25 protein-coding genes (2 of these 25 running past the window's edge) are annotated in these 57,671 nt (G+C 56.4%); 6 read left to right on the forward strand and 19 right to left on the reverse strand.

What is annotated here, in order from left to right; genetic code table 11:
• A protein-coding gene (locus GbCGDNIH6_RS08050; protein ID WP_157692379.1) for a hypothetical protein crosses the window boundary here: on the reverse strand, positions 1 to 1,559 show its 5' portion. Its footprint begins 688 nt before the window's first position; the window shows 1,559 of its 2,247 coding nt (coding positions 1–1,559); it begins with the start codon at positions 1,557 to 1,559; its stop codon lies off the left edge, out of view.
• Between the two features lie 290 nt (positions 1,560 to 1,849).
• Between GbCGDNIH6_RS08050 and GbCGDNIH6_RS08055 the strand changes: the two genes are divergently transcribed.
• The 3 genes from GbCGDNIH6_RS08055 to GbCGDNIH6_RS08065 all read left to right on the forward strand — a co-directional run bounded on the left by GbCGDNIH6_RS08055 (position 1,850) and on the right by GbCGDNIH6_RS08065 (position 5,814).
• Complete coding sequence (locus GbCGDNIH6_RS08055) at positions 1,850 to 2,464, forward strand: NAD(P)-dependent oxidoreductase (RefSeq protein ID WP_072563511.1); 615 nt, start codon at positions 1,850 to 1,852, stop codon at positions 2,462 to 2,464.
• Positions 2,465 to 2,614: 150 nt separating this feature from the next.
• Entirely contained in the window at positions 2,615 to 4,759 is a 2,145-nt protein-coding gene (locus GbCGDNIH6_RS08060) for a catalase (RefSeq protein ID WP_095413403.1), read from the forward strand.
• Between the two features lie 320 nt (positions 4,760 to 5,079).
• Positions 5,080 to 5,814, forward strand: coding sequence for a hypothetical protein (locus tag GbCGDNIH6_RS08065; RefSeq protein ID WP_072563512.1), 735 nt, complete (start codon positions 5,080 to 5,082; stop codon positions 5,812 to 5,814).
• 160 nt (positions 5,815 to 5,974) lie between these two features.
• On the opposite strand, the gene GbCGDNIH6_RS12450 is transcribed toward GbCGDNIH6_RS08065, so the two are convergent.
• Complete coding sequence (locus GbCGDNIH6_RS12450) at positions 5,975 to 6,268, reverse strand: hypothetical protein (protein WP_157692380.1); 294 nt, start codon at positions 6,266 to 6,268, stop codon at positions 5,975 to 5,977.
• A complete protein-coding gene (locus tag GbCGDNIH6_RS08075; protein ID WP_081370043.1) occupies positions 6,261 to 6,677 on the reverse strand; it encodes a recombinase family protein in 417 nt (138 codons plus the stop codon). The genes GbCGDNIH6_RS12450 and GbCGDNIH6_RS08075 overlap by 8 nt, the downstream gene beginning before the upstream one ends.
• Before the next feature lie 329 nt (positions 6,678 to 7,006).
• Here GbCGDNIH6_RS08075 and GbCGDNIH6_RS08080 point away from each other — a divergent pair, with 329 nt between their 5' ends.
• The gene (locus tag GbCGDNIH6_RS08080; RefSeq protein WP_157692381.1) at positions 7,007 to 8,005 is read left to right on the forward strand and encodes a Hint domain-containing protein; all 999 of its coding nucleotides are present in this window, start codon (positions 7,007 to 7,009) and stop codon (positions 8,003 to 8,005) included.
• A gap of 54 nt (positions 8,006 to 8,059) precedes the next feature.
• On the opposite strand, the gene GbCGDNIH6_RS08085 is transcribed toward GbCGDNIH6_RS08080, so the two are convergent.
• The 13 genes from GbCGDNIH6_RS08085 to ffh form a co-directional block, all read right to left on the reverse strand.
• Positions 8,060 to 10,273, reverse strand: a complete 2,214-nt coding sequence (locus tag GbCGDNIH6_RS08085; protein ID WP_157692382.1) for an adhesin — start codon at positions 10,271 to 10,273, stop codon at positions 8,060 to 8,062.
• A 53-nt stretch (positions 10,274 to 10,326) separates the two neighbouring features.
• Positions 10,327 to 14,448 carry an AIDA repeat-containing protein gene (locus GbCGDNIH6_RS08090; protein ID WP_232449760.1) on the reverse strand — a complete coding sequence of 1,374 codons (4,122 nt, stop codon included), beginning with the start codon at positions 14,446 to 14,448 and terminating at the stop codon, positions 10,327 to 10,329.
• Positions 14,449 to 14,677: 229 nt separating this feature from the next.
• Positions 14,678 to 18,541 (reverse strand): AIDA repeat-containing protein, encoded by a 3,864-nt coding sequence (locus GbCGDNIH6_RS08095; protein ID WP_072563516.1) that lies wholly within the window; start codon positions 18,539 to 18,541, stop codon positions 14,678 to 14,680.
• Positions 18,542 to 18,762: 221 nt separating this feature from the next.
• Positions 18,763 to 23,274: an AIDA repeat-containing protein gene (locus GbCGDNIH6_RS08100; protein ID WP_081370045.1), complete on the reverse strand. Its 4,512-nt coding sequence runs from the start codon at positions 23,272 to 23,274 to the stop codon at positions 18,763 to 18,765.
• 223 nt (positions 23,275 to 23,497) lie between these two features.
• The gene (locus GbCGDNIH6_RS08110) at positions 23,498 to 26,134 is read right to left on the reverse strand and encodes an AIDA repeat-containing protein (protein ID WP_072563517.1); all 2,637 of its coding nucleotides are present in this window, start codon (positions 26,132 to 26,134) and stop codon (positions 23,498 to 23,500) included.
• A gap of 226 nt (positions 26,135 to 26,360) precedes the next feature.
• Positions 26,361 to 29,033, reverse strand: coding sequence for a beta strand repeat-containing protein (locus GbCGDNIH6_RS08115; RefSeq protein WP_072563518.1), 2,673 nt, complete (start codon positions 29,031 to 29,033; stop codon positions 26,361 to 26,363).
• A 237-nt stretch (positions 29,034 to 29,270) separates the two neighbouring features.
• Entirely contained in the window at positions 29,271 to 32,333 is a 3,063-nt protein-coding gene (locus GbCGDNIH6_RS08120; protein ID WP_072563519.1) for an AIDA repeat-containing protein, read from the reverse strand.
• A 253-nt stretch (positions 32,334 to 32,586) separates the two neighbouring features.
• On the reverse strand, positions 32,587 to 42,312 hold the full coding sequence (locus GbCGDNIH6_RS12270) for an AIDA repeat-containing protein (RefSeq protein WP_072563520.1): 9,726 nt from the start codon (positions 42,310 to 42,312) through the stop codon (positions 32,587 to 32,589).
• Between the two features lie 499 nt (positions 42,313 to 42,811).
• On the reverse strand, positions 42,812 to 46,216 hold the full coding sequence (locus tag GbCGDNIH6_RS08130) for an AIDA repeat-containing protein (RefSeq protein WP_072563521.1): 3,405 nt from the start codon (positions 46,214 to 46,216) through the stop codon (positions 42,812 to 42,814).
• 509 nt (positions 46,217 to 46,725) lie between these two features.
• Positions 46,726 to 48,453, reverse strand: coding sequence for a choline dehydrogenase (gene betA / locus GbCGDNIH6_RS08135; RefSeq protein ID WP_072563522.1), 1,728 nt, complete (start codon positions 48,451 to 48,453; stop codon positions 46,726 to 46,728).
• Positions 48,454 to 48,470: 17 nt separating this feature from the next.
• Positions 48,471 to 49,988 (reverse strand): betaine-aldehyde dehydrogenase, encoded by a 1,518-nt coding sequence (gene betB / locus GbCGDNIH6_RS08140; protein WP_232449762.1) that lies wholly within the window; start codon positions 49,986 to 49,988, stop codon positions 48,471 to 48,473.
• Positions 49,989 to 50,449: 461 nt separating this feature from the next.
• The gene (gene betI / locus GbCGDNIH6_RS08145) at positions 50,450 to 51,034 is read right to left on the reverse strand and encodes a transcriptional regulator BetI (RefSeq protein ID WP_072563523.1); all 585 of its coding nucleotides are present in this window, start codon (positions 51,032 to 51,034) and stop codon (positions 50,450 to 50,452) included.
• Positions 51,035 to 51,076: 42 nt separating this feature from the next.
• Entirely contained in the window at positions 51,077 to 52,444 is a 1,368-nt protein-coding gene (ffh, locus tag GbCGDNIH6_RS08150) for a signal recognition particle protein (protein WP_072563524.1), read from the reverse strand.
• 370 nt (positions 52,445 to 52,814) lie between these two features.
• Here ffh and GbCGDNIH6_RS08155 point away from each other — a divergent pair, with 370 nt between their 5' ends.
• Positions 52,815 to 54,113, forward strand: a complete 1,299-nt coding sequence (locus tag GbCGDNIH6_RS08155) for a Hint domain-containing protein (protein ID WP_081370046.1) — start codon at positions 52,815 to 52,817, stop codon at positions 54,111 to 54,113.
• Between the two features lie 183 nt (positions 54,114 to 54,296).
• On the forward strand, positions 54,297 to 54,479 hold the full coding sequence (locus GbCGDNIH6_RS12455) for a hypothetical protein (RefSeq protein ID WP_157692383.1): 183 nt from the start codon (positions 54,297 to 54,299) through the stop codon (positions 54,477 to 54,479).
• Between the two features lie 40 nt (positions 54,480 to 54,519).
• Here the strand turns inward: GbCGDNIH6_RS12455 and GbCGDNIH6_RS08160 are convergent, their stop codons facing one another.
• The 3 genes from GbCGDNIH6_RS08160 to thrS all read right to left on the reverse strand — a co-directional run.
• Complete coding sequence (locus GbCGDNIH6_RS08160) at positions 54,520 to 55,617, reverse strand: hypothetical protein (protein ID WP_072563525.1); 1,098 nt, start codon at positions 55,615 to 55,617, stop codon at positions 54,520 to 54,522.
• Between the two features lie 144 nt (positions 55,618 to 55,761).
• The gene (infC, locus tag GbCGDNIH6_RS08165; RefSeq protein ID WP_011632315.1) at positions 55,762 to 56,283 is read right to left on the reverse strand and encodes a translation initiation factor IF-3; all 522 of its coding nucleotides are present in this window, start codon (positions 56,281 to 56,283) and stop codon (positions 55,762 to 55,764) included.
• Positions 56,284 to 56,495: 212 nt separating this feature from the next.
• Positions 56,496 to 57,671, reverse strand: partial view of a threonine--tRNA ligase gene (gene thrS, locus GbCGDNIH6_RS08170; protein WP_072563526.1) — the 3' portion only. Its footprint extends 753 nt past the window's final position; only the last 1,176 of its 1,929 coding nucleotides appear in the window; the start codon falls outside the window, past its right edge; the stop codon is at positions 56,496 to 56,498.

The following is a 57,671-nucleotide window of genomic DNA, read 5'->3' on the forward strand; positions in this document are numbered from 1 at the left end:
AATGGCAGGGCTGCTTTGTGAGCAAGCTTTATGACGGTACCAAACTGGTGATGCCTTATTATCAAAGTGAAAGCGAGATAAAGCGGGAATACCAAACCTGCAAAAAAATTTGCAGAGTGATTCATGGCAGACAACATAAATGCAAGCAAAGCCACACAGAGCGGAAATACCCGTTTCGTCTTGAGCGCATTCTCAAAAGCAAGCGCAGCAATCAGAAACAGGAGACCGCCGCTCAGCTTGGGCCATATATAAAAAGAGTTAAACATCAGAAATGGTGTTGATGCCAGCAATACCGCCAACCAAACAGCCCTCAGGCGAACAGCAAGAATATCATGCAAAAAGAATATAAGAAACGGAATGATCATTCCCTGGATCAGGCCACCAAAAATCTGAAGGGCATTGAAGCCGGGCATGTTATCAACAATAGCTGGTCCTATACCTGGAAGAGCCATAAGAGACAACATTTGCCCTGGTTGAACAATTCCCCTGTCAGCCATAGACCATAAGCTCAGAAATTCGGGGTGCATTGCACCGCGCAAAATAAAGGATTTGGCTGTCATAATAGACAATAGGTTGTCGGTAGACCATGATGCAGGAAATAATGCGACGGATGGAAACCAAATTCCTCCACCGATCTGAAGAAGAAATCTTGGGATCATCAAAATAGCCAATAATACAGCAATCCCGAGACCAAATAACCGACCAGCCTGCTCATCTGACTGGCATCCATTGCGTTTTAGAAGGAATAAAAAGGCAGCTGACGGCGCGACAAAAAACAGACACCCCATAAAGGTCAACAGTATGTACGAATGCAAAAACCATGCAGCCACAAAAATCAAATACCCTGCCAGAGCCTGATATATTGTCATTGCGGCCAAGCGAGCCATAACATTGACACCAAGATACAATATGAAGGGAAGGGTGATCAGCAAAAAACCTGTAAGCGCAATAATCATTCCAGCCAGTATGCCTACAGGCCCTTCTGCAAGAGCAAAAAGCGGGCTTATCTCAAGTGGCGTACCAAATCCCACTGTGAGTTTATCTGAATTTGATTGCGCAATAATCTTAGCCTCTCCATTGCACCAACCATCAGGCACATGTACAATAGACAAAATCCAACTGTCAGATAGAGCATTCAGAAGCGAAATCTGTTTTCCTGAAGCAATACAGACCAATGCAACGTACGGGCGTCTTTCATAAATAAATATATCAAATTGCTCTTTTCCAATCACAGGAACAGCCATCCAACGCGATGGCAAAAAGGGCAGGCTTTCCATTTTTCCTGCTTTTATTTTAAATGATACCGCTTTATCTGGTCCATACACAGGGACCATATTTTCTTTACCAATAATATTATCAAAAGCTTTTTTTTGTATATAAACCGTTTCACTCGATGGTTTATAAATCACAAAATCATCCGGCTTGAAAACAGCATTATTAGACAAATCACCCTTTAAAAGAGGCCTCGAAACTTCCCCCGAAGCAATCACAATAAACAAAGATGATATAAAAAAGAGAAAAGATATTAACCAGACTGAATTTTTATTAAAAAACCACATTTATTCCCCCCACCCGAAATTTTTTTGTTATATTTTAAAACAGAAAAAAGTCAATATAATGTCATTATAAATATAAATAAAAAAATTCAAATATAAATAATAAATAAAAAATATGTTATCAGGTTTATTCGTTAAAAAAAATAATAAAAATATAATGAAATGGTTGCCGGATATAATTTTCGCACCATATAAAATTTTTTAACCCATTCTATTTCCTTATCCCTTAATTTTCATTCTAAACGCTGACACAGATTTTTCATTCACGCCTGTAACAGACAGAAAGATGAACAATGTCCTTTATCGCCCTGCTTGGTGCCACCGGGAATGCCGGGTCGCATATTCTGAAAGAGCTGTCAGATCGCGGCCATCGCGTGACGGCGATTGCGCGCAACGTCTCCTCGGTCCCTCCCCTGCCTGGCGTCACCGCCGTGACCGGGGACGCAGCCGATACCGAAACCATCGTCCCTGTCCTGCGTGGACATGATGCGGTGATCAGCGCACTGCCATTCCCCACCATTGATCCCGCCCTGTTGCTGCGTGCGGTGCGGGAGGCAGGCGTCAAACGCTATCTGGTGGTCGGCGGCGCGGGCAGTCTGGAGGCAGAGCCGGGCGTCAAGCTGATCGATCATCCCGATTTTCCCGCCGAATATAAATTCGAAGCCTCACATGGGGTCGCGTTTCTCGATCTGCTCCGCAGTTCCGCCAGTGATCTGGAATGGAGTTTCATCTCCCCCTCCATCCTGTTCGGCCCTGGCGGCCGCACCGGCGTATTCCGCCTCGGCGGAGATCAGGTGCTGCGCCATGAAGATGGTTCCTCCATCTCCTACGAGGATTATGCCATCGCACTGGTGGATGAGCTGGAACACCCGGCCCATATCCGGCAGCGCTTTACGATAGGATACTGATCCCCTCACATTTTCGTGATGCCACCGGGGCAAAGGGGGCTGCGTTGCTTCTGTCGTGCACATGCCTCGCCGCGGCGGGCCGATCCGGCTCGTCTCATTCCCTGAACGGCAAGGTGCGGAACACGTTGAGAGATACAGGAGATCGCGTCCATGGCCCCTCCCACCCGCCCCTCCCGCCCGGCTTCCTCTTCTGCTTCGGTGCCTCCGCTGCCCTCCGGTGGGGGCTGCCCGTTTCTGCACGGGCTGGGCGGGGAACTGCACCAGCTCGCCGGCGAGAACAATCCGGTTTTGACGACGCAACAGGGCATTCCGGTCAGCGATGATCAGAACACGCTGCGTCTTGATGCGCGCGGGCCGGCGTTACTGGAAGATTTCCACTTCCGCGAGAAGATGTTCCATTTCGACCATGAGCGTATCCCGGAGCGCGTGGTGCATGCCCGCGGCTATGGCGCTCATGGCTTCTTCGAGCTGACCGAAAGCCTGAGCGATATTACCAGAGCCGATATCTTCCAGCGCAAGGGGGAGAAAACACCTCTTTTCGTGCGCTTCTCCACCGTGGCGGGTAACAAAGGATCGCCCGATCTGGCGCGTGATGTGCGTGGTTTCGCGATCAAATTCTACACCAAAGAAGGCAACTGGGATCTGGTCGGCAACAACATCCCTGTTTTCTTCATTCAGGATGCGATCAAGTTCCCCGATCTGATCCATGCCGCCAAGGAAGCCCCCGATCGCGCCTTTCCGCAGGCCCAGACCGCGCATGACAATTTCTGGGACTTTATTTCCCTGATGCCGGAAGCGGTGCATATGGCGCTGTGGATCATGTCGGATCGCACCATTCCACGCTCCCTGCGCTTTATGGAGGGGTTTGGCGTCCATACGTTCCGCTTTGTGAATGCGGAGGGTCATTCAACCTACGTCAAATTCCATCTGAAGCCGAAGCTGGGCCTGCAATCCGTGGCGTGGAACGAGGCCGTGAAGATCAACGGCGCCGATCCGGATTTCCACCGCCGCGATTTATGGAGCGCCCTGAACAGCGGTGATTTCCCGGAATGGGAGGTAGGCGTTCAGCTTTTCGATGATGCCTTCGCCGATGCCTTCCCGTTCGACATACTGGATGCCACCAAGCTGATCCCGGAAGAAGATGTGCCGGTGCGCATCATCGGGCGTCTGGTGCTGACCCGCCCGGTGGACAATTTCTTCGCCGAGACCGAACAGGTCGCATTCTGTACCCAGAATGTCGTACCGGGGATCGACTTCACGAATGATCCTCTGTTGCAGGGACGTAATTTCTCCTATCTGGACACGCAGTTGAAGCGCCTGGGCGGGCCGAATTTCACGCATATTCCGATCAATGCGCCCCATGTGCCGGTGCAGAATTTCCAGCAGGACGGCCACATGGCGATGCGCAACCCCAGAGGCCGCGCCAATTACGAGCCGAACAGCTGGGGGGCGGAGGGAGGCCCTCGCGAAGACCCACAACGCGGCCATATCAGCTTCCCAGCGCAGGAAAGCGGCGAAAAGCGCCGCGCCAGGCCGGAGAAATTCGCCGATCATTACAGTCAGGCGCGCCAGTTCTATCTCAGCCAGACCCCGATCGAGCAACGGCATATCGCGGATGCCTTCACCTTTGAACTCAGCAAAGTGGAGACGCCGGCGATCCGCGAGCGGATGGTCGGGCATCTGCGGCTGGTGGATGAGGCTCTGGCCGATGCGGTGGCGGGCGGGCTGGGGCTGAAGGCTTTGCCGGATGCTCCGAAACCGGCACGGGCACCCATCACTGATCTGCCTCCCTCTGCGGCACTCAGCATCGTGGCCAATGGCCCGCAGCGTTTCGAGGGCCGCAAACTTGGCCTCCTCGTCAGCGACGGGGCTGATGCCGCGTTGTTATCGGCGCTGATTGAGGCGGTCGACAAGGAAGGGGCGCAACTGGAACTCATTGCCCCGACTGTCAGCGGTATCACCGACAGCAAAGGCGTCTCCCACAAAGCCCAACAGCGCGTAGAAGGCGGTCCCTCGGTTCTGTATGACGCGGTGGCTGTGCTTCTTTCCACCGACGGCGCGGCGTTGCTGTCGCAAAAACCGGAAGCGCGGGATTTCGTCAGCGATGCCTTCGCCCATGCGAAGTTCATTGCTTTCACGAAGGAGGCCGAAACTTTACTGGAGGCCGCCGGGATCAAGCCCGCTTTGCAGGATGACGGGTTCGTCAGACTGGAAAAAGCAGACGATGCCGCCAGGTTCCTCAAAACATGCGGCGCCCTGCGGTTCTGGGAGCGGGAAGCAAAGAAGCCCGCTTGAGACAGGGATGTTAAAAAAATCAGCAGGAAGCGGCTCCAGGATGGGCCGCTTCTCTGATTCGGTATGAAAAGAAACGTTATTCTCTAGTCACTTCATTTTGGAAGCAATAATTGTTGATCTGTAACGGAATATTTTTGATGTAGCCTTCTAAACTCCGTTTTGTCATGCTTTCCCGCAGCGAACGACAACCATCAGAATGCTGTCATCATAGACCTGATAAGCAAGTCGGTCATCGTCTGCGAGACACCCTCTCACCCTTGTCACCCCTCCACCGGTTTGGTCTTTTGCATGCAGAGAAGTCATTGGGAACCATACCGACCATGCATGCCAGAACACGCCGCTATCGCTACCATCCGCTCCTGCTGACTGTCTGCGGAATGATGGCTGCCTTTACCATGGCCCGGCCAGCTCTGGTTCAGGCGGCTTCACCACCGGCCTACGCACCTCCGCCCTTACCGTCCCCTCCACCAGCCGACACCCTGAAAACGGCACAGCAGCCGACCGATTATCTCGGCCTGCCCGGCCCGATCCTGATGGGAAAAAAGCTATACCATCTGGTGTGGAGCGCGCATCCCACAGCCGCCTATGTCAAGCAGGAATACATCCCGGCGGACGAAACCATCGCTCATTACGACAGCATGCTCCTGATCGAGCGCATCAGCGGCCCGATGACGGTCGAGCAATCCGTCAATCTGATGGCCCTTCAGCTTCAGAGCCGTAAAACCCGCGATCCGCTCACCCGGCTGACGGTGGTGAACAATCAGGAGACCGGCAACACCATACTGGACTTCCTCATCAGCGGCGAAACCAAGGAAGGCCCCATCGTCGAGTGGAATGCCTACCGCTATGCGCCGCTGACCAAGGATGGCGGCGTCGTGCTGTTCGGGCTGAGCCGCCGCGCCTACGGCCAGGACGGGTTGACCGCGTTCATGAGCAAGCTGTCCGACACCAGACAGGAGGGGCTGGATCTGCTCACCACCACCCCCATGCCACAACCGCATGAGCCGCCACCTCCGCCGCCAGCCCCGGCCAAGGGGGAAAAGAAAAAAGGCTGAGCCTGCCCTCCTCTATAACTTTCCTATCCTGGACAGGCGGGCATGGCATGGAAAGCCTATGCCCGCCTGAATACCGTCAGGAAGGCGCAGGACGCATCTGTCCCCGCGCATGATCCATGATGGAGCCAACACGCATGACCAAGCATTCCTTTCAGAACATTCAGCCCTCCTTCTGCTCACGCAGGGATTGCGTGGTCTGAGCTTTCATACGAACTGGAAAAGGACCAGCCTTATCATGGGCCGTATCAGTCACAGTGACACCAGACAGTTCATCGTCGGTCATGACATCAAGGGACGGTGGGTCGTATGCGATCAAAGCGGAGCCGTCGGAGGCATCTTCAAAAACCGTGACTCCGCGCTCAGCTTCGCCAGAAGCGAAACGGGCCATCATCCTCACGCGGTCTTCTGCGCCCCGGATCACCTGGTCATGGATTTCTTCAGCACTCTCAGCCACACGGCCTTACGCCCGCAAAGCTGACCTCAACGCACCGCCTTTTTCCGGGAGGAAGCCGTGTCAGGCAGCCACCCGGGAAATGGAACGGAACTGACGCACTATTCCTCCGCCAGATGCCGCAGAGACTTGCCTGCCTGACGCCGACGGCGAATATCCAGCTTCTGCAGGCAACCAACCGCGCCCGTCCCTCTGCCATTGCGCCCTTGCGCGTGCTCTCCCGCATCATCGCAAACAGATCGAATATGCTGTGGGTCAACCGGTCTAGCCGCGTGACCAAAACCGTATCACCCGACCGCAAAAAATCGTAGCATCCTGTGCATTTTTTCCGGCCTGCATCAGCACCACTGGCTTTTTCCATGAAAACCCGGTGACAGCCGAAAGCCGTCAGATGGGCGATTTGAACATCCAGTGTCTGGCCAAGGGTGCTTAGCCGTACGTAACCCCTTTTGCGGCCCGTCGGCTTTTTTCAATTTGTTTTGCTTTTTAAAATTTGATTTATATTTATATTTATTTTTTATAAAAATAATGGGACAAAACTTTTGTTTTTTTAATTTTTAACAAGCTTTCATATCTATCTTAGCTCTGGTAGCAGGAAATGGTTCCTCCATCTTGAATGATGATCACGCTCTTTATTCTCCAGAGGCAGTTGACATAAACCGCATGCTGAAAAAGTTCTCTCCGGCAGACATAATCGGGAGAGAACAATGCCATGTGGCAGGCAGCGTTCTCAAAGGAAGCATGATCCTGACCACAACGGGAGAAGTCCCGGTGGAGCGGTTTGATCAAGGTGCCTCCGTGGCCAATATGTCCAGATGCTGGACCAGATTTCAGCGGGTGATACCCAATATAATCCTGCCGGATGCCCTGGCCGGCTACCCCATCCGTATTCTGCCCCATGCGATAGCGGACGGTATCCCTGTCCGCACAACTTTCGTGACCCCCGACCAGTGCCTGATCATTGCCGGGTATCCTGTTCCAGCCCGCACTCTGGTAAACGGAAGGAGCATCGCCTATGATCGCACCCATAGTGCATACGATGCCTATACGCTTGCGACAGAGCAGCAGGCACCCGTTGTCGTGAACGGGATCCCCCTGATGTCGGTGGCCGTCATTCACAGACAGCCCCGCATCAGGACAGAGGAAGGGCAGCAGGACGGCCTGCTCTCTTTTCCCACCTCGCGGGCTTCAGACGACAGAGCTCGTATCGTAACACAGCGCGCCATTGTGGAGGCAATTTTTCATCGGCTTCGCCAACGCTCCAGAATACATGGCATTGGCCGTGCCATGTTTCGGGCGATTCTGTCCTATGACCCGGCTTTTTATCTGCTGGGGACGGATGACAGACCCATCCCCCCTTTGCTCAATACCAGGGAAGGTTGGAAGGAATTTCTTCTTCCACCGGGGATTTCCAGTGTGCGTCTTCTATCCCGTACCAGCAGGCCGTGTGAATCGATCGGCCCGTTTATAGATGACCAGCGTCTGTTTGGCGTGCAGGTAGGGGAGATTACCCTTACGGAAAACAGACGCTGTCGACCTGTCACCAGTCATCTGACCGACGTCAATCTGCCGGGATGGCACGATAACACTCTATCCTCGGCACGTTGGACACGGGGCGATGCGCTTCTGAACCTTACAGAACGGCAATCCAGTACGACCGGGTTCCTGGCAATCCGTCTGCTGTCGGGTGGTCCCTATATCATCGGTGAACGCGATCTGAGCACAGTTTCATGCCTGTAAACCATCATGCCCATAGAGGCTTAAGAAACAACAGACAGGCATGGTTATAATGTATCAACCGAACTCGCTTCGGAGCAGAAACGGTACACCTCGCAGCGTGATATGAGTATTGTCCGACAAGGTAAAATGCACATTGCCATCGATGTCCGGTCGCATCGTAAAGTAGGCGGCATCCACCTGCTTTTCAGAAAATCCGTTGAAGACCAGGCGATCAACCCCTTTTTCAAAACCGCTGATCGTATCGGAACCACCGCCACGCCCATTGGTAAAAGCAAAAATATCGACAGCTTTCATGCTCACACTGCCAGCCATCAAGGCATTGCCGGTTCCTGCAAACATAACTGTACCTGGCGCCCAATATCCGCTGAGGGTTGTATTCCCTGAACCTGCCTGCAGAACATTGCCTTCCCCATGGGATCTCAGGATATCTCCTTCACCACCGCCGAATACAGTGCTGTTTTTGGTGACATCAATGACGTTCGATCCTGCGCTGCCAGCAAAGAAAGTGCCGTTCGTGGCACCCTCAACCGTGATATTACCACTTCCACCCTGGATCGTATCCCTGCTGCCATTCCCGCCGTAGTAAGTCAGCGTGGCACCGCTCTGACCAAAAGCCAGCATAGTACCGGCATTGCCTGCATACAGCTCTCCCTTGCTGCCGGAACCAAGCAGCACCAGGCCACTGCCAGAGCCACCGCCGGTATAAATGAGGCTGCCGGCCGTACCGAACATGGTGGAGGCTCCATCTGCACCGACAATGGTATTGCTGCCTCCCATACCGATAAATATCGGTGATGATTGGCCGTTTGCGACCAGAAACCGCGCACCTTCTCCGGCTCCGATAACCGTATTGACACCTGCATATGCGACAACAGTATCGGAACCATTGCTCCAGAGGGTATTTTCCTGCCCTTTCATACTAACAGTTGAGCCGCCAAGTCCGGTCATCAGAAGATTATGATTGGCAGACGCCACAATCGAATCATGACCTTTTCCTCCGAAAATAGTGGTATAGCCTTCACCATCTTCAAAGAAAGTGGCGCCTCTGCCGCCGATCAGGATATCTCCCTGACCGCTGGCATACAGATATCCGCCACCAGAACCACTGGCCAGCGTATCCGCACCTGCACCACCGGTAATCGTGTTCTTTCCAGCACCACCTGCCAGATATTGCGACAGAGTCGTATTCAATTTTACATAAACGGGTGCCGTTTCGTTTTTCAGCACCACACTGATTGATGATGGGGCCGTACCGCCAGCGGTGGGGAGAAACGCCAGATTCGTCAGTGCCGAAGACACATCTTCAGGCCGTCCAGACACAATATAGGTTTTGCCGTCAGCACTCAGATCTCCAGTGCCGAGATTGGCATAGGTTCCGCCAAAAGACGAATTCAGGCTGAACTGGGCCGTCACCTGCGTCGCGGTAGAATAACCGTACAGCGTGATGTCATTTGTAAAAGGATGAATACCGCTGGCTGTATAAACCTGCGTACCGCCGACCCCGTCATTCTGGGCCAGCAATACCTGCCCTGCAAGGCTATCACTGCTAAATTTCAAATAGGCAGAGCTTGTTCCGGCGACAATTTTTACGACACCGGCTCGGCTGGTCTGTATGACGGATGCGCTGTTCACGTAACGCATGCTGGCGAGATCAATCGCATCATCCGCCTTGAACCCGCTGATGACCGTGTTTGACACGTCCACAGTCTGATCGAGAACAGCCAGGGTTCCGCTGCCGTTTCCTGTGAATGTCAGGCTGCCCCTCAGCCATCCCGCACTTCCCAACGATATTTTTCCAGTACCACTGATAACGGCATTGGCGCCGAGACTGTTCTTCCTGATCACCATCTGACCACCAGAAGTCAGGACTGTGCCACTGGCCACACCCCCGCTATCAACAATCTGCTGTGCTGTATCACCCGCAACAACAGTGTTGGTGGCCAAGCCATACATGTATTGTCTGCCACCGGAGTTGATCTGCGTTCCGTCAGCAAGACCCGAGTACAAGATCGTTTGCGTACCCGCATCACCAATGACCGTGCCACTGACGCGGCCACCCCAATTGACGACCTGTGCGCCGCCATTGATCACTGTCAGGTCTGCAATGCCACCCGATGCGACTGTCATGGCACCTGAGGTGTTCAGAGAGGTGCTGGTAACCGCTCCATTCACAATAGCTGTATCGTACTGAATGGCAGAGAGGCTCCCGCTCTGACCAATCACAAGACCTGACGAACTCACACCCGATGAGATGCTGATAAGAGTCATTTTTATTCTCTTACTAAGTTTTATGTAGATAAGCAGTCAGAGGAACCGGGTTCTTATCCGAACTGGCTCCGGCTGAGTGCGGAGACACCGAGGAGCGTGATCTGCGTGTTATCGGTCAGTGTGAAGTGCATGTTGCCCGACCCGTCCACGCTCTTCGTGGCATAGGACGCATCAGCCTGCGCACTGGAGAAACCGTTCAAGACCAGATGATCAATCCCCGCATTGAACCCGCTGATCGTGTCCGAGCCTCCACCTTGACCATTGGCAAAGGCAAAAATATCAACCGCCGCCTCATTCGTGCTGCCGATCATCATATCATTGCCGGTCCCAGCGAACATCACAGTGCCATCAGCACCGCCACCATTCAGCGTCGTGTTGCCGCCGCCGGCCTGCAACACGTTCCCCGTCCCCGTCGCGGTCAGAACATCACCATTCCCTCCGCCAAACACAAGGCTGTGTCCGGCAACAGAGATCTGGTTCGAACCCGCAGTTCCACCAAAATACGTGCCGTTGATCCCGTTATTCACCACGATGCTGCCATTGCCGCCCTGGATCGTGTCGGCGCCGCCGCCACCCGTATAGAACAGCGTCGCACCGCTCTGACCAAACGCCAGAAGGCCGCCAGCCGCACTCCCGAACAGATTGGCCGTGCTGCCGGCACCCGTCACGACAAAACCGCTGCCATTTCCGGCCGCGTAGGTCAGGTTGCCAGCCGTGCCGAACAGCGTCGAGGCGCCATCGCCACCCAGAATGGTGCTGGCACCGCCCGCGCCAATGAACATCACACCCGAAGACCCGCCAGAGATCGTCGCGTTCGAACCACCCGCACCAATCACCGTGTTCGCACCAGCAGAGACCGAAACGTTATCCGCGCCATAGCTCCACAAAGAGTTGCCGCGTGCCTTTAGATAGACGGTGGAACCGCCAGTTCCGGTCATCACCAGATTGCCGCCCGCCGCAGCGTCGATCGTATCATGACCACGCCCCCCGAAGATCGTCGCCGCACCGGCACCATCATGGAACAGCGTCGATCCCCTCCCACCAATCAGCAGGTCGCCTCTGCCAACCGCCTGCAGCACACCACCACCCGAACCGCTGGCCAGAGTATCATTGCCGGAACCGCCCATAATCGTATCCGCTGCCGCACCACCGGCCAGATACTGGTTCAGCGCCGTGTTCAGCTTCAGCACGACCGGAGCCGTTTCGTTTTTGAGGATCACCCGCACGGAAGATGGAGCAGAACCGGTGGATGCAGGCTGAAACACAAGAGTCTGCAATGCTGACAATATATCCGATGCCGTTCCGGACACGCTGTAACTGCTGCCATCCGCGCTGACCGTGCCACTACCGAGATTCGAGAAGCTACCCGCATAGCCAGACCCAAATCCGAACACAGTTGACAGCGTTCCACCGGATGATGTGCCGGTCAGGCTGACCTGCTTCATCAGTTGGGCATACCCCGTCGGTGTCGGCTCTGGTGTCGGTGTCGGGGTGGGTTGAGCATCCGATACATAAAGGATCGTGCTGTTATCAGTATCCTGTTTTATCTGGATTGTCTGGCTGCTGGCAAAATTGAGCGTATATGAAGAAGCATACGGATTTTCAATCAGCACCCTTCCCCCAGATTGTTTGACGCTGGTATTTTTGCTGTAAAGCAGCCATGCCAGATCAATCTTGTCATCGCTTTTAAATCCACTGATCACCACACCGGCAAGAGAGGTACGGTCATCCATAATCTTCAAAGTACCGCTGCCGACATCACTGAATGTCAGAGATCCGCTCAGTGTACCGCCACTGAAAACGGTGACGGTTCCTTGATCAGCAATCAGGTCATTGACCGCTATTCCTTCAACAAACTGCATACCGCCTGAGCTGATGGTCGTATTACTGACCACACTCCCCGACGAAACAAACTGATAGCCGGCAGAATGAAGAGTGACACCGGTCGCATAACCACCGGATGAAACAAACTGGGTACCGGAATCGTTGACTATCGTGCCAATGGCAGAGCCACCAGATGAAACAAACTGATAACCAGAATAATTAATGGTTGTCTTTTCTGCAATACCACTGGCAGAAATGTACTGTAGAGCAGCGGACATCAGTATCGTGCCGGTTGCGTATCCTCCCGACATAACAGTCTGCAGACCGTATTGATTGACTGTCGTCTCACTGGCACTGCCAGAAGCGGAAACAATCTGCGTTCCACCCTGGCTTATGATGGCACTGGCAGCGATCCCTCCCGACATGACCACCTGTGTTCCACCACCCAGAATTGTTGTCAGGCTGGCAATGCCGGAAGCAGAAATACTCTGTGTTGCACTGCGATAAATCGTGGCACTGATTGCAGTCCCGCCTGTCAGAATGGTCTCCTGACCACCAGAGTTGATAAATGAGCCGCTTGCAACACCCCCGGAAGAGACAATTTGTATGCCATAGACTTCATCGCTGCCGGCAACACCACCGGAGAGTACAGTCTGCGTACCGCCAGACATAATCCATGTCGCGTTAAGGACACCGCCATCGGCAACAGTCTGATTGGCACCAGAACTGACATAGACCTGAAATGTACTGCCACCGCCGACAACAGTCTGAAGGCCACCGGCGCTGATATTCACGCTATAGGCGACACCGCCGCCGAGCACATCCTGACGGCCGCCGGACAAAATAGAAGCACCGTAATAATAGCCCCAGCCCCCGGAACTGCCGGACGTGGTGGAAACAGCAACCCGGCGTCCATCATGACCGCCGGATAAAACAGTCTGAAGGCCACCGGCCCCAATCGTCGTGGAAGCTGTCTCACCTCCGGCAGAGAGTATCTGCTCACCACCGGAATTGATCATTGCACTGACAGCATAACCCGCAGCAAAGACAATCTGCGTGCCACCCGATGAAATCAGAGCTGCGACTGCTGTGCCACCCGATGAAACCGCCTGGCTGCCACCGGCCAGAATCGTCGTACCACCCCCGGCAGACGTCTTCCCCACCAGGCCAGCGACTTCATCAATACTCCGCCATCCACCATCACTACCGCCAGCCAGAATGATCTGGGTACCGCCAGAGCTGATGGTTGCACCATACGCATTGCCACCGTTCACAACCTGGCTGCCACCGGCCAGAATCATCGCACCACTCAATGGATTATTGCCACCGGAAGGCACATTGGTATCCCACCGGATACCATCCCAGCCTCCGTTCCAGACAATCTCGGTTCCTCCGGAACTGATGATCGTGCCAAGCGCACTGCCAAATGTATTGGACAGGCTGACGGCTGAAGAAACCAGTCCTGACACCTCCAGAGCACCGCCGGCGCTGATCGTTGTGCCGGTGACACGACCACTGAAAACCAGCTGTGAGCCACCGGAATTCACCAGCGTCGCGGAAGCCGACGCACCATCCAGCACAAACTGCATGCCACCGTTTGCCAGCACAGTGCCTGTTGCAGTCGCCCCGGATGAGAGCAACTGGGACGCCGAAACCTGTAAGGAAAAATCATGAGCGGCTACCCCGCTCCCCAGAATCTGATACCCGCCGCTGCCGAACACTGTATCGCTGATGATTGCGCCGGAAGAGACAAACTGCCTTCCTCCCGCACTCACCACCGTACCGGATGCCGTGCCTCCGGAAAACACAACCTGTGTGCCACTGGAAACCAGGATTGTGTCTGTTGCCGTGGTGCCGACAGAGACCGCCTGAAAGGCCAGCGTATCAATCAAAATACCGCTTGTCTCTGCCCCGCTGACCAGAATCTGGATACCGTCAGTGCCGAAAACCGTGTCACTGACAACCGCGCCAGACACTAATATCTGCTTAGCGCCTGCACTCAGCATCGTACGCTTGGCAACCCCGCCAAAACCAACCACCTGCGTAGCATTTGCACCCGCCAGCATAGTGTCCTGTGCGGTTCCGCCGCTATAGACGACTTGCGTGCCCCCTCCGCTGACAAGCGTCTCGCTGGCAAGGCCTCCATTTTCAATGTTCTGCGTGCCACCACTATTGACAAGAGTTCCGCTGGCAGTGCCACCGCTCAGCACCTCCATGACTCCCAGCAGGTTCAGCGTGGTGCTGATGGCGGTACCGCTGACATTCATCAGGTCGCCTTGACTGCCCCCTGAAGACGTTCCGATCGTCAAGCCGCTTGAAATCGTTCCGGGAAAAACATTGATGGTGGTCATTAATTGTCACACTTAATATTTCTGTTGCTCAAGGAACGAGTAGGGCAGTCGAACGGTACGGATTTTTTCCCTAATAAACTTTTTTGCGCAATGATTTTGTTGCTTTCTCGTTTTGATTAAAAGTTTTAATATCAAAGCGTTATTTTAATATTAAAACAAAATACAAAAAAAGAGAGCTGACCTTCATCAGCTCTCTTTCCTGAGTGGTCCAGTAATTTCACTCAGATCTTCATCCGAACTGGCTCCGGCTGAGTGCGGAGACACCGACGAGCGTGATCTGGGTATTATCGGTCAGGGTGAAGTGCATGTTGCCGGACCCGTCCACGCTCTGCGTGGCATAGGACGCATCCGCCTGCGCACCGGAAAATCCGTTCAGGATCAGACGATCAACACCCACCGTAAACCCGCTGATCGTATCGGAGCCGCCAGCCTGGCCATTGGCAAACGCAAACGCATCCACGACAGAACTGTTCGTGCTGCCAATCATCAGCGCATTGCCAGTCCCTGCGAACATCGCCGTGCCGTTTCCAGCAGCACCGGTCAGCGTTTCGTTCCCGGTACCAGCCACCAGAACATTGCCGTTGCCCGTCGAGGACAGAACATCGCCATTGCCACCGCCCAGAACCGTCGCGTCTCCCGTGGCGAGGATCATGTTCGAGCCTGCCTGACCACCAACATACAGACCATTACTGCCCGAGCTGACAGACACACTGCCTGTGCCGCCAATGATCGTATCGGAAGAACCATGCCCCGTATAATCCAGCACTGCGCCACTTGCACCAAACGCAATCAAACCGGGACCGGTGGTCGAACCAAACAGGTTGACCGTACCCCCATTGCCAGCAACGATCAGGTCACTGCCACCATTGGCCGTATAATCAACAGTTCCCCCGGTGCCAAAGACCGTCGCGCCACCATCACCACCCACAACAGTGCTGGCACCCGTTCTCTGGATGAAGGTCGTGACATTGTTATTGCTGATCGTGGCATAAGTCGCGCCGCCAGCACCAACAATCGTGTTCGCGCTCGCCATGACTGACACCGTATCCGCGCCCTTGCTCCATGCCACGTTGCCAGCAGCAGACAGATTCACCTGACTCCCCGCACTACCCGTCACGATTGTATCTCTGCCAGCAGCTGCATTGATCGTATCACGGCCCTGGCCGCCCCGGATCGTCGCCGCACCATCACCGTCATTGAACAGCGTGGCCCCGCTGCCGCCTATCAGAATATCCCCACTGCCTCTTGCCTGCAGAACACCACCGCCAGAGCCGCTCTGAAGCGTGTCGGCACCCGTGCCGCCCATGATCGTGTCAGCCTGCGAGCCACCCACCAGATACTGGTTCAGCGTCGTGTTCAGCTGCAACATAAGCGGCGCCGCCTCGTTCGACAGCACCAGCTTTACCATTGTCGGAGAAGTGCCACCGGTCGGCTGGAAGACAAGGTTGTGCAACGCCGTTGATACGTCGGTGGATGTACCCGTCACACTGTAAGTCTTGCCATCCGTGCTGACTTCACCAGCACCAAGATTCGCATAGCTCCCGGTGTAAGCAGCATCAAAGCCGAAATCAGCCGTCATGCTGGAGGCCGTGCCAACAAGAGACACGCTCTGTGCCGGCAGAATACCACCCGTTGCATAAAGCACAGTGGAGCCATTCGCACCCTCCTTCGCAAGGAAGACGCGATTGCCCGGCCCGTCATTCGCAAAGTTCAGGCTGTAGCTGCCATTCCCCGTCACAACGCTGATATTGCTGCTGCCCTGTGTCACATAGCCCTGGCTGTCATAGCCCAGACTGCTCAGATCAACCTGATCGTCACTCTGGAAACCGCTGATCACAACACCGGAGACGACAGCGCCGTTCTGCAGTGTTAGTGTTCCGCTGCCAATCCCGGCAAAGGTCAGGGAACCACTGAGTACGCCACCAGAAGAGACGCTTACAGCGCCCTGACCGGCGATTACGTCGTTCACAGCCAGACCGCCAGAGATAACTTGCTCAACACCGCCAGCGCTGACGATGGTACCACTTGCGATACCGCCAGAGGAAACAGTCTGCGAACCGCCAGAGCTGACCGTCGTAGAGATCGCAGAAAAGCCAGCTTCAACGTTCAGGATGCCACCATTGCTGACGACCGTGCCCACTGCAGAACCACCAGAGCTACCGAGCAGTAAACCACCCAGGTTAACAACCGTTCCACTCGCGACACCGCTAGAGGCAACAGCCTGCACAGCACCACTGCTGACGACCGTGCCATTCGCAACACCGCCAGAGTTAACAAGCTGCACACTACCACTACTGACGACCGTGCCATTCGTAACACCGCCCGAGTAAACAAACTGCGTACCGCCTAAGCTGAGCTGCGCACTGACCGCGCTACCTAGAACAACCTGGCCGCCCCCCCCACTGATCACTGTATTACTGGCAACACCACTTGCCAGAATGGTCTGCAGACCACCAAGCGTTCCGCTGATATCCAGACCGCCAGAGGAAACAGTCTGCGAACCGCCAGAGCTGACCGTCGTAGACGTCGCGGAACCGCCAGACTGAACAAATTGGTAGCCACCGCTGCTGACGACCGTGGCACTGGCAACGCCGCCAGAAGAAATAGTCTGAGAACCACGATAGCTTACCGTCACAGAGATCGCGGAACCGCCAGACTGAACAGATTGGTTGCCCTCGCTGCTGACGACCGTGGCACTGGCAACGCCACCGGCGGAAATAACTTGCGTCCCCCCATCGGATAAAACGATTCCCGTGGTTATAGCCCCGGAAGAAAGCGTTTGAGAGCCAGAACCCTGCACAGAAATGCCGCTCACAACCACGCCGCTCAGCAGAACCTGATTGCCGCCAGCGCTGAAAATGGTGTTGCTTACGATGGCGCCAGAAGACACAAGCTGCATGCCACCAGAGCTCAATACCGTGCCCGAAGCCGTAGCACCGGAGAAAACAGTCTGCGTGCCACCAGACAGGAGGAGTGCCGAAAATGCGGAACCGCCAGCCTGAACAAACTGGTTCCCACCACTGCTGACAACGGTGCCACTCGCAATACCGCTATCGAAAACAGTCTGCTCACCGGCAGAGCTGATCTGCGCACTGACCGCACTGCCGGCAACAGACTGGCTGCCAGCACTGATCACCGTATTACTTGCAACGCCATCTAGCAGAATGATCTGGAAACCACCCAAAACCGTTCCACTGATGTCCAGACCGGCAGACTGAATAAACTGGCTGCCACCAGCACTCACCATGGTGCCACTTGCTACACCGCCAGAAGAAACAAACTGCCGGCCACCAGATACCAGAACCGTACCCGTTGCTGTTGCACCCGAAGACAGGGTTTGAGTGGCCACAACCTGTATGGATGCACCGCTGATCGAGGCACCGCTTAGCAAAATCTGCTGGCCGCCTGTACTGAATATTGTGCCGCTGACAAAGGCACCACTATTCACATACTGAAGACCACCAGATGATAGCGTTGTAGAAAAGGCGGAGCCTCCTCCCATAATATTCTGCGAACCACCTGCACTGACCTGTCCGCCGCTGTCCAGCCCACCAGAAAAAATAAACTGTCTTCCTCCAGAGCTTATCTGCGTATTGCTCGCCACCCCACCAGCATAAACTGCCTGTCCCGCTCCCCCACTGATCTGCGTATTAAGTGTGACGCCTCCTGAAGATACATACTGGCCGGCATCTGCGTTGAGATGAGTATCCTGTGCTACCCCCCCAGAATAAATATACTGCCCGCCAGATGTATAAGCCTGGGTATCAATAGCAGTACCACCCGAAGAAACGATTTGAGTACCACGAGAAGCAACCTGAGTTCTGCTGGCCACACCGCTTGAAAGCAGATATTGGTACCCACCACTGCTGATCGTAGTAGAGACAGAATATCCACCGGAACCAACGCTTTCCTGACCTCCCGAATTGATCACTGTACCGCTGGCTGTTCCACCACCAGACACCACCACTAGACCATTATTATTAACAGTGGTGTCAGTAATAATCCCCTGAACAGAAGCACTATCATACTGACCAGCCTGACCGATGATCAAACCGGTGCTTGTTACACCAGAAGAAATCAAAACGTTAGACATTAATTTTCCTTTGATTAATGTTTATTTTTAAGCTTAACACTGCTTATAGATCAAAAAAGTCAAAAAGATAAATTTTTAACATAAGGCTAAAATTTCAACAGGGCATTCAATGGGACAAATGAAGTTCTAAAAAAACGCTGTAGCCGGAAGCGGCTACAGCGTGTGACTGATCAAACATCAATGATGCATCCCTGCAGTAAGAAGCAGAGTCAGTCAGATCTTCATCCGAACTGGCTCCGGCTGAGTGCGGAGACACCGACGAGCGTGATCTGGGTATTATCGGTCAGGGTGAAGTGCATGTTGCCGGACCCGTCCACGCTCTGCGTGGCATAAGATGCATCCGCCTGCGCACCGGAAAATCCGTTCAGGATCAGACGATCAACACCCACCGTAAACCCGCTGATCGTATCGGAGCCGCCAGCCTGGCCATTGGCAAACGCAAACGCATCCACGACAGAACTGTTCGTGCTGCCAATCATCAGCGCATTGCCAGTCCCTGCGAACATCGCCGTGCCGTTTCCAGCAGCACCGGTCAGCGTTTCGTTCCCGGTACCAGCCACCAGAACATTGCCGTTGCCCGTCGAGGACAGAACATCGCCATTGCCACCGCCCAGAACCGTCGCGTCTCCCGTGGCGAGGATCATGTTCGAGCCTGCCTGACCACCAACATACAGACCATTACTGCCCGAGCTGACAGACACACTGCCTGTGCCGCCAATGATCGTATCGGAAGAACCATGCCCCGTATAATCCAGCACTGCGCCACTTGCACCAAACGCAATCAAACCGGGACCGGTGGTCGAACCAAACAGGTTGACCGTACCCCCATTGCCAGCAACGATCAGGTCACTGCCACCATTGGCCGTATAATCAACAGTTCCCCCGGTGCCAAAGACCGTCGCGCCACCATCACCACCCACAACAGTGCTGGCACCCGTTCTCTGGATGAAGGTCGTGACATTGTTATTGCTGATCGTGGCATAAGTCGCGCCGCCAGCACCAACAATCGTGTTCGCGCTCGCCATGACTGACACCGTATCCGCGCCCTTGCTCCATGCCACGTTGCCAGCAGCAGACAGATTCACCTGACTCCCCGCACTACCCGTCACGATTGTATCTCTGCCAGCAGCTGCATTGATCGTATCACGGCCCTGGCCGCCCCGGATCGTCGCCGCACCATCACCGTCATTGAACAGCGTGGCCCCGCTGCCGCCTATCAGAATATCCCCACTGCCTCTTGCCTGCAGAACACCACCGCCAGAGCCGCTCTGAAGCGTGTCGGCACCCGTGCCGCCCATGATCGTGTCAGCCTGCGAGCCACCCACCAGATACTGGTTCAGCGTCGTGTTCAGCTGCAACATAAGCGGCGCCGCCTCGTTCGACAGCACCAGCTTTACCATTGTCGGAGAAGTGCCACCGGTCGGCTGGAAGACAAGGTTGTGCAACGCCGTTGATACGTCGGTGGATGTACCCGTCACACTGTAAGTCTTGCCATCCGTGCTGACTTCACCAGCACCAAGATTCGCATAGCTCCCGGTGTAAGCAGCATCAAAGCCGAAATCAGCCGTCATGCTGGAGGCCGTGCCAACAAGAGACACGCTCTGTGCCGGCAGAATACCACCCGTTGCATAAAGCACAGTGGAACCATTCGCACCCTCCTTCGCAAGGAAGACGCGATTGCCCGGCCCGTCATTCGCAAAGTTCAGGCTGTAGCTGCCATTCCCCGTCACAACGCTGATATTGTTGCCGCCCTGTGTCACATAGCCCTGGCTGTCATAGCCGAGACTGCTCAGATCAACCTGATCGTCACTCTGGAAACCGCTGATCACAACACCGGAGACGACAGCGCCGTTCTGCAGTGTTAGTGTTCCGCTGCCAATCCCGGCAAAGGTCAGGGAACCACTGAGTACGCCACCAGAAGAGACGCTTACAGCGCCCTGACCGGCAATCACGTCATTCACCGCAACACCGCCAGCAAAGATCAACTGCCCGCCACCAGAGGTCACAACCGTCCCACTGGCAACGCCACCGGACTGGATGCTTTGCAACGCACCGCTACCGGTCACTTGTGCATTATACGCCAGGCCACCCAAAGTCTGCAGCGTACCCTGCAACACGGTACCACTCGCGACACCGCCCGCATCCACGAACTGGCTGCCCGAGCTGACCACCGTGCCAATCGCGATACCACCCGAATACACACTCTCGCTTCCACCCGACAGTACCGTGCCGGAGGCGATACCTCCGCTGCTGATGAATTCATTGCCGCCGATCAGCACCGTGCCGCTTGCCGTGCCGCCCCTCAGATACAGATCACCATTGGTAGTCATCCGGGTGCCAGATACCGATGCACCAGTCTGCACAATCATCGTGCCATTGTTCAGCAGCGTGCCGATCGTGGAGCCACCGGAAGAAACGATCAGGTCGCTGGCCTGATTCTCGATAGCAACACCGGATACCCTGGCGCCGGAAGAAACTGTCAAGTTACCACCTGACAAAACGGCAGACTGCACAACACCGCCGTTCAGCAGGACCATATTACCCGCAAGAGTGATCACCGTGCCGAGCGCGGAACCGCCAGACGAAACAGTCTGCAAACCACCGGAATTGATCACAGTGGTGCTGGCAATACCACCGGCGGAAATAACTTGCGTCCCACCGCCTGATAAAACAATTCCCGTCGTTATGGCCCCGGAAGAAAGCGTTTGAGAGCCAGAACCCTGCACAGAAATGCCGCTCACAACCACGCCGCTCAGCAGAACCTGATTGCCGCCCGCACTGAATACAGTCCCACTGATAACAGCACCACTATTTACATACTGCACACCACCAGAGCTCAATACCGTGCCCGAAGCCGTAGCACCGGAGGAAACAGTCTGTGTGCCACCGGAAAGCAAAGTGACGGTGACCGCAGAACCACCCATCATAATCATCTGCGAGCCGCCTGCGCTGACCTGTGTCGCGATGGTCACACCACCGGAGCTGACAGTCTGCAATCCGCCGGAGCTGATCTGTGCACCACTGTCGATACCAGCCGACAGTACAACCTGTATGCCACCTGCGCTGACTTGCGCAGCAACTGCGACACCTCCGGAATTGACCTGCTGGCTACCGCTGACGAGCTTCGTACCACTGGCAATACCTCCAGCCCAGACATTCTGTGTACCACCTGCACTGATCTGCGCAGCGCTGGCAACACCGGAAGAATTAACCTGCTGAATGGCGCCAACAAGCTGGGTATCATTGGCCAGACCACCAGAATAAACAACCTGAAAACCGCCTGAACTGACCTGGGCCGCACTCGCAACGCCACCGGTGAAAATATCCTGCTCACCACCTGAACTAATCAGTGTGCCACCGGCCACACCCCCGGAGGAAACATACTGGAAAGCACCAAGCTCGACCTGTGCACTGACAGCGCTACCATACACATATTGTCTACCACCAGAGATGAACTGCGTGGCACTGGCAAGACCGCCGGAGGATACGAATTGCTGACCACCAGCGCTCAGCTGTACAGCGTTAGCAACACCACCCGCAGAAATCGTCTGCTGGCCGCCAGAACTGATCTGTGTCGCGATGGTCACACCACCGGAGCTGATAGTCTGCAACCCGCCGGAGCTGATCTGTGAACCACTGTCGATACCAGCCGACAATACAGTCTGTATGCCACCTGCACTGATTTGTGCAGCAACTGCAACGCCTCCGGAATTGACCTGCTGACTGCCGCTGACCAGCTTCGTACCACTGGCAATGCCTCCAGCCCAGACATTTTGTGTACCACCTGCACTGACCTGCACACCGCTGGCAACACCGGAAGAATTAACCTGCTGAATGGCGCCCACAAGCTGGGTATCGTTGGCCAGACCGCCAGAATAAACAACCTGAAAGCCACCTGAACTGACCTGGGCCGCACTCGCAACGCCACCGGTGAAAATATCCTGCTCACCACCTGAACTAATCAGTGTGCCACCAGCCACACCCCCGGAGGAAACATACTGGAAAGCACCAAGCTCGACCTGTGCACTGACAGCGCTACCATACACATACTGCAGGCCACCGGAACCGAGCAGTGCGGCCCTGGCAACGCCCCCAGAGGAAACATATTGTCTGCCACCCGAGAGAAACTGCGTAGCACTCGCAAGACCACCGGAGGATATGAATTGCTGACCACCAGCGCTCAGCTGCGCAGCGATGGAAACACCACCGGAAGAAATTGTTTGCTGACCGCCAGAACTAATCTGTGTCGCGCTGGCAAGACCACCAGACACAACCTGCTGACCGCCAGAACTAATCTGTGTCGCGCTGGCAAGACCACCAGACACAACCTGCTGACCGCCAGAATTGATCTTTGTCCCGCTTGCAACACCCCCGGACACAACCTGCTGACCGCCCGAGCTGACGACCGTGTTACCTGCGAAACCATTAAGAGCAATAAACTCTGAACCACCTGCGCTTACCGTGGTAGAAAATGCAACACCAGCAGACAGCACCCTATTCGTACCGCCCGAGCTGACGATCGTGTTACTTGCGACACCCGCAACACGCTGGTTTGCCAAATTCCGAATTGTCGTCGAGACAGCAAGACCACCGGAGCTAACGGTCTCCGTGGAAACGCCGGTGAGCTGCGTATTGATGGTCGTGCCCAGCACATCCACCGTAGCGGAGCCGACGGAGCCATTCAACGTTATGCCACTTGACGTAACACCCGCAGAAACAACGATATCAGCCATGGCAGTCCCCCCTTAATACGGACAAAAAATTATTATTTCTATCAAGAATAGGTAAAATATCACAGTATTCAGATTGGAAATAGAAAAATCGTATTAAAATTAAAGGAAGCATGCTATTTTTATTGTTAATTTATAAATAAATTTCATTTGATAAAAAAAAGGAGAGCCATATTATTTGCGGCTCCCCCTTCGTTTTATGTCAACAGCCTGTTCAGTCAGATCTTCATCCGAACTGGCTCCGGCTGAGTTCGGTCACGCCGGTCAGCGTGATCTGGGTATTATCGGTCAGGGTGAAGTGCATGTTGCCGGACCCGTCCACGCTCTGCGTGGCATAGGACGCATCCGCCTGCGCTCCGGAGAACCCGTTCAGGATCAGACGATCAACCCCCGCCGTAAACCCGCTGATCGTGTCGGAGCCGCCAGCCTGGCCATTGGCAAACGCAAATGCATCCACAACAGAACTGTTCGTGCTGCCGATCATCAGTGCATTGCCAGTCCCCGCAAACATCGCCGTGCCATTGCCTGCGGCACCGGTCAGCGTTTGGTTCCCGGTTCCAGCCACCAGAACGTTGCCACTCCCCGTCGAGGACAGAACATCCCCATTGCCACCGCCCAGAACCGTCGCGTCTCCCGTGGCCAGGATCATGTTCGAACCGGCAGTGCCACCAACATAAAGACCGTTACTGCCGGAGCTGACAGAAACACTCCCTGTGCCGCCAATGATCGTATCCGAAGAACCGTGCCCTGTATAATCCAGCACCCCGCCGCTCGCACCAAACGCAAGCAAACCGGGACCAGAGGTCGAACCAAACAGGTTGACCGTGCCACCAGTGCCGGCAACGACAAGGTCACTGCCACCATTGGCCGTATAGTCAACAGTGCCACCCGTACCAAACACCGTCGCGCCACCATTACCACCGACAACAGTGCTGGCACCCGTGCTCTGGATGAACGTCGTCACATTGTTATTGCTGATCGTGGCATAGGTCGCGCCGCCAGCACCAACAATCGTGTTCGCGCTCGCCATCACTGACACCGTATCAGCGCCTTTACTCCATGCAACATTGCCGGCAGCAGACAGATTGACCTGACTGCCAGCACTCCCCGTCACGATTGTATCTCTGCCAGCAGACGCATTGATCGTATCACGGCCCTGACCGCCCCGGATCGTCGCCGCACCATCACCGTCATTGAACAGCGTGGCCCCGCTGCCGCCTATCAGAATATCCCCACTGCCTCTTGCCTGCAGAACACCACCGCCAGAGCCGCTCTGAAGCGTGTCGGCACCCGTGCCACCCATGATCGTGTCAGCCTGCGAGCCACCCACCAGATACTGGTTCAGCGTCGTGTTCAGCTGCAACATAAGCGGCGCCGCCTCGTTCGACAGCACCAGCTTTACCATTGTCGGAGAAGTGCCACCGGTCGGCTGGAAGACAAGGTTGTGCAACGCCGTTGATACGTCGGTGGATGTACCCGTCACACTGTAAGTCTTGCCATCCGTGCTGACTTCACCAGCACCAAGATTCGCATAGCTCCCGGTGTAAGCAGCATCAAAGCCGAAATCAGCCGTCATGCTGGAGGCCGTGCCAACAAGAGACACGCTCTGTGCCGGCAGAATACCACCCGTTGCATAAAGCACAGTGGAGCCATTCGCACCCTCCTTCGCAAGGAAGACGCGATTGCCCGGCCCGTCATTCGCAAAGTTCAGGCTGTAGCTGCCATTCCCCGTCACAACGCTGATATTGCTGCTGCCCTGTGTCACATAGCCCTGGCTGTCATAGCCCAGACTGCTCAGATCAACCTGATCGTCACTCTGGAAACCGCTGATCACAACACCGGAGACGACAGCGCCGTTGTCACCGATGACAAGCGTTCCGCTGCCAACGCCCGAGAAAGTCAGGGAACCACTGAGTACGCCACCACTATCGACAGTGATCGTCCCGTTACCGGCAATCACGTCATTCACCGCAACACCGCCAGCAAAGATCAACTGCCCGCCACCAGAGGTCACAACCGTCCCACTGGCAACGCCACCGGCGGAAATAACTTGTGTCCCCCCATCGGACACAAAGATTCCCCTCGCTATTGCTCCGGAAGAAAGCGTTTGAGAGCCAGACCCCTGCACAGAAATGCCGCTCACAACCACGCCGCTCAGCAGAACCTGATTGCCGCCAGCGCTGAATACAGTCCCACTGATAACAGCACCACTATTTACATACTGCACACCACCGGAGCTCAATATCGTGCCCGAAGCCGTAGCGCCGGAGGAAACAGTCTGCGTGCCACCAGATAGGAGGAGTGCCGAAAATGCGGAACCGCCAGACTGAACAGATTGGTTCCCACCATTGCTGACAACGGCGCCACTCGCAATACCGCTATCGAAAACAGCCTGCTCACCAGCCGAGCTGATAACCGTGGCACTCGCGACACCGCCAGCGGAAACAGCCTGCGTTCCCCCCGATCTGACGATCGTGCTATGCGCGACACCTTCACTGAAAACAACCTGCTGACCGCCCGAGCTGACGACCGTGTCACTTGTGACACCATCAGGACTAACAAGTTCTATACCACCAGCACTTACCGTGGTAGAAACAGTGACACCTCCGCTCAGCACACCCTGCGTACCGCCCGAGCTGATGACGGTGCTACTTGCAACACCGCCAGAATTAACCCTCTGGACTGCAGAATTGCCAATTGTCGTCGAGATAGCGAGGCCACCGGCACTAACGCCCTCCGTGGAAACGCCGGTCAGCTGCGTATTGATAGTCGTGCCTAGCACATCCACCGTAGCGGAGCCGACGGAGCCATTCAATGTTATGCCACTGGACGTAACGCCCGCAGAAACAACGATATCAGCCATGGCAGTCCCTCCTGAATGCAGCAAAAATAGATTACTATTTCATCAAGAATAGGTAAAGTGTCACAGAATGCAGATTAAAAATAGAAAAATCTTATTGAAATTAAAGGAAATATACTGTTTTTATTATTAATTACAAATAAATTTTATTCGATAAAAAAAGAGGGGAGAGCCAGATTATTTGCTGCTCTCCCTTCTTTTTGTGCCAACAGCGTGTTCAGTCAGCGCCTTATCCGAACTGGCTCCGGCTGAGTTCAGTCACGCCGGTCAGCGTAATCTGCGTGTTATCTGTCAGCATGAAATGCATGTTGCCGGCCCCGTCCACGCTCTGCGTCGCGTAGGAAGCATCAGCCTGCGCACTGGAGAAACCGTTCAGCACCAGATGATCAACACCTGCCGTGAAACCGCTGATCGTGTCAGAGCCTCCAGCCTGACCATTGGTAAAGGCAAAGATATCAACTGCCGCCTCATTCGTGCTGCCGATCATCATATCATTGCCGGTCCCCGCGAACATCACAGTGCCATCAGCACCGCCACCATTCAGCGTCGTGTTGCCGCCGCCGGCCTGCAACACGTTCCCCGTCCCCGTCGCGGTCAGAACATCACCATTCCCTCCGCCAAACACAAGGCTGTGTCCGGCAACAGAGATCTGGTTCGAACCCGCAGTTCCACCAAAATACGTGCCGTTGATCCCGTTATTCACCACGATGCTGCCATTGCCGCCCTGGATCGTGTCGGCGCCGCCGCCACCCGTGTAGAACAGCGTCGCACCGCTCTGACCAAACGCCAGAAGGCCGCCAGCCGCACTCCCGAACAGATTGGCCGTGCTGCCGGCACCCGTCACGACAAAACCGCTGCCATTTCCGGCCGCGTAGGTCAGGTTGCCAGCCGTGCCGAACAGCGTCGAGGCGCCATCGCCACCCAGGATGGTGCTGGCACCGCCCGCGCCAATGAACATCACACCCGAAGACCCGCCAGAGATCGTCGCGTTCGAACCACCCGCACCGATCACCGTGTTCGCACCGGCAGAGACCGCGACATTATCCGCGCCATAGCTCCACAGAGAGCTGCCCTGACCGCTCAGCATGACGGTCGAACCTCCCTGTCCTGTCAGGATCAGGTCATGACCGGCAGTCGCATGGATCGTATCCTGACCACGACCACCAAAGATCGTCGCCGAGCCCTCTCCATCATGGAACGCCGTCGAGCCCCTGCCACCAATCAGCAGGTCACCCTTGCCAACCGCCTGCAGCACACCACCACCAGAACCGCTGGCCAGAGTATCATTACCGGAACCACCAATGATCGTATCCGCCTTCGAACCACCAGCCAGATACTGGTTCAGCGTCGTGTTCAGCTGCAACACAACCGGAGCTGCCTCGTTTGAAAGCACCAGACTGACCGAGCTCGGAGAACTGCTACCGGTCGGCTGGGAAACAAGGTTCTGCAATGCTGTTGTTACCTCGGCGGACGTACCCGTCACACTGTAGGTCTTGCCATCCGTACTGACCGTCCCAATACCAAAGTTCGTATAGGAGCCGGCATAAGCAGTATTAAAGCTGAGAGCAGCGCTCAGGGTGGTGGTTGTGCCACCTAAAATAACACTCTGTGCAGGCAGAATACCAACCGCTGTATAAAGCTGCGTGCCGGACACGCCATCCGACTTCGCAAGATAAACCCGATTGGTGGCGCCATCATTCGCAAAGCTCAGGGAGTAGCTGCCACCCGCCGTGATAACACTGATCTGACCGCCAGACTGCGCTACATAGGTCTGGCTGCTATAAGACAGACTTTGGAGATCGATCTGATCATCGTTCTGGAACCCGCTGATCATCAGACCAGAAACGATGGCACCGTCATCACTTACTACCAGTGTACCACTGCCAGTCCCTGTGAAAGACAGAGACCCGCTTAGTCTGCCACCAGAGTTAACAGTGATCGTCCCGGTGCCATCGATCACATCATTAACGGCGGTCCCGCCTGGCACGATGATCTGTGCGGCACCGGACGTCAGGGTCGTCCCACTGGCCACACCTCCCGATACGACAAGTTGCAAACCACGTGTGCCAGACACCTGAACATTGTAGGCTATACCTCCAACATCCTGGGAGCCGTCTATAAGTCTGGTACCGCTTACAATACCACCATCGAGAGACTGGACACCTGAACTGACAACGGCACCAATGGAGAGTCCGCCGGAATGGATGAATTCTCTGCCATCCACACCCACAAATGTGCTGATTGCAATACCGCCACTGTAGACATCTGCACGCTCATTATTAGTGACGATGGTGCCACTTCCAATCCCACCACTCAGGGACAGTGTACCACTACTCGTCAACTGTGTTCCAACAACAGTTGCCCCTGACAGCACAATCATCGTGCCATTGCTCAGAAGCGTGCCGCTCGCCGAACCGCCTGAAGAAATCAGCAACTGGCTGAGCTGCTGTTCCATATCGACACCGGAAACCGTGGCACCGGAAGAAACAGTCAAACTTCCTCCAGCCAGCACCATAGATTGTGCCATACCACCGGCCAGCAGAACGGCTTGACCGCCTGTGCTGACAACAGTGCCAGTAGCAGCACCACCCGAGGATATGATCTGCGTGCCACCAGAAATGATCTGCGTGCTGCGGGTAACACCACTTGAGAGCAAATATTGGGATCCGCCATTGATAATAGTCGCAGAAACCGAGGATCCGCCGGAACCCACACTCTCCTGACCACCCGAATTGATCACTGTACTACTGGCTGTTCCACCACCAGATATCACAATCAGACCGCTATTATTAACAGTGGTGTTAATGACAGCCCCCTGGACAGAGGCACTATCATATTGACCAGCCTGCCCAATAATCAGGCCAGTGCTTGTTACACCACGAGAAATCACAATATCGGACATTAATCTTCCCCTAATTATTTTTATTGTTAAATTTAATATTCTTTATTGTGAGGCAATTTATAGTAGAACTTTTTTCTGTAACACGATATCATAATAAAATCAGCATAAAATGCGATTTTTAAATATCAAATACTGTTTTCAGAAAAAAACGCCGTAGCCAGAAACGGCTACGGCGTCTGATAGATCACATATCAGCGACCTTTCCCTGCAGTAAAATGGAAAGTGAAATTATATTCCTTAGCCAAATTCGCTTCGGCTGAGGGAAGAGACACCTGCCAACATGATCTGCGTGTTATCGGTCAAGGTGAAGTGCATGCTGCCGGACCCGTCCACGCTCTGCGTCGCGTAGGATGCATCCGCCTGCGCACCGGAGAAACCGTTCAGGATCAAACGATCCACGCCAGCCGTGAAACCGCTGATTGTGTCAGAGCCTCCAGCCTGACCATTGGTAAAGGCAAAGATATCAACTGCCGCCCTACTCGCGCTGCCGATCATCATATCATTGCCGGTCCCCGCGAACATCACAGTGCCATCAGCACCGCCACCATTCAGCGTCGTGTTGCCGCCGCCGGCCTGCAACACATTCCCCGTCCCCGTCGCGGTCAGAACATCACCATTCCCTCCGCCAAACACAAGGCTGTATCCAGCAACAGAGATCTGGTTCGAGCCCGCACTCCCACCAAAATACGTGCCGTTGATCCCGTTATTCACCACGATGCTGCCATTGCCGCCCTGGATCGTGTCGGCGCCACCGCCACCCGTGTAGAACAGCGTCGCACCGCTCTGACCAAACGCCAGAAGGCCGCCAGCCGTACTGCCGAACAGATTGGCCGTGCTGCCGGCACCCGTCACGATAAAACCGCCGCCATTCCCGGCCGCGTAGGTCAGGTTGCCAGCCGTGCCGAACAACGTCGAGGCACCATCGCCACCCAGAATGGTGCTGGCACCGCCCGCGCCAATGAACGTCACACCCGAAGACCCGCCAGAGATCGTCGCGTTCGAGCCACCCGCACCAATCACCGTGTTCGCACCGGCAACAACCGCAACATTATCCGCTCCATAGCTCCACAGAGAGTTGCCCTGACTGTCCAGATCAACAGTGGAACCGCCAGCCCCGGTTACAATCAGGTTGCTGCCCGCCGCAGCGTCAATCGTATCGTGACCACGCCCCCCAAAGATCGTCGCCGAACCAGCACCATCATGGAACAACGTCGAGCCCCTGCCACCGATCAGCAGGTCACCCTTGCCAACCGCCTGCAGCACACCACCACCAGAACCGCTGACCAGAGTATCTGCACCAGAACTGCCAATGATCGTATCCGCCGCTGCACCACCTGCCAAATACTGGTTCAGCGTTGTGTTGATCTGCAATACAACCGGCGCTGTTTCGCTTTTCAGTACGACCTGGACAAAAGACGGTGCAGTAGTGGAAGAGGAAGGCTGGAAAACAAGATTCTGAAAAGAGCTAAATACTTCTTCTGTGGTGCCAGCGATCGTGTATGTGCTGCCATCTGCACTGACCGTGCCACTACCAAGATTTGAGTAAGTTCCTGTATAGGCTGCATTAAATCCAAATGAAGCCGTCATGGTTCCACTGGAGGAAGCACCACTCACACTGACCTGCTTCGGCAGTTGACTGTAATCGGCCACATACAGAAGGGTACTGCCGTCCGCATCCGCCTTCGCCAAAAGTGCCGCCGCATTGTCAAAGGTCAGGACATAATGGCCATAGCTGTTGGCCACAGTCACCGTATTACCAGACTGCGTAACAGTCGTGTTATTGCTGTACTGAAGCCAGTCCAGATCAATCTGGTCATCACTCTGGAACCCGCTGATGACCGCTCCGGAAATAACTGAACGAAAATCTGTAATCAGCAATGTTCCACTGCCAGCACTGCTGAAGGTCAATGAGCCGCTCAAGCTCCCTCCCCTCAGGATGACGGCCGAACCATTTCCGGCAATGACATCATCCACCGCAACACCCGCCACAGTCTGAATACCACCCGTACTAATGGTTGTGCCGCTGGCAACCCCGCCTGCGCTGATGATCTGGGTCGCATCGGAACTGACTATTGTACCTGTTGCAGTGCCGCCTGAAGAGAGGGTCTGGATTGCTGAAGCGGAAAGCATCGTGCTGACGACAGATCCACCGGACAGAACAGCCTGCAGACCGCCGGAACTGATCACCGTCAGACTTGCAATACCTCCACCTGACACAGACTGGGTTCCACCGTCTGCAACCGTCGTGCTGACAACAGATCCACCGGACAGAACTGTTTGTAGTCCGTTCGCACTGACCTGTGTCAGACTGGCATTTCCACCAGAGGAAACAAACTGTGTTCCACCACTGAAAACTGTCGTGCTGGTCACGGACCCTGCAGACAGGATGGTCTGGGTACCTCCGCTGATGATTGCGCTTAAAGCGCTTCCTCCAGACAGGACGTTCTGGTTTGCATTATAATTGACCGCGGCTCCTACAAGCACCGCACCGTCATAGATATTCTGGCTGCCGCCATACGTAATCAGCACATCGCTGACAATGCCACCGGAATAAATATTCTGAATGCCATTGATGGAAGCACTGATAGAGCTGCCGCCTGCATAGACATTCTGGGTACCTGCCACCAGAATGTTGGAAGCACTACCGCCCGAAGAAATATTTTGGATACTGCCACTGATCAGTCCCATATTGCTGGTATTGCCGCCAGAAAAAATATTCTGGATACCACTAACAGTTCCGCTAACTGCCATCCCGCCAGAAGAAATATTCTGGATGGCACCACTGTCGACCGAGACACCATCATCAAGGCCGCCATCATAAATCGTCTGGATTCCACCGCTTGCGATTTCCGTGCTGCTGGTTTCTCCACCAGATGACACGAACTGCGTTGCCCCCCGACTGACCGTTACGTTAACGGTGCTGCCGGCTGCATATACAATTTGAATGCCGCCGGATTTCAGCGCCGTGTCACTGACTGTGCCACCGGATGAGATAATCTGGGTACCGCCATTGCTGACTGTCGCCCCACTATCCGTTCCACCTGCATAGACAGTCTCAGTGCCACCGGTCCTGACGACTGTAGCAGTGGCCGTACCCCCATTGCTGATTGTCAAGGCACCGCCTGTGCTGATCACAGTGCCATTCGCATTCCCCCCGTTCGAGACCACGATGAGACCAGCACTCTTGACGATGCTGCTGATAACGGTGCCCTCCACCGTAGCAGAATCATATTGTCCGCCAGGGATACCCAGAACGAGACCTGTCGATGTTATGCCAGAAGCAATATCGATAACGGACATTTATTTACTCCGCTCTAAATATTAATATTAAATTAATATACTAATTTCATATTAACTAACGCAGATGTTTTTTATTATAATATTGAAGTCATCCATTAAGAAAGAAAATACATACATATACATCTGAAATTAATCAACTATAAACCAGTGCTTTCCATAGGTTTAAGTATGGGCTGGGATCGCTCACATAAAAAAAGGGGAAACGGACTTCTTCCGTTTCCCCTCGCTAACCAATAATCGTTTCAGGCTAGCCTTATCCGAACTGGCTCCGGCTGAGTGCGGAGACGCCGACGAGCGTGATCTGCGTATTATCCGTCAGCGTAAAGTGCATGTTGCCGGACCCATCCACGCTCTGCGTGGCATAAGATGCATCCGCCTGAGCACCGGAGAACCCGTTCAGGATCAGACGATCAACACCCGCCGTAAACCCGCTGATCGTGTCGGAGCCGCCAACCTGACCATTGGCAAAGGCAAAAATATCAACCGACGCCTTATTCGTGCTCCCAATCATCAGATCATTGCCGGTCCCAGCGAACATCACAGTGCCATCAGCACCGCCACCATTCAGCGTCGTGTTGCCGCCGCCGGCCTGCAACACATTTCCCGCCCCCGTCGCGGTCAGAACATCACCATTCCCTCCGCCAAACACAAGGCTGTGACCAGCAACAGAGATCTGGTTCGAGCCCGCAGTTCCACCAAAATACGTGCCGTTGATCCCGTTATTCACCACGATGCTGCCATTGCCGCCCTGGATCGTGTCGGCGCCACCGCCACCCGTGTAGAACAGCGTCGCACCGCTCTGACCAAACGCCAGAAGGCCGCCAGCCGCACTCCCGAACAGATTGGCCGTGCTGCCGGCACCCGTCACGACAAAACCGCTGCCATTTCCGGCCGCGTAGGTCAGGTTGCCAGCCGTGCCGAACAGCGTCGAGGCGCCATCGCCACCCAGAATGGTGCTGGCACCGCCCGCGCCAATGAACATCACACCCGAAGACCCGCCAGAGATCGTCGCGTTCGAACCACCCGCACCAATCACCGTGTTCGCGCCGGCAAAAACTGCGACATTGTCCGCCCCATAGCTCCACAGAGAGCTGCCATGACCGCTCAGCGTGACGGTCGAACCTCCCTGGCCTGTCAAGATCAGGTCATGGCCGGCAGTCGCATGGATCGTATCATGACCACGCCCCCCGAAGATCGTCGCCGCACCAGCACCATCATAGAACGACGTCGAGCCTTTGCCTCCAAGCAGAAGATCACCATTGCCAGCCGCTTGTAGCACACCACCACCAGAACCGCTGGCCAGAGTGTCATGGCCAGAACCACCAATGATCGTGTCCGCCTTCGCGCCACCAGCAAGATACTGGTTCAGCGTCGTGTTCAGCTGCAGTACAACCGGAGCTGCCTCGTTTGAAAGCACCAGCTTTACCGTTGTCGGAGAAGTGCCACCGGTCGGCTGGAAGACAAGGTTGTGCAACGCCGTTGATACTTCAGCGGATGTACCCGTCACGCTGTATGTTTTGCCATCCGTGCTGACTTCACCAGCACCAAGATTCGCATAGCTCCCGGTGTAAGCAGCATCAAAGCCGAAATCAGCCGTCACGCTGGAGGCCGTGCCAGCAAGAGATACGCTTTGCGCAGGCAGGAGGCCGCCCGTTGTATAAAGCACAGTGGAGCCATTCGCACCCTGCTTCGCAAGGAAGACGCGATTACTCCCTCCGTCATTCGCAAAATTCAGGCTGTAGCTGCCGCTGCCTGTCATGATGTTGACAGCACCGACCTGGCCAGTCTGCTCGACATAGGTCTCACTGCCATAGGCGAGACGATTCAGATCAATCTGGTCGTCACTCTGGAAACCGCTGATCACAACACCGGAGACGACAGCGCCGTTGTCACCGATGACAAGCGTTCCGCTGCCAACGCCCGAGAAAGTCAGGGAACCACTGAGTACGCCACCACTACTGACAGTGATCGTCCCGTTACCGGCAATCACGTCATTCACCGCAACACCGCCAGCCTGGATCAACTGCCCGCCACCAGAGGTCACAACCGTCCCACTGGCAACGCCGCCGGACTGGATGCTTTGCAACGCACCGCTACCGGTCACTTGTGCATTATACGCCAGGCCACCCAAAGTCTGCAGCGTACCCTGCAACACGGTACCACTCGCGACACCGCCCGCATCCACGAACTGGCTGCCCGAGCTGACCACCGTGCCAATCGCGATACCACCCGAATAAACACTCTCGCTTCCACCCGACAGTACCGTGCCGGAGGCGATACCTCCGCTGCTGATGAATTCATTGCCGCCGATCAGCACCGTGCCGCTTGCCGTGCCGCCCCTCAGATACAGATCACCATTGGTAGTCATCCGGGTGCCAGATACCGATGCACCAGTCTGCACAATCATCGTGCCATTGTTCAGCAGCGTGCCGATCGTGGAGCCACCGGAAGAAACGATCAGGTCGCTGGCCTGATTCTCGATAGCAACACCGGATACCCTGGCGCCGGAAGAAATTGTCAAGTTACCACCTGACAAAACGGCAGACTGCACAACACCGCCGCTGAGCAACACCATATCACCGCTCAGACTGACCACCGTGCCGCTCGCGGCACCGCCAGACGAAACCGTCTGCATACCGCCAGAGCTGACCACTGTACTGATCGCAATGCCGCCACCCGACACAAACTGCGAGCCACCAGAAGCGAGGATCGTTCCCGTCGCTGCCGCGCCAGCGGAAACCGTCTGCGACGCAGCCACCTGAATAGAAGTCCCGGTCGTTGACGCACCGCTCAACAGAACCTGACTACCACCGGAACTGAACACTGTCCCGCTGATGATGGCGCCACCCGACACAAACTGCGTGCCGCCATTATTGACCACCGTGCCGCTCGCGATACCACCAGAGGCAACAAACTGCCAACCACCAGAACTGACCGTCGTGCCACTCGCCACACCGCCAGAGGCAACAGCCTCCGCACCGCCATCAAGGACCACTGTGCCGGAAGCAATACCGGCAACCCCCTCTATACCTCCTGCGCTAAGAACGGTTCCAATCACTGTGCCGCCAGACGACACAAGCTGCTCACCGCCAGAAGCGAGGATCGTTCCCATCGCTGTCGCGCCAGAGGAAACAGTCTGCGACGCAGCCACCTGAATAGAAGTCCCGGTCGTTGACGCGCCGCTCAGAAGAACCTGACTACCACCGGAACTGAACACTGTTCCGCTGACGATACCGCCCATCAACACAAACTGGGTGCCACCAGAGAGAAGCGTCGCATTTGTCGCGCTGCCACCGGACATAACATCCTGCTCACCGCCAGAACTGACCACCGTGCCGCTCGCCACACCACCGGACACAACAGCCTGCTCACCGCCAGAACTGACCACCGTGCCACTCGCAACACCACCGGACACAACATACTGCCAACCACCAGAACTGAGCGTTGTGCCACTCGCCACACCGCCAGACGACACGAACTGCTCACCGCCAGAGGCAAGGATCGTTCCCATCGCTGTCGCACCAGAGGAAACCGTCTGCGACGCAGCCACCTGAATGGAAGTCCCGGTCGTCGACGCACCGCTCAACAGAACCTGACTGCCACCGGAACTGAACACTGTTCCGATGACGATACCACCTGCCGACACAAACTGCGTGCCACCAGAGAGAAGCGTCGTGCCACTCGCGGCACCGCCAGACGAAACAGTCTGCTCACCGCCAGAGGCAAGGATCGTTCCCGTCGCTGTCGCGCCAGAGGAAACAGTCTGCGATGCAGACACCTGAATGGAAGTCCCGGTCGTCGACGCACCGCTCAACAGAACCTGACTACCACCGGAACTGAACACTGTTCCGCTGACGATACCACCTGCCGACACAAACTGCGTGCCACCAGAGAGGAGCGTCACATTTGTCGCACTGCCACCCGACAAAACATTCTCGGCAGCACCAGAACCACTGACCGTTGTGCCGCTCGCGATACCACCAGATTCAACATACTGCTGACCGCCAGAACTGACCATCGTGCCGCTCGCGACACCACCGGACATAATATCCTGCACACCGCCAGAACTGACCGTCGTGCCGCTCGCGATACCGCCAGAGGCAACATACTGCCAACCACCAGAACTGACCGTCGTGCCACTCGCCACACCGCCAGAGGCAACGGCCTCCGTGCCGCCATCAAGGACCACTGTGCCGGAAGCAATACCGGTAACCGCCTCTACGCCCCCCGTGCTAAGAACGGTTCCAGTCGCAGTGCCGCCAGACAGAATGGCCTGTGCGCCACCAGAGGCAAGGATCGTTCCCGTCGCTGTCGCGCCAGAGGAAACCGTCTGCGCCGCAGACACCTGAATGGAAGTCCCGGTCGTCGACGCACCGCTCAACAGAACCTGACTACCACCGGAACTGAACACTGTTCCGCTGACGATACCACCTGCCGACACAAACTGGATGCCACCAGCACTGACCGTCGTGCCACTCGCGGCACCGCCAGACGAAACAGTCTGCTCACCGCCAGAGGCAAGGATCGTTCCCGTCGCTGTCGCGCCAGAGGAAACCGTCTGCGATGCAGACACCTGAATGGAAGTCCCGGTCGTCGACGCGCCGCTCAACAGAACCTGACTACCACCGGAACTGAACACTGTTCCGCTGACGATACCACCTGCCGACACAAACTGCGTGCCGCCAGCACTGAGCGTCGTACCACTCGCAATACCACCAGACGACACAAGCTGCTCACCGCCAGAGGCAAGGATCGTTCCCGTCGCTGTCGCGCCAGAGGAAACAGTCTGCGATGCAGACACCTGAATGGAAGTCCCGGTCGTGGACGCACCGCTCAACAGAACCTGACTACCACCGGAACTGAACACGGTCCCACTGACGATACCACCTGCCGACACAAACTGCGTGCCGCCAGCACTGAGCGTCGCACCACTCGCAATACCGCCAGACGACACAAGCTGCTCACCGCCAGAGGCAAGGATCGTTCCCGTCGCTGTCGCGCCAGAGGAAACAGTCTGCGACGCAGCCACCTGAATGGAAGTCCCGGTCGTTGACGCGCCGCTCAGAAGAACCTGACTACCACCGGAACTGAACACTGTTCCGCTGACGATACCGCCCATCAACACAAACTGGGTGCCACCAGAGAGAAGCGTCGCATTTGTCGCGCTGCCACCGGACATAACATTCTGCTTACCGCCAGAACTGACGACCGTGCCGCTCGCAACACCGCTAGAGTAAACATACTCCGTGCCGCCATTACTGACCATCGTGCCGCTCGCGACACCACCAGCAGCAACATACTCCGTGCCGCCATCACTGACCGTCGTACCGTTCACGATACCGCCAGAGGCAACATACTCCGTGCCGCCATAGCCAACCGTCGTACCGCTTGCGACACCACCGGACGCAACATACTCCGTGCCTCTATAACTGACCGTCGTGCCACTCGCGACACCGCCAGAGGCAACATACTCCGTGCCGCTATAACTGATCGCCGTGCTGATCGCAGTGCCGCCAGACGACACGAACTGCGTGCCGCTATAGCTGACCACCGTGCTGATCGCACTGCCGCCAGACGACACAAGCTGCTCACCGCCAGAAGCGAGGATCGTTCCCATCGCTGTCGCGCCAGAGGAAACAGTCTGCGACGCAGCCACCTGAATGGAAGTCCCGGTCGTTGACGCGCCGCTCAGAAGAACCTGACTACCACCGGAACTGAACACTGTTCCGCTGACGATACCGCCCATCAACACAAACTGGGTGCCACCAGAGAGAAGCGTCGCATTTGTCGCGCTGCCACCGGACATAACATCCTGCTCACCGCCAGAACTGACCACCGTGCCGCTCGCCACACCACCGGACACAACAGCCTGCTCACCGCCAGAACTGACCACCGTGCCACTCGCAACACCACCGGACACAGCATACTGCCAACCACCAGAACTGAGCGTTGTGCCACTCGCCACACCGCCAGACGACACGAACTGCTCACCGCCAGAGGCAAGGATCGTTCCCGTCGCTGTCGCACCAGAGGAAACCGTCTGCGACGCAGCCACCTGAATGGAAGTCCCGGTCGTCGACGCACCGCTCAACAGAACCTGACTGCCACCGGAACTGAACACTGTTCCGATGACGATACCACCTGCCGACACAAACTGCGTGCCACCAGAGAGAAGCGTCGTGCCACTCGCGGCACCGCCAGACGAAACAGTCTGCTCACCGCCAGAGGCAAGGATCGTTCCCGTCGCTGTCGCGCCAGAGGAAACAGTCTGCGATGCAGACACCTGAATGGAAGTCCCGGTCGTCGACGCACCGCTCAACAGAACCTGACTACCACCGGAACTGAACACTGTTCCGCTGACGATACCACCTGCCGACACAAACTGCGTGCCACCAGAGAGGAGCGTCACATTTGTCGCACTGCCACCCGACAAAACATTCTCGGCAGCACCAGAACCACTGACCGTTGTGCCGCTCGCGATACCACCAGATTCAACATACTGCTGACCGCCAGAACTGACCATCGTGCCGCTCGCGACACCACCGGACATAATATCCTGCACACCGCCAGAACTGACCGTCGTGCCGCTCGCGATACCGCCAGATTCAACATACTGCTGACCGCCAGAACTGACCATCGTGCCGCTCGCGACACCACCGGACATAATATCCTGCACACCGCCAGAACTGACCGTCGTGCCGCTCGCGATACCGCCAGAGGCAACATACTGCCAACCACCAGAACTGACCGTCGTGCCACTCGCCACACCGCCAGAGGCAACGGCCTCCGTGCCGCCATCAAGGACCACTGTGCCGGAAGCAATACCGGTAACCGCCTCTACGCCCCCCGCGCTAAGAACGGTTCCAGTCGCAGTGCCGCCAGACAGAATAGCCTGTGCGCCACCAGAGGCAAGGATCGTTCCCGTCGCTGTCGCGCCAGAGGAAACCGTCTGCGCCGCAGACACCTGAATGGAAGTCCCGGTCGTCGACGCACCGCTCAACAGAACCTGACTACCACCGGAACTGAACACTGTTCCGCTGACGATACCACCTGCCGACACAAACTGCGTGCCGCCAGCACTGAGCGTCGTACCACTCGCGGTACCACCAGATGAAACAATCTCCGTGCCACCAGAACTGACCACCGTGCTGATCGCACTGCCGCCAGATTCAACATACTGCTGACCGCCAGAACTGACCGTCGTGCTGCTCGCTATACCGAAAACAAACGCCTGACCGCCAGAACTGGCCACCGCGCTAATCACACTGCCGCCAGACGAAACAACCGCCGTGCCGCCCTGACTAACCGTCGTGCCGCTCGCTATACCGAAAACAATCTCCGTGCCACCAGAACTGACCACCGTGCTGATCGCAGTGCCGCCAGACAAAACAACCGCCGAGCCACCCTGACTAACCGTCGTGCCGAGCGCGGAACCGCCAGATGAAATAAACTCATAGCCGCCAGAACTGACCGTCGCGCCGCTCGCGATACCGCCTGCAAAAACATCCTGCAAACCGCCCTGACTGACCACCGTGCTGATCGTAGTGCCGCCAGACGACACAAGCTGCTGACCGCCAGAAGCGAGGATCGTTCCCGTCGCTGTCGCGCCAGACGAAACAGTCTGCGACGCAATCACCTCAATGGAAGTCCCGGTCGTTGACGCGCCGCTCAGAAGAACCTGACTACCACCGGAACTGAACACTGTTCCGCTGACGATACCGCCCATCAACACAAACTGGGTGCCACCAGAGAGAAGCGTCGCATTTGTCGCGCTGCCACCGGACATAACATCCTGCTCACCGCCAGAACTGACCACCGTGCCACTTGCGACACCGCCAGTGGAAACATTCTGCCAACCTCCAGCACTGACCGTCGTGCCGCTTGCGATACCGGAAACAATCTCCGTGCCGCCATTACTGACCGTCGTGCCGCTCGCGACACCACCAGAGTAAACCTCCTGCACACCGCCAGAACTGACCGTCGTGCCGCTTGCGACACCGCCAGAGTAAACATCCTGCCTGCCGTAAGAACTGACCGTCGTGCCGCTCGCGATACCACCAGATTCAACATACTGCTCACCGCCAGAACTCACCACAGTACCGCTTGCGACACCGCCAGACAAAACATCCTGCACACCAGCAGAACTGACCACCGTGCCGCTTGCGATACCGCCAGAGGAAACAATCTCTACGCCGTCAGAATTGACCCTTGTGCCTTCCGCGATACCACCAGTGGAAACAATCTGCCTGCCGTAAGAACTGACCGTCGTGCCACTCGCGACACCGCCAGAAAAAACAACCGCCGAGCCGCTAGCACTGACCACCGTGCCGCTCGCGACACCGCCAGTGGAAACAACCGCCGAGCCGCCAACACTAACCACCGTGCCGCTCGCGACACCGCCAGTGGAAACAACCACCGAGCCGCCAACACTAACCACCGTGCCGCTCGCGGCACCCCCAGACGACACAAGCTGCGTGCCACCAGAGGCAAGGATCGTTCCCGTCGCTGTCGCGCCAGAGGAAACCGTCTGCGACGCAGCCACCTGAATGGAAGTCCCGGTCGCCGACGCGCCGCTCAGAAGAACCTGACTACCACCGGAACTGAACACGGTCCCACTGACGATACCGCCTCCCGACACAAACTGCGTGCCGCCAGAGAGAAGCGTCGCATTTGTCGCACTGCCACCAGACAAAACAGCCTGCGTGCCACCAGCACTGAGCGTCGTGCCGCTCGCGACACTACCGGACAAAACATTCTGTTCACCGCCAGAACTGACCGTCGTGCCGCTCGCGACACCGCCAGAGTAAACATTCTGCCAACCACCAGAACTGACCGTCGTGCCGCTCGCGGCACCACCGGACAAAACATTCTGCACACCGCCAGAACTGACCGTCGTGCCACTCGCGACACCGCCAGAGGCAGCGGCCTCCATGCCGCCATTACTGACCACCGTGCCGAAAGCAATACCGCCAGGCTCAAGACTTAGCCTACCGCCAGAGCTGACCGTCGTGCCGCTCGCGACACCGCCAGAGTTAACATCCTGCACACCGCCAGAACTGACCACCGCGCCACTTGCGACACCGCCAGAAAAAACAACCGCCGTGCCGCCATTACTGACAACCGTGCCGCTTGCGACACCACCAGACGAAACAAACTCCCCACCGCCAGAACTGACCGCTGTGCCGCTCGCGACACCGCCAGAAAAAACAACCGCCGTGCCGCCATTACTGACCACCGTGCCGCTTGCGACACCGCCAGAGTAAACATTCTGCTTACCGCCAGAGCTGACCACCGTGCCACTCGCAACACCGCCACCGGAAACTTCCTGATTACTGCCAGAACTGAGCGTCGTGCCGCTCGCGACACCACCGGACAAAACATTCTGCACACCGCCAGAACTGACCGTCGTGCCACTCGCGACACCGCCAGACGATACAAGCTGCCGAGCGCGCAAACTGACCGTCGTGCCACTCGCAACACCGCCAGAAAAAACATACTCCGAGCCGCCAGAACTGACCGTCGTGCCTTGCGCGACACCACCAGACGAAACAATCTGCTGACCGCCAGAACTGACAACAGTGCTGCTCGCTACACCGCTAGCGTAAACAACCGCAGAGCCGCCATTACTGACAACCGTGCCGCTCGCGACACCGCCAGACGAAACAAACTCCCCGCCGCCAGAACTGACCACGGTGCCGGAAGCAATACCGGCAACCCCCTCTATGCCCCCCGCGCTAAGAACGGTTCCAGTCGCAGTGCCGCCAGACAGAATGACTTGTGTGGATGAGGACGATCCCGAAATCACTGTCGTCGATACAGCAGAACCACCACTGGAAACTGTGACAAAGACCGTACCGTTCTGTCCCTGAGCCACAGTATTACTGGCAGTCCCCAGAACATCCAGTGTCGCACTGCCAGGGGCTCCATTCAAATTCAGCCCGGTGGAAGTAACACCCGAAGAGACAGTAATGTCGGCCATTGCAGATCCTCGATTTATAGTGAAAGGCGGGGGCGCAGACTGAAGTATTTAGAAACCTTATCGATCTATGCGATTCCAAAATATTACACTTCTGCAACTTTTATAAACGCACAAATCTCAAAAATGCTATCTTTCTGACGGACTAGCCTCGTTCGTTGATTTTCGCCAGCGTTTTTTCAATTTCAGGTGATTTTTATCGTCATGTGATTTTTAGCTAAAAATTAACATTTTTTAGCTAAAAAAACATTAATTTATATCTGAAGCGTATTGTTCCGCAGATCGGTTGGCGCACAATAGGGCGCCCTGCCTCGATGATGGGGGAGAGCATGCACAAGGCGACAGTTTCCGTCCCGGGCAGAGCCACGGGCGAAGGCCCCGGCAAGCCGTCAAAACAATAAAACCCCGCCGAAAATCGACAGGGTTTTATCTTATAACCATCCAAGGACGCCGGATATTTCCAGCGTCCCTTCCTGTATTGGCGATTGCTCCGGTCAGCACCTCATCCAAACTGGCTTCGGCTGAGTGCGGAGACACCGACGAGCGTAATCTGCGTGTTATCCGCCAGCGTAAAGTGCATGTTGCCGGCCCCGTCCATACTCTGCGTCGCATAAGACGCATCAGCCTGTGCACCAGAGAACCCGTTCAGGATCAGACGATCAACACCCACCGTAAACCCGCTGATCGTGTCAGAGCCTCCGCCCTGACCGTTGGCAAACGCAAATGCATCCACGACAGAACTGTTCGTGCTGCCGATCATCAGCGCATTGCCAGTCCCCGCAAACATCTCTGTACCGTTTCCATCAGCACCCGTCAGCGTCTCATTCCCAGAGCCCGCAACCAGAATGTTGCCACTCCCCGTAGAAGTCAGAACGTCACCGTTGCCACCACCCAGCGCCGTGCCATCACCCGTCACGGCAATCATGTTCGAACCAGCAGATCCACCAGCATAGATACCTTCGCTGCCGGAGCTAACGGTCACGCTTCCCGTGCCTCCAATGATCGTGTCTGCAACACCACGCCCCGTATAGTTCAGCGCTGCACCCCGCTGGCCAAATGCCAGCAGCCCCCCTTTGTCAGCAGCCGCGGCACCAAACAGATTGACCGTGCCGCCTGTGCCGGCAACGATCAGGTCACTGCCACCATTGGACATATAATCCATTGTCCCGCCCACCCCAAACAGCGTCGAGACACCATTACCACCAACAATCGTGCTGGCGCCCGTTGCCTGAATGAACGTCGTGATAATCTTGTTGGCGATCATGGTATATGTCCCACTGCCGCCAGCACCAACAATCGTATTCGCGCTATCGGTGACAGAGACTGTATCCGCACCATAGCTCCACACAACATTCCCGGCAGCAGCAAGATTGACCGTACTGCCTGCCTGACCTGTTACGATCATATTGCTACCAGATGCGGCATCAATCGTATCATGACCCCGACCGCCAAAGATCGTCGCTGAGCCCGCCCCATCACGGAACAGCGTCGCGCCGCGGCCACCAACCAGAATGTCGCCCTTGCCAATCGCCTGCAACATGCCGCCACCGGAACCGCTGGCCAGCGTATCTGCGCCCGCGCCACCGATGATCGTATCAGCCTTAGAGCCTCCGGCCAGAGACTGGTTCAGCGACGTGTTCAGGTTCAGCTCAAGCGGTGCAGCCTCGTTCGACAACGTCAGACGCACCATCGTCGGAGACGCACCGCTGGCCGCCGGCTGAACAACAAGGTTCGCCAACGCCGTCGCAACCTGAGCAGAGCTGCCCGTCACACTGTAGGTCTTGCCATCAGCGCTGACACTGCCAGCGCCAAGATTGGCGAAAGAACCAGCATAACCGGAGTTAAACCCGAAAGCAGCCGTCACGCTGGTGACTGTCGTGCTACCAAACGAAATCGTCTGCCCAGGCTGGAGACCACTTGTTGCATAAATCTCCGTAGAGGCTCCGTCTCCCTGCCTTACCAGGAAACGGCGTCCAGCCATACCATCATTGGCAAAATTAAATGCGTAGCTCGTACCACCACTCGTGACGACCTTTATGACACCAGACTGACTTGTCTGATCAATGTAGGTGCTGCTGTTATATGTGACACTGTCAAGGTCGATTGAATCATCACCCTGAAATCCACTGATTACCACATTGGAAAGAATTGAATTCTGGCCCAGAAGAGCCAGGGTACCACTACCAGTCCCGGTGAAAGAAAGTGATCCGCTGAGTACACCACCTGAATTGACAAGGATCGTCCCTTCGCCGTCAATCGTGTTATTAATCGACAGACCGCCGTAACTAATCCCCTGGTATCCGCCCGAGGTCAGGGTCGTCCCGCTTGCAACGCCACCAGATAAAATGACTTGCAAACCACTGGAGCCAGAACCGACAACCCGGACATTATAGGCAATCCCGGCAACTCTCTGTTGACCACCCAAAAGATTGGTGCCACTCGCCACGCCAGCTGCCGCAACAACCTGTGTTCCACCACTGACCACACTGGCTTCCGCAACGCCGCCAGAACTGACGAATTGCCAGCCTCCACTACTTACTGTTGTGGATGTAGCGGTTCCCCCCAACACAAGAGTTTGAGAGCCGCCGCCGCTGATCTGCGTTCCGCTGACTATACCACCGGAAGTGACAGACTGTATTCCGCCAGAACCGATTTGTGTCCCATTTGCACTACCATGGACGAGAATACCCTGTGAGCCACCCGCACTGATCAGCGTGCCATTTGCGATGCCCCCGGAGGAAACAAACTCCATGCCGCCAGAGCTGACCACAGTGCCGGAAGCAATACCGGCAACCGCCTCTACGCCTCCCGCGCCAAGAACGGTTCCAGTCGCACTGCCGCCAGAAGACACAAACTGCTGACCGCCAGAAGCGAGGATCGTTCCCGTCGCCGTCGCGCCAGACGAAACCGTCTGCGACGCAGACACCTGAATGGAAGTGCCAGTCGTTGACGCACCGCTCAGCAGAACCTGACTACCACCGGAACTGAACACTGTTCCGCTGAAGATACTGCCTCCCAACACAAACTGCGTACCGTCCTGACTGACCACCGTGCTGATCGCACGGCCGCCAGACGAAACGAACTGCGAGCCACCAGAAGCGAGGATCGTTCCAGTCGCTGTCGCGCCAGACGAAACCGTCTGCGACGCAGCCACCTGAATGGAAGTCCCGGTCGTTGATGCACCGCTCAGCAGAACCTGACTACCACCGGAACTGAACACTGTTCCACTGACGATACCACCGCCAGACACAAACTGCATGCCGCCAGAAAGAAGCGTCGTACCGCTCGCGACACCGCCAGACAAAATATACTCAAAGCCGCCCTGACTAACCGTTGTGCCCCTCGCGATACCGCCAGTGGAAACAACCTCCCCGCCGCCCTGAAGAACCGTCGTGACGCTCGCGATACCGCCTGACGAAACAATCTGCTGACCGCCATTACTGAGCTTCGTACCGCTCGCGATACCACCAGTGGAAACAATCTGCTGACCGCCACCTGTGACCGTCGAGTCGCTCGCAATACCGCCTGACGAAACAAGCTGCTGACCACCACCATTGACCGTCGTGCCGCTCGCGATACCGCCTGACGAAACAAACTCCCAGCTGTACATACCGAGCACTGTGCCACTAGCGATACCGGAAACATCCTGGACGTCGCCCGCGCTAACAACGGTTCCAGTTGCAGTGCCGCCAGGCAGGATGAGCTGTGTGGAGGGGTATGATCCCCGAGCGAGTGTCGTCGATACAGCAGAACCACCACTGGAAACAGTGATATAGACGAGATAGCCCTGTGCATTAGCCACAGTATTACTGACAGTCCCCAGAACATCCAGCCTCGCACTGCCAGCGCTTCCATTCAAATTCAGCCCGGTGGAAGTAACACCCGCAGCAACAGTAATGTCAGCCATTGGAAATCCTTGATTTAGAATAAAAACCGTCGACACAGACTGAAGTCTTTGGAAACCTTATGGACTCATGTGATCCCCAAAATCTTACATATTTTGTAACATTTTTAATGTTATGGAACACGAGAATCTCGAAACTGCTATTTCATTCCAGGAAAATAGACTTATTCGTTAATTTTGGCCAGTTTTTTTCAATTTCAGATAACTTATAATAAAAAATATTAATTTATATCTGAAATGCACTGTCTATCAGATCGATTGGCGCACAATTACGCTCTTCATGTCTCGATTATGGGGGAGAACATGCGCAAGGTGACAGTTTCTATCCCGGGCAGAGCCACGGACGCATGCCCCGGCAAGCCGTCAAAACAATAAAAACCCCGCCGAAAATCGACAGGGTTTTATCTTAAATTATCCAAGGAGGTTGGGTATTTCCAACGCCCCTTTCTGTATTGGCGATTGCTCCGGTCAGCACCTCATCCAAACTGGCTCCGGCTGAGCAGGATATTCGGTCAGGAGACGTTTACATCACGCCCAAATGCTCTCCGCGCACATGTTCCCCGTACGGGCGCACCATCTGCACGGTAATATGGTGCGTCGGAAGGCGGAAGGGACGCACGGCCACGGATGCGGTCGGCGATTTTTTCCGCCATCATAATCGTCGGGGCATTCAGGTTGCCGGTCGTGATCAGCGGCATGATCGAGGCATCCACCACTCGTAGCCCCTCCAGCCCATGCACGCGGCCCTCCGCATCCACCACCGCCGCATCATCCGTGCCCATCGCGCAGGAGCAGGACGGATGATACGCCGTCTCCGCATGACTGCGCACGAAGGCGTCCAGATCGGCATCGCTCGTCAACTCCATACCCGGGCTGAGTTCGCGACCACGATATTGATCCAGCGCAGGCTGGGCCATGATCTCCCGCGTGATGCGGATGGCAGCGCGGAATTCGCGCCAGTCCTGCTCATGCGACATGTAGTTGAACAGGATGCTCGGATAGACTTCCGGATCGCGCGATACGATCTGCACACGGCCGCGGCTGGGCGAGCGCATTGAGCCGACATGAGCCTGAAACCCGTGCATCTGCACCGCATTGGTGCCGTTATAGCTGATCGCGACCGGCAGAAAGTGATACTGGATGTTCGGCCACGCGAAATCATCATGCGAGCGGATGAAGCCGCCTGCCTCGAAATGATTGCTTGCACCGAGGCCCTTGCCGAGAAACATCCACTCCGCGCCGATCTTCGGCTGATTCCACCACAGCAGCGCAGGGTAAAGTGAGACAGGCTCCAGACATTCATACTGCATGTACATCTCCAGATGATCCTGAAGATTGCTGCCGACACCTTCCATAATCTGCACCGGTGCAATATCGAGCGCCTTCAGCACGGAAGCCGGACCAACACCCGAGCGTTGCAAAATCGCCGGGGAGGCAATTGCCCCGCCACACAGCAGAACCTCCTGCCTTGCATAAGCGATTTTGCTTTCTCCGCCATGAAGGAACGCAACCCCGATGGCGCGCTTGCCCGCGAACAGGATGCGGTCGGTCAGGGCATGGGTCAGGATGGTCAGGTTCTTCCGCTTCCGCGCCTGATCCAGATAACCCCGCGCTGTGGAGGCACGGCGGCCCTGTTTCGTGACCGTGCGATCCATCGGTCCGAAACCTTCCTGCTGATAGCCGTTCAGGTCATCAGTGCGCGGATAGCCCGCCTGCACGCCGGCTTCCACCATTGCCTCGAACAGCGGGTTGGCACCGCCGCCCGGTCTGCCGAGCTTCGATGTGGTGACGGATACCGGGCCATCACCGCCATGATAGTCATTGGGGCCGATATCCCGCGTCTCGGCCTTGCGGAAATAGGGCAGGCAATGGGCGTAGCTCCATTCCTCCAGCCCGTCCCGTTCCGCCCAACCATCGTAATCCATCGCGTTGCCGCGAATATAGCACATGCCGTTGATCAGTGAGGAACCACCCAGTCCCTTGCCACGCCCGCATTCCATGCGGCGATTGTTCATGAACGGCTCCGGCTCCGTCTCGAACGCCCAGTTATAGCGGCGCCCCTGCAGCGGATAGGCCAGCGCCGCCGGCATCTGGGTACGGAAGTCGAAGCGGTAATCAGGGCCGCCTGCCTCCAGCAGCAGAACGCGCGTTCCGGCATCCTCGGTCAGGCGGGTGGCCAGCACATTGCCAGCCGAGCCTGCGCCGATCACGATGTAATCGTATTCCTGCAAATTGCTCATCGCGCTGTCCCTCCCCCTCAGAAGACCGACTGGAAACCACCGAGTTCGATCAGCACCGATTTGATGCGGGTATAATGGCCCAGCGTCACCAGACCGTTCTCTCGCCCGACACCGGACTGTTTATAGCCGCCGACCGGCATCTCGGCCGGGGAGCCGCCCCAGGTGTTGATCCAGCAAATGCCCGCCTCCAGCCGGTGAATGACGCGATGCGCCCGGCTGAGGGATTCCGTCACCACTCCGGCCGCCAGACCGTATTCGGTGGCATTGGCGCGGGTGATCACCTCCTCCTCATCGCGGAAAGACAGCAGGCTCAGCACCGGGCCGAAAATCTCCTCACGCACGATGGCCATGTCGTCCCGGCAATCTCCGAACACGGTGGGTAATACGTAGGCCCCGCGGGAGAATTCAGCCTCCTGCGGCGCTCCTCCCCCCGCCAGCAGGGTTGCGCCCTCTGCCACACCACGCGCAATGCAGGACAGCACCTTGTCACGATGCTGGAAGCTCGCCAGCGGGCCGAACACCGTCGCCGGGTCTTCCGGATGGCCCAGACGGATCTTTGCAACGCGTGCCAGCAGCTTCTCCCGGAAGGCGGGCAACACGCTCTCCTGCACGAAAACGCGGGTGCCGTTGGTGCAGACCTGACCGGAAGAATAGAAATTCGCCATCACCGCAATATCGGCGGCCCGGTCCAGATCGGCATCCTCGAACACCAGCAGCGGGGATTTGCCGCCCAGCTCCATCGTCACTTCCTTGAGCGAAGACGATCCGGCCAGCGCCATGACCTTCTTTCCGGTCTCCACCCCGCCCGTGAAGGAGATTTTCTCGATCACCGGATGCGCCGTCAGCATCGCCCCGACATCGCCGCAACCCTGCACCACGTTGAACACGCCATCCGGCAGCCCGGCCTCGGTATAGATTTTCGCCAGTTCGATCACCGTCAGCGGCGTGACCTCGCTGGGCTTGAAGATCATCGCATTGCCCGCCGCCAGGGCCGGAGCCGATTTCCACAGCGCGATCTGCACCGGGTAATTCCATGCACCAATCCCGGCCACCACGCCCAGCGGCTCCCGCCTTGTGTAAGCAAATTGGGTCGCATTGAGCGGTATCTGCTCACCCTCGATCGCCTGTGCCAGCCCGGCGTAATATTCCAGCACATCCGCACCGGTCACGATGTCCACCGTGCTGGTTTCGCTGAATGGCTTGCCGGTATCTTTCGTTTCCAGCCGTGCGAGCACGTCGTTGCGCGCACGCAGAATATCGACCGCCCGACGTAGAATGCGCCCACGCTCAATCCCCGTCATGGCCGCCCAGATGCGCTGCCCTTCCTGCGCACTGGCCACGGCGCGGGCAATCTCAGCTTCACTGGCAGCAGCGATGTGCGCCAGGACGCTGCCATCTGCCGGATTGACCGAGGTAAAAACCTCCCCCGTACCAGCCTCAACCTGGCCATGAATATACAATCCCGGCATCAGGGAATCGGGAACATGAGCTTCCTGTAACGCAACCGGAGATGTGGGAGGAGAGGGAATGGTCATGATCGGGATGTCCTTGCATGCGCCTCAGCCGGGGTTGAAGCTTTGATTCTACAAGACTATTTACTTTAAATTGAACGACCATTCAATAAAAAATACACTCTTCTTCCTGATCAAAAACTAAAAGTAGCTTTGATTTATTGGTTATGAAATTTTAAGTTGACATAGAGGCTTCCCACATGAAAAAAGCAGTCATCTGATCAAGAATTAACAAGAAATATAGTTAAGATCGGGTAGCTGAATTTGATCCTATACGTCTATTACTAGTGCGTCTAATAATGACTCCGGATTAATCACAGTTAAAATACTATTGCTACGTTAATGACTATAACGGGCGCATGGTGTGTCGGCATCTGAAGGCTGCTTAGGCATTCAGTTAGGTGTTAAGCCCAAGATTATGGGTGCGACACACCATACTCTGTTTACATTGCGCAGTTGTATGCTGATATTCCATACATAGTTTGTCACAAACAGGTGCTAAGCTTTCGATCTATATAATCAAAAGCCACCTGAATATTTTCCTCATTAACTTTTCCGGCAAGAGTGGCCCGCAGCCATAATCCGTCAATCAGCGCCGCCAGCCCCAGGGCGGAATGATGCGCCTGCTCCATCGTCTGCACACGCAGAAACTGGGTACGCAACAAACGATGGAGATACCATGCATTGATCTGCTGCAATCGCCGCAAATGCGGCTGATGCATGGAGGATGACCAGAAAGCCAGCCATGCCTTGGCCGCGGCGGTACTGGTCTGTGTGCCATCAAAATTACCCTCGACAATGGCACGCAGCAGGGTACGCGGCGTATCATCCACCGCCGCTTTTCGTCTGGCCCGCATGGCGGCGAACAGATCCGCCAGAATCTGGCGCATCGCCGCCTCCAGCAAGGCTTCCTTGTCCTGAAAATAATGGGCGATGATCCCGGTCGAAACCCCTGCGATCCGGGCTATCCTGGCCACCGTCGTATCACTCAGCCCCACTTCGTCAATCGATTGCAGCGTGGCACGGATCAGCTGGGCGCGACGGATTGGTTGCATGCCCACTTTAGGCATTATGTCCCTCTCCTGCTGCTCCCGCGCCTGCCAACCATCCCATCACTGCGGGCGGTGTCGCTGGGCCATCAGCGCCTGCATGCCGTTGCGCATCAATCCTTTCTGACCCAGCTTGCTGAACTGCTTCATCATCTGACTCATATCATCGAACTGCTTCAGCAGACGGTTAACATCCTGCACCTGCACGCCAGCCCCGGCGGCAATGCGTTTTTTGCGGCTGGCTTTGATGATGTCCGGGTTACGGCGCTCCTTCACCGTCATGGAGCTGATGATCGCTGCCTGACGCTTCAGGATCGACGTATCGATATTGGCGTTCTCAATCTGCTGTTTGAATTTTCCCAGACCAGGCAACATACCCATGATGGAGGATAAACTACCCATCCGGGAAATCTGTTTCAGCTGCTTGGCGTAATCTTCCAGCGTGAAGCGCCCTTTGAGCATCTTCATCGCCATTTCCTCGGCCTCGGCCTCGTCGATGGTCTCGGCAGCCTTTTCGACCAATCCGGCTACGTCGCCCAGGCCCAGAATACGGCCGGCCACACGTTCCGGATGGAAATCCTCCAGTGCATCCAGCTTCTCGCCAGAGCCGGTTAGCTTGATAGGTGCGCCGGTCACCGCCCGCATGGACAGTGCGGCACCGCCGCGCGCATCGCCATCCATCCGCGTCATGACGATACCGGTTACGCCCACCGCCTCATTGAAGGCACGGGCCGTGTTCACCGCGTCCTGCCCGGTCATGGCATCGACCACCAGCAGGGTTTCCGAAGGGTTGGTCTCAGCGCGGATCGCCTTGACCTCCTCCATCAGCTCCTCATCGATGGCGAGACGGCCGGCAGTGTCGAGGATCACGATGTCATAGACCTCGCGCCGTCCTGTCTCCATGGCACGGCGGGCGATCTCCACCGGGGTCTGGCCCTGAATGATCGGCAGGGAGGCAACCCCTGCCTGCTCCGCAAGCTGCTGCAGCTGAAGCTGGGCCGCCGGACGCTGGGTATCCAGGCTGGCCAGCAACACGCGCCGCCGTTCCTTTTTCGCCATACGCAGCGCCAGCTTGCCGCTGGTGGTGGTCTTGCCGGAACCTTGCAAACCCACCATCAGCACCGGCACGGGCGCCACCGCATTCAGGTTCAGCGGGACTGCCCCGGCACCACCCAGCTGTTCGATCAGCGCATCATGTACGATCTTCATCACCTGCTGACCGGGTGCCACGCTGTCGATGACTTCCGCGCCTGCCGCACGCTCCCTGACCGAGGCGATGAAGTCTTTCACCACCGGCAGTGCGACGTCGGCATCCAGCATGGCCAGCCGCACTTCGCGCAGTGCCTCCGCCACATCGGCCTCGTTCAGCGCGCCACGGCCACGCAGCTTGTCGAAAACGCCGGTGAGCTTGCCCGAAAGTGTGTCGAACATAACGCAAACCCTTGATCCATCAGAAGGATGGGGTGTGCGGCCCGGGAAGGCAGAATGTCAAGCGCGTTCGCCCGCCTGCAACGATACAGACCGAACCCCGAGACAAGTGCAACATCACCCCTGCAAAAATTTTCTACTTAAAATATTATACCGAGTATATATATCATTTGTCTGGTTTAAATGATTAAAAATCCAAAATATTCTATAAAATCAACTATCATTTTGCTTTCATAACTTTCTAATAAGCCATCATCCATTTTAAAAATTTAAACCTATCGTGGCATGGATTGGAACTGATTTATCCAATAACAATTGGAACACAGGCGATAACTGGCAAGGAGGCAGCCCTCCTTACTCTTATCAAAGTGCGGTGTTTCAGAATGGAGCCACCGCTTTCCTGTCGGGTAACCACAATATCGAAGATCTCTCGATCTCAGGGGCAGTGACGATCGCCTCTGACGGGCATACACTGCATAATGACAATGCCCGGCTGATACTGGCAGGCGGATCAGTGCTGGTGCTGGATAACGTCCATCTGGTCACTCAGACGACAATTATTTCCTCCGGTCAGGCCACCATCCGGCTTCAGGGTGCTCAACTGGAAATTGAATATGGCAGCTACATGCCGGCCACGCTGGATTTTCAGGATCGACACAATGCGGATGGCAGCGTTTCCGGCAGCACGGTGATGATCAATTCCGAAGGTGCGAAAGCCAATATGTTCGCGTCGATCACAAACCTGACCACTCGTGATGCCATCATCCTGACCAATGCACCGACCGGTGGCTCCCGGATCTATCTTCAGGCCAACGGGGATGGAAGCTACTCCCTGATAGAGCAAATGCCGGAATGGGGTGGACAGACCTCCATCCTGTGCAGACATGTGAGGCTCGCCACAGGGCTGACCGCCGGTGATTTCACCTCTCTCAACCAGAACGGAATACTGGAGCTGGTCTGCTTCCTGGGCGGCAGCATGATCAGCACCCCGGAAGGCGAAAAGCCGGTCGAAACCATCTACCCCGGCAACTCCATTCTCGCCCTCGAAAACGGCCAACCTGTTGCACGCAAGGTCATCTGGTCAGGCATTGCAACCGCACATGTGAATCAGGACCTGCCCGATGACCAGGCCGGATATCCGGTGCGGATCAGAAAAGACGCCATCAGCGATCAGGTGCCGTATAAGGATATGCTGATTACCCCCGATCACTGCCTGTATCTGGAAGGTTACTTTATCCCCGCCCGTCTGCTGGTGAACGGAAGAACGATTTTTTATGATCGCTCTTTTACATCCTATCAATATTATCATATCGAAACAGAGAAACATGCGGTCATCACCGCAGACGGGGTTCTGACAGAAACTTATCTGGATACCAGCAATCGCAGACAGTTCAGCCCTCTCGGCACAGAGCAGACCAGCAGGAACGTCACCATGTTCGGAGGCCGGAAATCGAACTGGACCGAGGATGCCGCTGCAAAACTGGCCGTGACACCCGATCTCGTGGAGCCGGTGTTCCGCCGTATTGAGGCCCGCGCCAACGAATTTGCTCCGCCGGCCCGCCCCTCCACGACCACAGAGCGGCAGTTGCAGCTCAAGACACAAGATGGCCAGATGCTCCGCCAGGTAAGGGAAATCAATGGCAGGGTCTGTTTATGGTTCCTGCCGGGGTGAATGCCGTGCGTATTCTCTCCAACGCCTCCCGTCCCTGTGACGTAACGGGGCCATTTCTGGATGATCGCCGCAACCTGGGTGTGTTGATCGGCGAGGCAGTCCTGTATGATTCAGGGATGACCCACACCCTGAACGCCCATCTGGAGCACGAAGGGCTGGAGGGATGGCATAATCCCCCTCCCTATGAGGCCTCTACCGGGGCATGCTCCGGCCCGCTGGACCAACGGCAATGCGCTGCTGCCGCTTGGGAAACGTCAGGATGGGGCGATTGGTCTGTTGTCATTACAGGTGCTGGCCGGAGGCCCCTACATCATCGCAACACCGGCTGATGAAGACAGGCTAATCAATATTACCGGAACAGCCTGACCACGCAGAGATCAGGACGGTCAGGAAGCGACCATACGCGCTACTGGCCATGTGATACTGGCCATGTGAAATCCGGAATCGCCTGCGAGGCGGCCAGCAGATGCTCGGCCGCCCGTGCGGCCCTTTCGTATTCTATCTCCTCGGCTGATCGCGTGTCATACCAGGCCCATTGCGCCATGCGATAACGGGCAGCCTCTGCCAGTTCGGCATTCTCATGACTGCGCCAGAGCTGCATCAGTCGGTCTGCTTCCTGATGGTTGCCACCGGCACGGGCGATCTCCCCCGCCACGACATCCTGCGCGAAGGCATCGTCCGGAGCCAGTCCTCTGGCCCGATCGAGCGCGGCAGTGGCAGCTTTCAACCATCGCTTCGCACAAAGACCACGCGCCAGTTCCAGCCAGAAAACCGGACTTTTCCGCCGTCCGGCCCGGAAAGCGCGGCGGAAAGCCGCATGATCAAACCGGCCCAGCACGAGATCCATCGCCAGCATCGGCAACACTCTCGCCTGCTGAAGCGCCCGGAACATGTGATGCCCGCAGAACCGCAAGGGCAGCGGGGTCAGGTCATGATACATCAGGATGGCCCGCACATGCGGCCGGTCCTCGCTATCCGGGTCGTAAATAATAGTACCGCGCTGCAACCGACCGATCAGCCGCATCCGATCCTGACGAAAAGCAATTCCTTCCGCCTCCCGCCGCCAACGCCAGTCCTGCGGCATCAGCGCCGGATCAATGGAGAATTGGGGGGCCACCGCCACCAGATCATCCAGCGCCAGACTTTCCGCGAAATTGATGGCTGCATACCCGCCCATGCTGCCGCCATACCCGACACGGCGGCGCCCCTTCGTTTCTGCCAGCACGGCGTCGATCAGTTCAGTCATCTCGTCCTGCTGATACCAATCATTGGCAGCCGGTTTGATGGCGATGACATCCAGCCCGCGATGCGTAAAGAAAGTCTCCCCGGTGACGGGGGCCTCCATATCCGGCTCCGGCATCCAGGTTTCAAAAAACACAACGACCGGCCCATCTGGAACCCGCACCTCCACATCGGCAGGCAGAAAGCGGGCCAGATAATGCGCGCCGCGGAAAATCTCCCGGGCGATCCGATCCGGTGAGGAAGCAGAAGAAGGCTGTGTCATGCGGCGATCATTGCCAAAGCCCCGATCCGGCGCAAGACATGACGCAGAGGATAGAAACAAGCTGTCCCCTCAACGCAGAACGCCCCCGGAAGAAAATCTTCCAGGGGCGTTACGCATCCATCCCATCACGTCGAACCCTATGGCTCAGCGCGGCGCGAGCACCATAACCATCTGCCGGTTTTCCATTTTCGGCATCTGCTCGACCTTGGTTTCCGCGTCCAGCTCCTCACGGATACGCTGGAGCACACGGGCACCGAGTTCCTGATGCGCCATTTCGCGACCACGGAACCGGAGCGTCACCTTCACCTTGTCGCCTTCCGAGATAAAGCTGCGCATTGCCCGCATCTTCACCTGGTAGTCGTTTTCATCGATGTTGGGACGGACCTTGATTTCCTTGATCTCGATGACTTTCTGGCGCTTACGAGCCTCGTTTTTCTTTTTCTGCTGTTCATATTTGAACTTGCCGTAGTCGAGGATCTTGACGACCGGCGGCTCGGCGTTCGGGCTGATTTCCAGCAGATCGAGACCAACGGCATAGGCGCGAATCAGCGCGTCACGCGCGCTCATCACACCTTGCATCTCTCCATCCTGATCGATGAGGCGGACCTGCGGAACGCGGATTTCCTCATTTACACGGGGCCCGTCGCGATTAGGCGGTGCGGGCAAGGGCGGCCTGGCTATGGATCTCTCCTGTATCTGTTATCACGAATGCCCCGCCGCCATGGCTGCCTGGAAAGCGACCGAAAGCAGACGGGGTTTTGCAATGGCTCTATTTGCCCCTCAACCCGCCGATGATCAAGGGCAAAGACAGGAATGACTGCCCAGCCCCTGCATCAGGACGATGATACTGCGGTTTTGGCCTCCTGCCCGGATCAGGTTTACTGCCGCAGATCGGGCGGCGTCGCCTCCGCGGCGAGGGCTGAGATTGCTTCGTCCAGCGCCACCACCTGTTGCTCCTGAGAGCCGAGGCGGCGGATCGCTACCTGACGTTGTTCGGCTTCGCGCCGTCCCACCACCAGAATCACCGGCACATGGGCCAAGCTGTGTTCGCGGATCTTGGCATTGATCTTCTCATTGCGCAGATCGGCCTCCGCCCAGGTGACGCCTGCGCGTTTCAGGGCCGTCACCACCTCCATCGCATACGCGTTCGCGTCGGAGACGATCGGCGCCACCACCACCGGCACCGGCGCCAGCCAGAGCGGGAAGCGACCCGCATATTGCTCGATCAGAATGCCGATGAAACGCTCGAAACTACCCAGAATGGCCCGGTGCAGCATCACGGGGCGACGGCGGGCGCCATCCTCGGCCACATACTCCGCATCCAGACGCTCCGGCAGCACGTAATCCACCTGCAGCGTGCCGCACTGCCAGTCCCGCCCGATGGCGTCGCGCAGCACGAATTCCAGCTTCGGACCGTAGAACGCCCCCTCGCCCGGGTTCAATTCATACTCCACTCCGGCCAGACGGCAGGCTTCACGCAACTCGTGCTCGGCGCGGTCCCAGTCTTCATCCTTGCCGGCACGGCTCTCCGGACGATCGGCGAATTTCACGCGGAAACTGTCGAAGCCGAGATCACAATACACCGAGGCCAGCATCGCCACGAAATCCGCGGTTTCCTTGGCAATCTGCTCCGGCATGCAGAAAATATGCGCGTCGTCCTGCGTGAAGGAACGCACCCGCATAATCCCGTGCAGCGCGCCGGACGGTTCGTAGCGATGGCAGGCCCCGAATTCCGCCATACGCAATGGCAGTTCCTTATAGCTGCGCAGACCGTGACGGAAAATCTGCACATGGCACGGGCAGTTCATCGGCTTCAGGGCGAGGGTCTTTTCCTCATCCTCCACCGTAGCGATGAACATATGCTCCCGGTATTTGTCCCAGTGACCGGAATCTTCCCACAGGCTGCGATCCACCAGTTGCGGCGTGCGGACCTCCTCATACCCCGCCTCGATCTGGCGGCGGCGCATGTAGTTTTCCAGCGCCCGATACAGCCGCCAGCCTTTCTTGTGCCAGAAGATGGAGCCGACAGCCTCTTCCTGGATATGGAACAGATC

Origin of the sequence: Granulibacter bethesdensis (assembly GCF_001889525.1) — a bacterium.
Lineage (GTDB): Bacteria > Pseudomonadota > Alphaproteobacteria > Acetobacterales > Acetobacteraceae > Granulibacter > Granulibacter bethesdensis_C.

What these genes read in the sequence shown, in the direction of transcription:
- GbCGDNIH6_RS12270 (WP_072563520.1), bottom strand. Translation starts at nt 42,312, where the DNA reads ATGGCCGACATTACTGTCTCTTCGGGTGTTACTTCCACCGGGCTGAAT.
- ffh (WP_072563524.1), bottom strand. Translation starts at nt 52,444, where the DNA reads ATGTTCGACACACTTTCGGGCAAGCTCACCGGCGTTTTCGACAAGCTG.
- betI (WP_072563523.1), bottom strand. Translation starts at nt 51,034, where the DNA reads ATGCCTAAAGTGGGCATGCAACCAATCCGTCGCGCCCAGCTGATCCGT.
- GbCGDNIH6_RS08120 (WP_072563519.1), bottom strand. Translation starts at nt 32,333, where the DNA reads ATGTCCGTTATCGATATTGCTTCTGGCATAACATCGACAGGTCTCGTT.
- GbCGDNIH6_RS08110 (WP_072563517.1), bottom strand. Translation starts at nt 26,134, where the DNA reads ATGGCTGATATCGTTGTTTCTGCGGGCGTTACGTCCAGTGGCATAACA.
- GbCGDNIH6_RS08085 (WP_157692382.1), bottom strand. Translation starts at nt 10,273, where the DNA reads ATGACTCTTATCAGCATCTCATCGGGTGTGAGTTCGTCAGGTCTTGTG.
- GbCGDNIH6_RS08100 (WP_081370045.1), bottom strand. Translation starts at nt 23,274, where the DNA reads ATGGCTGATATCGTTGTTTCTGCGGGTGTTACGTCAAGTGGCATAACG.
- betA (WP_072563522.1), bottom strand. Translation starts at nt 48,453, where the DNA reads ATGAGCAATTTGCAGGAATACGATTACATCGTGATCGGCGCAGGCTCG.
- GbCGDNIH6_RS12455 (WP_157692383.1), top strand. Translation starts at nt 54,297, where the DNA reads ATGAGGCCTCTACCGGGGCATGCTCCGGCCCGCTGGACCAACGGCAAT.
- GbCGDNIH6_RS08115 (WP_072563518.1), bottom strand. Translation starts at nt 29,033, where the DNA reads ATGTCCGATATTGTGATTTCTCGTGGTGTAACAAGCACTGGCCTGATT.
- betB (WP_232449762.1), bottom strand. Translation starts at nt 49,988, where the DNA reads ATGACCATTCCCTCTCCTCCCACATCTCCGGTTGCGTTACAGGAAGCT.
- GbCGDNIH6_RS08055 (WP_072563511.1), top strand. Translation starts at nt 1,850, where the DNA reads ATGTCCTTTATCGCCCTGCTTGGTGCCACCGGGAATGCCGGGTCGCAT.
- GbCGDNIH6_RS08095 (WP_072563516.1), bottom strand. Translation starts at nt 18,541, where the DNA reads ATGTCTAACGTTTTGATTTCTTCTGGTGTAACAAGCACCGGTTTGATC.
- GbCGDNIH6_RS08130 (WP_072563521.1), bottom strand. Translation starts at nt 46,216, where the DNA reads ATGGCTGACATTACTGTTGCTGCGGGTGTTACTTCCACCGGGCTGAAT.
- GbCGDNIH6_RS08065 (WP_072563512.1), top strand. Translation starts at nt 5,080, where the DNA reads ATGCATGCCAGAACACGCCGCTATCGCTACCATCCGCTCCTGCTGACT.
- GbCGDNIH6_RS08080 (WP_157692381.1), top strand. Translation starts at nt 7,007, where the DNA reads ATGATCCTGACCACAACGGGAGAAGTCCCGGTGGAGCGGTTTGATCAA.
- GbCGDNIH6_RS08090 (WP_232449760.1), bottom strand. Translation starts at nt 14,448, where the DNA reads ATGACCACCATCAATGTTTTTCCCGGAACGATTTCAAGCGGCTTGACG.
- GbCGDNIH6_RS08060 (WP_095413403.1), top strand. Translation starts at nt 2,615, where the DNA reads ATGGCCCCTCCCACCCGCCCCTCCCGCCCGGCTTCCTCTTCTGCTTCG.
- GbCGDNIH6_RS08160 (WP_072563525.1), bottom strand. Translation starts at nt 55,617, where the DNA reads ATGACACAGCCTTCTTCTGCTTCCTCACCGGATCGGATCGCCCGGGAG.